The 57671-nt window shown below is 36.7% G+C and carries 49 protein-coding genes, 1 tRNA gene and 1 other RNA gene (1 of these 51 running past the window's edge); 21 read left to right on the top strand and 30 right to left on the bottom strand.

Translation table 11 applies throughout. The features are described from left to right. The 4 genes from rpoC to ACZOVS_RS03760 form a co-directional block, all read left to right on the top strand. Window positions 1–1101: the 3' portion of a DNA-directed RNA polymerase subunit beta' gene (gene rpoC, locus ACZOVS_RS03775; protein WP_483995897.1), read on the top strand. Its footprint begins 3171 nt before the window's first position; 1101 of the gene's 4272 nt are visible here — the last part of the coding sequence; its start codon lies off the left edge, out of view; its stop codon occupies window positions 1099–1101. Between the two features lie 107 nt (window positions 1102–1208). After that, the gene (locus tag ACZOVS_RS03770; protein ID WP_483995896.1) at window positions 1209–1520 is read left to right on the top strand and encodes a DUF3467 domain-containing protein; all 312 of its coding nucleotides are present in this window, start codon (window positions 1209–1211) and stop codon (window positions 1518–1520) included. 6 nt (window positions 1521–1526) lie between these two features. Beyond that, complete coding sequence (locus ACZOVS_RS03765; RefSeq protein ID WP_483995895.1) at window positions 1527–2654, top strand: formylglycine-generating enzyme family protein; 1128 nt, start codon at window positions 1527–1529, stop codon at window positions 2652–2654. 1 nt (window position 2655) lies between these two features. Then, on the top strand, window positions 2656–4059 hold the full coding sequence (locus ACZOVS_RS03760) for a caspase family protein (RefSeq protein ID WP_483995894.1): 1404 nt from the start codon (window positions 2656–2658) through the stop codon (window positions 4057–4059). Window positions 4060–4062: 3 nt separating this feature from the next. Here the strand turns inward: ACZOVS_RS03760 and pyrI are convergent, their stop codons facing one another. Both pyrI and pyrB read right to left on the bottom strand, forming a co-directional pair. Further along, window positions 4063–4530: an aspartate carbamoyltransferase regulatory subunit gene (gene pyrI, locus ACZOVS_RS03755; protein WP_483995893.1), complete on the bottom strand. Its 468-nt coding sequence runs from the start codon at window positions 4528–4530 to the stop codon at window positions 4063–4065. Window positions 4531–4545: 15 nt separating this feature from the next. Continuing rightward, the gene (gene pyrB, locus ACZOVS_RS03750) at window positions 4546–5466 is read right to left on the bottom strand and encodes an aspartate carbamoyltransferase (RefSeq protein ID WP_483995892.1); all 921 of its coding nucleotides are present in this window, start codon (window positions 5464–5466) and stop codon (window positions 4546–4548) included. Window positions 5467–6177: 711 nt separating this feature from the next. Here pyrB and ACZOVS_RS03745 point away from each other — a divergent pair. Genes ACZOVS_RS03745 through ACZOVS_RS03700 form a run of 10 tightly spaced genes read left to right on the top strand, consistent with a single transcriptional unit; the run spans window position 6178 to window position 20797 of the window. Next, window positions 6178–7260 carry a hypothetical protein gene (locus ACZOVS_RS03745; RefSeq protein ID WP_483995891.1) on the top strand — a complete coding sequence of 361 codons (1083 nt, stop codon included), beginning with the start codon at window positions 6178–6180 and terminating at the stop codon, window positions 7258–7260. A 24-nt stretch (window positions 7261–7284) separates the two neighbouring features. Continuing rightward, the gene (locus ACZOVS_RS03740; protein WP_483995890.1) at window positions 7285–8763 is read left to right on the top strand and encodes a T9SS type A sorting domain-containing protein; all 1479 of its coding nucleotides are present in this window, start codon (window positions 7285–7287) and stop codon (window positions 8761–8763) included. 31 nt (window positions 8764–8794) lie between these two features. Then, window positions 8795–9775, top strand: a complete 981-nt coding sequence (locus tag ACZOVS_RS03735; protein WP_483995889.1) for a hypothetical protein — start codon at window positions 8795–8797, stop codon at window positions 9773–9775. Between the two features lie 21 nt (window positions 9776–9796). Then, a complete protein-coding gene (locus ACZOVS_RS03730) occupies window positions 9797–10252 on the top strand; it encodes a T9SS type A sorting domain-containing protein (RefSeq protein ID WP_483995888.1) in 456 nt (151 codons plus the stop codon). 12 nt (window positions 10253–10264) lie between these two features. Next, window positions 10265–16603 (top strand): SpvB/TcaC N-terminal domain-containing protein, encoded by a 6339-nt coding sequence (locus ACZOVS_RS03725; RefSeq protein WP_483995887.1) that lies wholly within the window; start codon window positions 10265–10267, stop codon window positions 16601–16603. Between the two features lie 58 nt (window positions 16604–16661). Then, complete coding sequence (gene argS, locus ACZOVS_RS03720; RefSeq protein WP_483995964.1) at window positions 16662–18476, top strand: arginine--tRNA ligase; 1815 nt, start codon at window positions 16662–16664, stop codon at window positions 18474–18476. Between the two features lie 11 nt (window positions 18477–18487). Further along, on the top strand, window positions 18488–19198 hold the full coding sequence (locus ACZOVS_RS03715; protein ID WP_483995886.1) for a 16S rRNA (uracil(1498)-N(3))-methyltransferase: 711 nt from the start codon (window positions 18488–18490) through the stop codon (window positions 19196–19198). 4 nt (window positions 19199–19202) lie between these two features. Further along, on the top strand, window positions 19203–19874 hold the full coding sequence (locus ACZOVS_RS03710; protein WP_483995885.1) for a DUF4159 domain-containing protein: 672 nt from the start codon (window positions 19203–19205) through the stop codon (window positions 19872–19874). A 5-nt stretch (window positions 19875–19879) separates the two neighbouring features. Next, window positions 19880–20257, top strand: a complete 378-nt coding sequence (locus ACZOVS_RS03705; RefSeq protein ID WP_483995884.1) for a hypothetical protein — start codon at window positions 19880–19882, stop codon at window positions 20255–20257. A 51-nt stretch (window positions 20258–20308) separates the two neighbouring features. Next, window positions 20309–20797, top strand: a complete 489-nt coding sequence (locus ACZOVS_RS03700) for a pyridoxamine 5'-phosphate oxidase family protein (protein ID WP_483995883.1) — start codon at window positions 20309–20311, stop codon at window positions 20795–20797. A 51-nt stretch (window positions 20798–20848) separates the two neighbouring features. Here ACZOVS_RS03700 and ACZOVS_RS03695 read toward each other — a convergent pair whose 3' ends face one another. From ACZOVS_RS03695 to ACZOVS_RS03625, 15 genes are all read right to left on the bottom strand, one after another. Continuing rightward, the gene (locus tag ACZOVS_RS03695; protein ID WP_483995882.1) at window positions 20849–21601 is read right to left on the bottom strand and encodes a TrmH family RNA methyltransferase; all 753 of its coding nucleotides are present in this window, start codon (window positions 21599–21601) and stop codon (window positions 20849–20851) included. A 150-nt stretch (window positions 21602–21751) separates the two neighbouring features. Next, entirely contained in the window at window positions 21752–22201 is a 450-nt protein-coding gene (gene rplI / locus ACZOVS_RS03690; protein WP_483995881.1) for a 50S ribosomal protein L9, read from the bottom strand. Between the two features lie 15 nt (window positions 22202–22216). Further along, window positions 22217–22486: a 30S ribosomal protein S18 gene (gene rpsR / locus ACZOVS_RS03685; protein ID WP_483995880.1), complete on the bottom strand. Its 270-nt coding sequence runs from the start codon at window positions 22484–22486 to the stop codon at window positions 22217–22219. 26 nt (window positions 22487–22512) lie between these two features. Beyond that, window positions 22513–22866 (bottom strand): 30S ribosomal protein S6, encoded by a 354-nt coding sequence (rpsF, locus tag ACZOVS_RS03680; RefSeq protein ID WP_483995879.1) that lies wholly within the window; start codon window positions 22864–22866, stop codon window positions 22513–22515. 115 nt (window positions 22867–22981) lie between these two features. Further along, window positions 22982–24127 (bottom strand): non-hydrolyzing UDP-N-acetylglucosamine 2-epimerase, encoded by a 1146-nt coding sequence (gene wecB, locus ACZOVS_RS03675; RefSeq protein WP_483995878.1) that lies wholly within the window; start codon window positions 24125–24127, stop codon window positions 22982–22984. An 82-nt stretch (window positions 24128–24209) separates the two neighbouring features. After that, entirely contained in the window at window positions 24210–24905 is a 696-nt protein-coding gene (gene radC, locus ACZOVS_RS03670) for a RadC family protein (RefSeq protein ID WP_483995877.1), read from the bottom strand. Between the two features lie 434 nt (window positions 24906–25339). Further along, entirely contained in the window at window positions 25340–25594 is a 255-nt protein-coding gene (gene rpsT / locus ACZOVS_RS03665; RefSeq protein WP_483995876.1) for a 30S ribosomal protein S20, read from the bottom strand. A 233-nt stretch (window positions 25595–25827) separates the two neighbouring features. Next, the gene (mtaB, locus tag ACZOVS_RS03660; RefSeq protein WP_483995875.1) at window positions 25828–27114 is read right to left on the bottom strand and encodes a tRNA (N(6)-L-threonylcarbamoyladenosine(37)-C(2))-methylthiotransferase MtaB; all 1287 of its coding nucleotides are present in this window, start codon (window positions 27112–27114) and stop codon (window positions 25828–25830) included. A 5-nt stretch (window positions 27115–27119) separates the two neighbouring features. Next, window positions 27120–28502 carry a tRNA (N6-isopentenyl adenosine(37)-C2)-methylthiotransferase MiaB gene (miaB, locus tag ACZOVS_RS03655; RefSeq protein ID WP_483995874.1) on the bottom strand — a complete coding sequence of 461 codons (1383 nt, stop codon included), beginning with the start codon at window positions 28500–28502 and terminating at the stop codon, window positions 27120–27122. 73 nt (window positions 28503–28575) lie between these two features. Then, window positions 28576–29541 carry a lipoate--protein ligase family protein gene (locus ACZOVS_RS03650; RefSeq protein WP_483995873.1) on the bottom strand — a complete coding sequence of 322 codons (966 nt, stop codon included), beginning with the start codon at window positions 29539–29541 and terminating at the stop codon, window positions 28576–28578. Window positions 29542–29543: 2 nt separating this feature from the next. Next, a complete protein-coding gene (locus ACZOVS_RS03645; RefSeq protein ID WP_483995872.1) occupies window positions 29544–30188 on the bottom strand; it encodes a porin family protein in 645 nt (214 codons plus the stop codon). Between the two features lie 43 nt (window positions 30189–30231). Further along, window positions 30232–30305, bottom strand: a tRNA-Glu gene (locus ACZOVS_RS03640). 250 nt (window positions 30306–30555) lie between these two features. Continuing rightward, window positions 30556–31374, bottom strand: a complete 819-nt coding sequence (gene porT / locus ACZOVS_RS03635) for a type IX secretion/gliding motility protein PorT/SprT (protein ID WP_483995871.1) — start codon at window positions 31372–31374, stop codon at window positions 30556–30558. Between the two features lie 75 nt (window positions 31375–31449). Continuing rightward, complete coding sequence (locus tag ACZOVS_RS03630) at window positions 31450–32400, bottom strand: bifunctional heptose 7-phosphate kinase/heptose 1-phosphate adenyltransferase (RefSeq protein WP_483995870.1); 951 nt, start codon at window positions 32398–32400, stop codon at window positions 31450–31452. A gap of 103 nt (window positions 32401–32503) precedes the next feature. After that, window positions 32504–33712, bottom strand: a complete 1209-nt coding sequence (locus ACZOVS_RS03625) for a pyridoxal phosphate-dependent aminotransferase (RefSeq protein ID WP_483995869.1) — start codon at window positions 33710–33712, stop codon at window positions 32504–32506. A gap of 172 nt (window positions 33713–33884) precedes the next feature. Between ACZOVS_RS03625 and ACZOVS_RS03620 the strand changes: the two genes are divergently transcribed. The 3 genes from ACZOVS_RS03620 (at window position 33885) to ACZOVS_RS03610 (ending at window position 36557) form a co-directional block, all read left to right on the top strand. Then, the gene (locus ACZOVS_RS03620; protein WP_483995868.1) at window positions 33885–34406 is read left to right on the top strand and encodes a DUF7935 family protein; all 522 of its coding nucleotides are present in this window, start codon (window positions 33885–33887) and stop codon (window positions 34404–34406) included. Between the two features lie 11 nt (window positions 34407–34417). Next, window positions 34418–35446 (top strand): UDP-3-O-(3-hydroxymyristoyl)glucosamine N-acyltransferase, encoded by a 1029-nt coding sequence (gene lpxD / locus ACZOVS_RS03615; RefSeq protein WP_483995867.1) that lies wholly within the window; start codon window positions 34418–34420, stop codon window positions 35444–35446. Window positions 35447–35648: 202 nt separating this feature from the next. Continuing rightward, complete coding sequence (locus tag ACZOVS_RS03610; RefSeq protein ID WP_483995866.1) at window positions 35649–36557, top strand: UDP-3-O-acyl-N-acetylglucosamine deacetylase; 909 nt, start codon at window positions 35649–35651, stop codon at window positions 36555–36557. Window positions 36558–36638: 81 nt separating this feature from the next. On the opposite strand, the gene ACZOVS_RS03605 is transcribed toward ACZOVS_RS03610, so the two are convergent. The 9 genes from ACZOVS_RS03605 to ACZOVS_RS03565 all read right to left on the bottom strand — a co-directional run bounded on the left by ACZOVS_RS03605 (window position 36639) and on the right by ACZOVS_RS03565 (window position 45857). Further along, entirely contained in the window at window positions 36639–37772 is a 1134-nt protein-coding gene (locus ACZOVS_RS03605; RefSeq protein ID WP_483995865.1) for a glycosyltransferase, read from the bottom strand. 6 nt (window positions 37773–37778) lie between these two features. Then, entirely contained in the window at window positions 37779–38399 is a 621-nt protein-coding gene (lolA1, locus tag ACZOVS_RS03600; RefSeq protein WP_483995864.1) for an outer membrane lipoprotein periplasmic chaperone LolA1, read from the bottom strand. A 1-nt stretch (window position 38400) separates the two neighbouring features. Beyond that, window positions 38401–40800 carry a DNA translocase FtsK gene (locus tag ACZOVS_RS03595; protein ID WP_483995863.1) on the bottom strand — a complete coding sequence of 800 codons (2400 nt, stop codon included), beginning with the start codon at window positions 40798–40800 and terminating at the stop codon, window positions 38401–38403. Between the two features lie 19 nt (window positions 40801–40819). Beyond that, window positions 40820–42328 carry a signal peptidase I gene (gene lepB, locus ACZOVS_RS03590; protein ID WP_483995862.1) on the bottom strand — a complete coding sequence of 503 codons (1509 nt, stop codon included), beginning with the start codon at window positions 42326–42328 and terminating at the stop codon, window positions 40820–40822. A gap of 1 nt (window position 42329) precedes the next feature. After that, window positions 42330–43055, bottom strand: coding sequence for a 4-hydroxy-tetrahydrodipicolinate reductase (dapB, locus tag ACZOVS_RS03585; RefSeq protein ID WP_483995861.1), 726 nt, complete (start codon window positions 43053–43055; stop codon window positions 42330–42332). 10 nt (window positions 43056–43065) lie between these two features. Continuing rightward, entirely contained in the window at window positions 43066–43620 is a 555-nt protein-coding gene (locus tag ACZOVS_RS03580; protein WP_483995860.1) for a DUF5683 domain-containing protein, read from the bottom strand. Between the two features lie 2 nt (window positions 43621–43622). Then, window positions 43623–44528: a ParB/RepB/Spo0J family partition protein gene (locus tag ACZOVS_RS03575; RefSeq protein ID WP_483995859.1), complete on the bottom strand. Its 906-nt coding sequence runs from the start codon at window positions 44526–44528 to the stop codon at window positions 43623–43625. After that, window positions 44525–45310 (bottom strand): ParA family protein, encoded by a 786-nt coding sequence (locus ACZOVS_RS03570; RefSeq protein ID WP_483995858.1) that lies wholly within the window; start codon window positions 45308–45310, stop codon window positions 44525–44527. Before ACZOVS_RS03570 ends, ACZOVS_RS03575 begins: the two co-directional genes overlap by 4 nt. A 190-nt stretch (window positions 45311–45500) precedes the next feature. Next, window positions 45501–45857, bottom strand: coding sequence for a DUF3276 family protein (locus ACZOVS_RS03565; protein WP_483995857.1), 357 nt, complete (start codon window positions 45855–45857; stop codon window positions 45501–45503). Window positions 45858–46037: 180 nt separating this feature from the next. On the opposite strand from ACZOVS_RS03565, the gene ACZOVS_RS03560 reads away from it, so the two are divergent. Both ACZOVS_RS03560 and ACZOVS_RS03555 read left to right on the top strand, forming a co-directional pair. Continuing rightward, the gene (locus tag ACZOVS_RS03560; protein WP_483995856.1) at window positions 46038–46859 is read left to right on the top strand and encodes an exonuclease domain-containing protein; all 822 of its coding nucleotides are present in this window, start codon (window positions 46038–46040) and stop codon (window positions 46857–46859) included. 2 nt (window positions 46860–46861) lie between these two features. Further along, window positions 46862–50101, top strand: coding sequence for a S41 family peptidase (locus ACZOVS_RS03555; protein ID WP_483995855.1), 3240 nt, complete (start codon window positions 46862–46864; stop codon window positions 50099–50101). Between the two features lie 37 nt (window positions 50102–50138). Here ACZOVS_RS03555 and rnpB read toward each other — a convergent pair. The 4 genes from rnpB to dinB form a co-directional block, all read right to left on the bottom strand. Continuing rightward, an RNA gene (rnpB, locus tag ACZOVS_RS03550) (RNase P RNA component class A) lies at window positions 50139–50504 on the bottom strand. Window positions 50505–50573: 69 nt separating this feature from the next. After that, complete coding sequence (locus tag ACZOVS_RS03545) at window positions 50574–51047, bottom strand: hypothetical protein (protein WP_483995854.1); 474 nt, start codon at window positions 51045–51047, stop codon at window positions 50574–50576. A 66-nt stretch (window positions 51048–51113) separates the two neighbouring features. Continuing rightward, window positions 51114–54053, bottom strand: coding sequence for a PHP domain-containing protein (locus ACZOVS_RS03540; RefSeq protein WP_483995853.1), 2940 nt, complete (start codon window positions 54051–54053; stop codon window positions 51114–51116). A gap of 2 nt (window positions 54054–54055) precedes the next feature. Next, window positions 54056–55195 carry a DNA polymerase IV gene (gene dinB, locus ACZOVS_RS03535; RefSeq protein ID WP_483995852.1) on the bottom strand — a complete coding sequence of 380 codons (1140 nt, stop codon included), beginning with the start codon at window positions 55193–55195 and terminating at the stop codon, window positions 54056–54058. 197 nt (window positions 55196–55392) lie between these two features. Here dinB and ACZOVS_RS03530 point away from each other — a divergent pair, with 197 nt between their 5' ends. Both ACZOVS_RS03530 and ACZOVS_RS03525 read left to right on the top strand, forming a co-directional pair. Next, a complete protein-coding gene (locus ACZOVS_RS03530) occupies window positions 55393–56205 on the top strand; it encodes an XRE family transcriptional regulator (RefSeq protein ID WP_483995851.1) in 813 nt (270 codons plus the stop codon). Window positions 56206–56283: 78 nt separating this feature from the next. Next, a complete protein-coding gene (locus tag ACZOVS_RS03525) occupies window positions 56284–57525 on the top strand; it encodes a chitobiase/beta-hexosaminidase C-terminal domain-containing protein (protein WP_483995850.1) in 1242 nt (413 codons plus the stop codon). The last annotated feature ends 146 nt before the right edge of the window (window positions 57526–57671 follow it).

Below are 57671 nucleotides of genomic sequence, written 5' to 3'. Positions count from 1 at the left end.
CGTAATGAGTCTGACGAACAGACAGGTTATAATGAACGTGTTATTATTGAGGCTCGTAGATATTCGAAGAATCCTTCAATCTCCATACTCGATAAGAACGGAGAAGTTATCAAGTCGTACGACTTGCCGGTAGGTGCTCATATTATGGTGGAGGAAGGCGATGTCATTAAAGCTTGCGACATGCTCGTGAAAATACCGCGTGCAATAGGTAAGTTGGGCGATATCACCGGAGGTCTTCCTCGTGTTACTGAGTTGTTCGAGGCACGTAATTCTTCGGAACCTGCTGTGGTATCGGAAATAGATGGAGTGGTGTCGTTCGAGAAGAAATTGAAACGTGGTAACAGAGAGGTTATTATAACTTCAAAGACAGGCGAGAGAAAGAGTTACCTCATACCTACAACAAAACAAATCCTTGCCCAGGAAAACGATTTCGTCAAGGCAGGACAGCCTTTGTCTGACGGCGCTATAACACCGGCGAATATCCTTGCCATAGAAGGCCCTATGAAAGTGCAGGAGTTTATCGTTAATGAGATTCAGGAAGTATATCGTTCACAGGGTGTTACCATTAATGGAAAACATTTTGAGGTCATTGTACGTCAGATGATGCGTAAGGTGGAGATTGCTGACCCAGGTGATACCAGATTCCTTGAAGGAGAATTGGTTAATAAGGTTACTTTCCAGGAATGTAATGACGAGATATTTGGTAAAGTTGTTGTTACAGACGCCGGCGATTCAGAGAATTTATATCCTGGACAACTGATATCTTTTAGAAAATTGCGTGATGAGAATTCTTTGTTGAAACGTAAGGATAAGAAACTTGTGGAGGCACGTGATGCTCGTCCTGCTACTGCAGTACAGGTGCTCCAAGGTATTACCCGTGCTGCTCTTCAAACGGATAGTTTCATATCTGCTGCTTCTTTCCAGGAAACTACCAAGGTGTTGACTCTTGCCGCTATAAATGCCAAGACTGATACCCTTGAAGGTATGAAGGAAAATGTTATAGTAGGACATAAAATACCTGCCGGAACGGGCCTTCGTGAATATGATGACCTCGTTGTCGGTTCTAAGGAGGATTATGAACAATTTACTGAGAAAAAATGACATCAATGTATAGCTGATGTTAAACAGAAGGTTGACTGATTTTTTTAGTCAACCTTTTTTTTATGAAAATAATTGTTATCTTTGTTGAAAATTTTTAATCGTAAGTTATGGATAATAATAAGGAAAAAAATCAAATTGGCATTGAGATAACAGACGAGGTCGCCGGCGGAGTATATTCTAATTTTGCTGTGATAGGACATTCTAATTCGGAATTTGTTGTTGATTTTGCCCAAATAATGCCGGGAACTCCAAAAGCAAGAGTGAAGTCTCGTGTTATATTGTCTCCTCAACATGCTAAACGTTTATTTAAGGCATTGGCGGATAATATAAATAAATATGAGGCTATGTTCGGTCCTATTAAAGACGTAAATGACAGAATGACATTCAACGTTGGTAATGGTACCGCCGGAGAAGCTTAAATTATTATGAAAAGGTTGTTTTGCCTCCTCTTCCTGACAGTGACTCTGACAGCAAGAACGCAAAGTGTTACTGACGCTGACTTCAAGGTTGTCGGTAATAATATAGAGATATATTATGTTCTTGATGCTGTGTCGGATATTGATATTCAATGCTCTACAGATGGAGGCAAGACTTTTGGACCGCCGTTGAAACAGGTGAGCGGCGATGTGGGTGAGAATGTTATGCCAGGGAAAAAAACTGCAGTGTGGCACGTATATGCGGAACGCGACATGTTGTATTCTGACGCTGTGGTTTTTAAGGTGAAAATAAAAGAGGCTAAACGTACTATAGATGTCAACGGCACTTTGATAGAGATGATGAAAGTGATGGGCGGCTCTTTTATGATGGGAGAAAAGCAGAAAAATAACGCTCCTAAGAGTAATATTATGCCTGCACATGAAGTGGTGGTGAGTGATTTCTGTATTGGTAAGACTGAGGTTACAGTACGCATGTTTAAACAGTTTGTAGATGCTACCGATTATAAGACAGATGCGGATAAATATGGCGGCAGCTATGTCTGGGGCAGAGGCTATTGGGAGTTGAAAAAAGGTGTGAACTGGAGATGTGACCAGGATGGTAATGTCTTGAATGAGGCTGACTACGACAGAGCTGTGATACATGTTAGTTGGAATGATGCAGTGGCATATTGTACATGGCTGAAACATGTTACGGGAGAGGATTTTAGATTGCCGACAGAGGCGGAATGGGAATATGCAGCTAAAGGTGGTGAGGATTCTAACAGATATCTTTTCTCAGGTGGCCATGATATTTATGATGTGGCATGGTATTGGTATAATAGTTGTAATGTGGGTCAAGATGATATTGACTATGGCGTGCATCATGTCGCTCAGAAACTGTCAAATGAACTTGGTTTGTTCGACATGACAGGTAATGTGTCTGAATGGTGCGGAGATATTTTTGGGGATTACGAAGGAGGTTCTCAGATCAATCCTACGGGTAAGGAAGAGGGGGCGTTTTTTGCGGTAAGAGGTGGAAGCTGGTATGATAGGGAAGAAAAATGCCGTATCCATTATAGACAGGGTCTTGTCCCTAATACACGGCGTTTTGACATAGGATTTAGATTGGCTTTGTAAGATGCGAAAACATTTGTTGACTATATTGTTGGTATTGATGAGTTCAATGTTGTTTGGACAGATAGTGTCGTTGACTTCGTCTAAACCCGTCAGAATGGTACGTCCTGAATCTGGATATAGTGTTTTCGTAAAGGCTTATGTGGAAAATGCAATTGATGAATGGCAGAGAAAACAGCCGGGAGAATCTAATGCAAGATATAAAAACAGAGTTAGTGAATCTCATAAGCAGGAGATGATAGTCCTTTTGGAGGCTGAGGCATCTGATAAGTATCTGGAAGAAATATCAAGAACTTATGTCCTCGATTTGAATATTGATGGTTATGACAGGAATAATGAACAGATGATTATGTCTGAAAATTATTTTGGACGATTGTCGGTAAAAGTGCCTGTCGTAAAATCTGATTATTTTATCTCTTCATGGTCTGATATAGTGTTGAAACCGGATTATTTTATTTATAAAGATACTCTTGGGTTGGCAAAGGTGGATTTTATGCTGCCTGACGGCTCGAGATTTCAATATATTAATAAGGTGATAATTGACTCTATGTATATGGGAGTACCTTATATGCTATCTCCTGTATATATTTTTGGAGAAAGAGTGCGTAACGGTGTAGATGAGAAAAACCATAGTATAGACAAGGATATTCCGGTGATGGATTCAGTGAATAAGAATACTTGGGTCGTGATAATAGCAAATGAAAATTATAGAAAGGAGCCTAAGGTTAAGTTCGCTAAAAATGATGCCGAAACATTTAAGAATTATTGTATAAAAACTTTGTGTGTCCCGAAAAGAAACCTTAAATTTGTGCAAAATGCCACATTGAAGGATTTTGAGATAATGATAAAATGGATGTCTGGCGTGGCAAAGCAATATGGAGAGGAGACCAAATTTATAATATATTATGTCGGACATGGCATATCGTCAAACAGAAACAAAAAGTCGTATTTCGTCCCTGTAGAAGGTCGCTTCTCAAAAATAAAAACATGTTTTAGCGTGGATTATTTCTTTGAGAATCTGAGTGCCATGCCGGTAAAATCAGCTGTGGTGTTTGTTGATGCGAGTTTTAATTGTTATAATAGAAAAGGAACAGTTTTAGTCGATGATATAACGTCAGGAATAAAATCCAAGACAAGGGTGCTTGATGGCAATGTGGTGGCTTGTTTCGCTGCACAGGGAAACGAAACGGCTTTTCAGTATGAAGATAAGAAACACGGTGTCTTTACATATTTCCTTTTGAAAGAAATACAAAACAATCCCTCAAATCTAACACTCGGGGGATTGTTTTATGAAGTTCAGAGTAAAGTTAAAACATACTCATTATCAGAGTTTAAAAAAACTCAAACACCTTCTGTTATTTATTCATCGAGATTGACCGATAAATGGAAAGATATAAAACTAAGGTGATTGTTATATAAATGTCATATTGTCTTCAGTGGTGTATTTTTCACAGTAATGACACCTGAGTTTAATAACTCCATTTTCATCTTTAATGACATTGAATTTAGTAGGAATGTCTCTTTCCTTGTTGGTTACACAGTTGGGATTGAAACATTTAACTATATTGTCAACATAATCAGGGACTTCTACTGTATGTTTTTTTATGACTTCAAAATCTTTGATTTCTATTAACGTGGCAGTAGGAGCAACCAGGGCAATTTTATTGATGTCTTCAGGAGCAAAGAATCTGTTGTTGATTTTGATTATGCCTTTGCGACCGTATTTCTTGCTTTCGAGATTTGTACCAAAATATATTGGACCATCGTAATTGTCAAGTCCCAATATCTTTACTACTTCGAAAACTTTGTCAGCCGGTATGTGGTCGATTACAGTCCCGTTTTCTATTGCTGATACTATAAGTTCTTTTCTTTTATCCATGATTACAAAATTTTATTATTTAAGACCTAATATTGCAGCTATCAAAGCCTGTCTGACAAACAAACCGTTCTGGGCTTGCTGAAAATAATATGCCATCGGATTTGCATCTACGTCAACGTTGATCTCATTTACTCTCGGTAGAGGATGCAATATGCGACAATTTGATTTCGCATCGGCAAGCATGTGATTGCGAAGTATATATGAGTTTTTAACTTTTTCATATTCAAGAGGATCAGGAAAACGCTCCCTTTGAACTCTTGTCATATATATTATATCTGAATGAGGAATAACATCTTCTATGTCGGTATATTCATCATATCTTAGATTGGCGTCTTTGATGTATTGAATAACAGTGTTGGGCATTCTTAATTCTTCAGGAGAAACAAAATTGAATTTTGCATTGAAGTGACACATGGCTTGTACAAGACTGTGTACCGTCCTGCCATATTTTAAATCTCCAACCATTGTTATCTCAAGATTTTCAAGAGTACCTTGAGTTTTACGTATTGAATATAAATCAAGAAGACATTGAGTCGGATGTTGGTTTGAACCGTCTCCGGCATTGATAATTGGCACTTTTGATACTTCAGAGGCAAAGCGGGCAGAACCGTCTATCGGATTGCGCATTACTATAAGATCTGCATAGCTCGCAACCATTATTATGGTATCTTTTAAAGATTCACCTTTCTGTACACTGGTACCGGCAGTGCTGCTGAATCCTATGACATTGCCTCCTAATAGTTGTATTGCTGTCTCAAAACTCAGTCTCGTTCTTGTGGAGGGTTCAAAAAATAAAGAGGCAATGACTCTGCCATTTAATAAGTTTTGATGACGATTTCTTTCAAAGTCTTCACCAATGTCAAGAATATGACATATTTCCTCAGGCGTGTAGTCGTTGATGGAAATCAAACTGCGATTTTTTAATGAAATTGACATGATAGACAATATGTTTTATAGTTTAACAATATGATGTTTCTGAATAAAAAAAAAAGACGGCTTCAAAAACCGTCAACGAAAATGAAAATATTTTATTTTCAAAAGAATTTCTTCTTTTTAATACCTTAGATGCTAACTCCGCTAAATTCCTTACTCTTGTCATCAAAGTGCAAAGTTACGTCATTTTTTGTTATTGTCAAGAGGTTTTTACAAAAAAATATGTTCTGAATATCTGACATTATCTCTTTCGTAGGTAAAATCTGCATGAAAGTAATGCATTTTTAATATGTGATTGTGAAGAAAAGAAAATGAAATTTGGACCTGGAATGAAGAATATGAATCTTGATGTGGCGATTTTTAACATTGTTAAGATTTTTTATATCATAGATACAATGATTCACATATTTATAATATATTATTTTTATAAAATGTTAATAACTTTTAAGATATCTTATTGAATATAATATGATTAATAAATAAAAATTAATGAAAAAACTATTGACAAAACTTTGTTTGGTCTTTATCTTTGCGATAAGACAAACGTTAAAAAAATGCAAAGGAGGTATTGATATGATTGAACGAAAATCCTTGGTGTGAATGTCGGCAGTTAAGGATAAAAAATTAGACATAAGATAAAAAGACAATTTTTTAGTCAAAAATCTGTGTATGTATTAGAAAGTGCTTAAATAGAATTTAAAAAACCAAAAAATTATGAAACATAGTTATTATAAAAGTATTTTAAAAGTGTTGTTTTGCATTATTGTTCTGGCAATGGCATTGTATGCCTGTAGGAAGAAATATATTGAACCGATTCAGAGTATACTTTCTGATAATATTGGTAGTACAGAACAAATTGATGCCTCGAGTATTGTTGGAAAAATAAAAAATTTTAAAAACAGAATGTCCATTGCCGATGGTCTTGCTTCAAAAAGTGAGGATTTTATCAGTATCGACAGTGTGGTGTGGAATATTGAGGCTTTGTTTAATGCTTCATATACTTTCCCTGACTTGTTATATGATAAAATTGTTACTCAGGAATTGGTGTTTTCTGTACCTGTCAACAATAATGTCGTGTCGATGAGTGATGTGGCATTATTATATGATCAAATCATAAATGATGTTAGAACAGCCTATTCTAACGATGGAATTGTTCAAAACAAATCGTTGAAAAATGTGTTTTTTGAGAAAGGAGAGGTCGAAAACAACCGTTTGGAGATAATAGCTTTGGTGTCTTCGGGAAGGTCTATACCTGAAGATCCCGGAAATCTTAATGTGTATTATGTCGGACCTTTTGGTGAGGATGATTGCTGGTACTTTGGTGAGTACGGAGGCTCTTGCGACGACCCTTCTGAATGGGGTGATGCAGCGGAATGGATAGAATATTGGATTAATTACTATTATGGATGGTCTCCGGCTGCTGTTGATGGATACCGGAATATTTATTTTTCACAGTCCATGATACATCTGTTGGGTAATGAATATGTAAAATATAATGGTGAATACTATATTTATTATTGGATTAACAATCTTCAATATTTGTATCTAAGCGGTTCTTTATTGAATTATTATTTTCAAAATGAAGTTGATGTTATTATGGAACTTGTACCCAATGACCCTAAATATAGTGGGCAATTGCCACAAAATCCGAAATTTATGGAGGTGGATATTCAAGGAAACAGTTCAATAGTGTCAGGAGGAACTTTGAGAAGACATGAGAATTTTATATTATATGGTGAAAAAATAGCAATTCCGGTACTTGATTTGGGATTACCAGTTGATTTGCTACAGAAATAATTGTTAATTTAAAATAATATTGTCATGAAAAAAATTACTGTCTTAATGATGTTTTTAACGACGATAGTCGTGAATGCTCAACAATGGGAAATAAGTTATCCATCTGAGAAACATGAGTATTTTAGTGGTGGTACAATGGTTGAAAATGGTAATTATCTTGTTGGAATAACTACGTTTTGTGGTTCCGGTTATGATTATAGACCGGTAGCGATATTTATTGATAATGATGATAATTATACACGTAAAGTGTTTACAACAGAAAAGAAAAAAAGTTTTTTCAATTCATCTATGAAGTTGAATGGCGACAGTATTATTGTCATCGGATTGGCGAGTGATGATGATATTACTGAAGCTTTTGAGTATTTATGGTTGTCTATTATGAATTCTGAACTTGAGATAGTGAAGGAAGAGTTTATTCCATTGGATGAGAATTATTATTCGTGGAGAGACTGGTCGGTCATGACAAAATCTTATGATAACAATATTGCCATGATAGTTCAGGAGGAGAGATGGTCAGGAGATGGCGATCTGATATTCATGGAAGTAGATGATGATTTGAATGTTTTGAAGAAAGTTATTCATACCGGTCATCGTCCTTCTGGTGGAGTGCCTCATGACCTTGAGAAGATACCGGGAACAGAGGAATATTTGCTTATCGGAGAGGCTTTTGATGTTGCCGGACATATTACATTAAGCCGTTTTGACAAAGATTTGGAGTATATTGCACATAGCGTGCTGCCGTTCGATTATTCGGTTTGTTGCATAAATACTGATTATTGGTATGATGAGGAGGAATTTTTGATACCTGTAAGAAGGATTAAAGATGCTTCTTCAATTACGGATTACTATACTGAAGTGTTGAAAATGAATATTACAGGAGATGTTTCGGAAAGACTTCCTTTGATGCGAGCTGATACATCGGACTATTTGGCTCAATATTGCAATAATGTCTATATTAATGATTCGACGATATATATACTATCAGCGGTTTTTAGTCTTTATAATTTTTATGATCCGGAATATCTTCCTACTACTGTTACTATGATTGATAAAGATTTGAATTTGTTAGGAAGAAAAGAATTTGGTAATGATTGTGATATTGCATTGTCGGTAAATGCACAGCCTACAAAAGATGGCGGAGTTATTGTACATTCAATCAATGTAACTGGAGAGAAACCAACAATGGTGCAGATTTTCAAAGTGTTAAGAGAAGATATTGAACTTGTTGTTTCTGTTTCTGATAATATTGTTGAAGATATTGATGTGGATATATTTCCTAATCCGGCAAACGATATTGTGAATATAAAAACTTCAGGTTTTGAGATGAGAAATGCACGCATCCAGGTATATGATATTGCAGGAAGGATGTTTTTGGATAAAACAATTGGAACTAATGGAAACATTCTGACAATTGACGTTTCTCCCCTGAACAGTGGCACATATTGTTGCAAATTAATAGATGGTGATGATTGTATTTTAACTGGTACATTCATCAAAAAATAATGATAAATTAGAACCTTTAAAAACAGAATTTATGAAACATATTTTATTGACAGTTATTATACTGCTGCAGATGATGTGTGCTGTGATAAAAGCGCAGGACACTAATGGGTGCGATATTTGTGGTCCAACTTCCGGACAATATCAAAATGAACCTAATGGAACATTTTCGGCAACATTGGGTATTAATAATAGTACGACTGGAGTCTATTCGTTGGCTGTAGGAAATTCGGCAAAGGCAAAAGGTGGTACTTCTATGGCATTGGGGACTTTTGTACGCGCGGAAGCTACCAATGCGGTGGTTATAGGTTCAGGTCTTGGTGACTTGGATAATAAGGCTCTTATTAATAATAAACCAAATTCATTGATAATAAGCTTTAACAGTAAACATCCGACTTTGTTCGTCGGTCCGTCGCTTGGAAATGAATCGACAGGCAAAGTGGGAATAGGGGATGTTATTGAACCGCAAGCTAAATTACATATAAAATCGGATTATAGTGAAGATGCCGGAGTTATTCTTGAAACTAAAAATAAAATGACCAACAAGGTGTTCCTCCAAATGTATGATGATAATCATGTGATATCGGTATCTAAAGACGGAATGGGAATAAAAGCTGTGGATGACAACCTGAGCATAGAGGCAGAAAGAGTTGCACTTTTTGGTAAAATTGGCATTAATACTAATAATGTATTTGAAGATTCATATAACTATTCATTGGCGGTATCAGGAGGTATTCTTACTAATGAGGTATATGTCAAAGAGGTAGAAGAATGGCACGATGATGTTTTTGAAGATGATTACAATCTTATCTCGTTGAAGGAGTTGGAGCGTTATATCAAGAAAAACAGACATCTTCCGGATATTCCATCAGAATTTGAAGTGTTGACTGAAGGTTACGAAATCGTCAAATTTCAGGGATTGTTGCTTAAGAAAATCGAGGAACTTACACTCTATACCATAGAACTACAAAAACAAATTAAGAAGCAACAGGATATTATCAATACTCTAAAATAGTAATTTTAAAAGGATAATATTATGAAACGGAAATATTGTTTTGTGTTTCTTGTGATAGTATTATACTTGATCCAAACAGGTGATTTATTTGCACAGTATTGTTTGTCATTTAGTTATGATAATAATGGTAATAGAATAGAACGGTGGCTCGGTGATGATTGCAATGATGAAAAAAAGTTTGACAAGATGAAAAATACTATTACAAGTGATTATGTATTGGATGAATGTGTTCTGGATGAGGAAATGAGAGTGTTTCCTAATCCAACCAGCGGATGTCTTACCGTGCAGTTGAAATCGATAGACAGTGATAATAAAGCAACTTTAAGCTTTTATAATATGAATGGAGTGAAACTTGTTGATTGTCAGATTGTATGTGAAAGACATACATTGGATATTTCGTGTTTCCCACGAGGGGTATATTTGATGAAAGTGGAGTTTGAAGGTTATGTTCAGACTAAGATAGTGTTGAAACTGTAAAATGTTATTGTTATGAAAAGAGAATTATTGTTGTTTGTTATGCTTATTGGAGGCTATATGAATGCTCAAGATATGTATCATCAAACAGATATTGTCCTGAATGAGGAGATGAATAATATTGTGAGTTATGTTTGTCAGGCAAGTAGGTCCATAACATTGAAAGAGGGGTTTTGTTATAAACCTGTCGATGGTCATGATATGAAACTTAGTATAGACAGATATGGAGTCTTTTTGCCTGAAGAAGGATATTACGGAGGCCCTGGGGTGGGCGACAATGGTGTTGTCGGAAGTTTGTCAGGAGTATATGATGTAGGTGACATGGGAGGTGTTGTTTACAGTATTCCTTTAAAAATGCCTTCTTGTATTGGAGATATCTTGCCTCAATTGTCTGTTTCTTATAATAGTCAGGGAGGTAATGGTTTGCTTGGCTGGGGATGGAATGTTTTAGGATTGTCATCAATAACAAGGGCGAGGAAGACAATTTATCATGATGGAGAAATAGGTGATGTTGATTTTAATGATGATGTTTATTCCCTTGACGGCAACAGAATGTTTCAAGTCTCTGAAGGAGTAGGCTCGGTAAATGAGTTGATATATAAAACTGAAATGGATATGATGAGTAAAATAGTATCATATCCGGATAGTAATGGTCCTGATTATTTTGAGGTATGGAAAGCTGATGGCACAATATGTGAATATGGCAATACTGTTGATTCGAAAATAGAGACTTCACATAACAGTAATTTGACTTTAATGTGGATGCTTAATAAAGTGTCTGATAGAGATGGTAATTATATGACATTTCATTATGATGAGAATCAAAAAACAGGAGAGGTTTACATAAAAAGTATATATTATACTTATAATGATAAAACCAATCAAGATGCTGTTTATAAAGTGGAATTTGTCTATGAGGAAAAGACGGATTGCGATTTCGCATTTTGTGGTGATGCTATTATTCAAAGTAAAAGATTGTTGACAAATATTATTGTATCGAATATGTTGTCAAATAGTGAGTTATACAATTATTCATTTAATTATCTGAAACCACAATATTACGATAATGTGTATTTTATGTATCATAGACTTGTTGAGGTTACATTAACGGTTGATGGCGTCAAACTGAATCCAACGAGAATATCATGGAACGATAAATCGAAACATTATGGCAACGCACATCAGTCGTATGTTTTGGATAAAAATGTTTTCAACAAGGTCCCATTTGTTGGGGATTTTAATGGTGATGGTCTTTCTGATGTCATTTTGGTGCCTTATAAATTGGGTGAAACTTATCCGGGAAATGTTTTGGCTGATGTATATTTGAATACCGGGAAAGGAGGATTTGAAGACTTCCCGCTTACTACGATGATTTTTGACAAATATTTGGAATGGATTTATGTTGTTGACTTCAACGGCGATGGCAAGGATGATATTGTTTCATACAGTGTTGATAATGATAATGGTACTTTGACAACAATGAATATGTATATCAATAACGGGAAAACATTTGATTTTGTATATAATTATTCCGAAAATAATATTTTTAATATTTATCCGGGAGATTTTTTTGGAGAAAGAAAAGCTTCTTTGTTATTGATAAGTGGGAATTATGGGAGTTTGTCTCCAAATACTAACGTTAAATATTTATATTATAAAGATGAGACGTGTTTCAGTAATGTTGTGTTTTTTGATGATATGTTTAATGAGGCACAGCGTTTTCAACCAATGGACTATAATGGAGATGGTGCTTCTGAACTTTTGGCTACAAGAGGAAAAGAATCGGGATTTTATTCATTGATTTTGTATAATGGTTATTATGTTTTGATAAAAGAATGTGGGATAGATATCTCCCTTGATGATTTTGTCTTTCCCGGAGATTTTAATGGAGATGGTAATATAGACCTTCTTGTCTATAGTCCAAAGACTTATTGGACTATAAGATTTTCCAAAGGGAATGGTTATACGGACAAATATCGTTGTGACTATTCGAGTATATTTGCAGGTGTGACACCTCAGCCTATTGACAGATATTTGTGTTCGTTGAAAGATTTGGCAAAACCTACTGTAACGATAAGAACTGCGGATTTTGATGGTGATGGAACAACTGATATTGGCATATTTAAAAATTCCGGAGGTAATTATTATCTTGAAGTGGGATTTAAAATAGGATTGAAAGATGAGATACTGTTTACATTCGCAAATTATAAAAGATATTATATGTCGATAAATTATGCACATCAGTATGTGCATCTTGGTAACTTTTTGGGACAAGAGAATATTTCAGTATTGTCAAGTGTTAGAAGAACCCCTTATTCTGCTGAGACTCCCAAAATTGTTGCATTGAATCCTCATACTTCTATGTATGCTGTCGAAAGAATAACAGACGGCATGGGAAATTGTATGGGATTTGAATATGATTATCTTATGCCGAAAAATGATTCTCAATCATTTTACAGTTTAAATGCTCCTTCTTTGGAGAATGGTGTAATGTGCATTGGAATCCCTATTCGAGCTTTGAAATCGGATACATTATTCTCAATCAATGGTAATCCCGTCATTTCAAAATATTATTATAATAATGCCAAGATACATTTGGATGGTCATGGATTTATGGGTTTTGAATCTGTGATGAAAGAAGAATATGTAAATGGTGTTTTAAATAGAAAACAAATAACATATAATGAATTGTCAACAATGTCTGAAAATTTTATCATGTTGTTGGATAAGTTGCAATTATTCGGGAATGATAATGTCCTGTTGAAAGAAGAGAACTATTTTTATGAAAAATACAGTTTTATCGACAATGATAAAATAATTATGCCAATGATGGTAGGAAAGACTGAAAAGATATTTGATTGTGACAAACGTGGTAAATTGCATAAAGTCGTTAAGACAGTTAATGAATATAACAGTGATTTGAATAGTAATGTTTATTTGAATGCTATTATTTTGAATAGTGTTACAGAGGCGGTAGATTATAAAGATGTAGGAGATAATCCTATGGATTATATGTATTGGACGAAAGTAGAAAACTATTATAACCTTGATTATGCAAATTGGCTTATTAACAGACCTGCCATGATTGTTAGAAAACAGTCTCTTAAGTCGGAAAATGTTTTTGGGAATACTGAAATGTTTCATTATTCTGATGACAATAATCCACATCGAGTTATGATGAGAGATTATATACCTAATGTTTATGGCGATATCACTGATCCTCTTTCCGTTTCGATTTCATTTCAGTATGATGATTTCGGTCATGTCGTGCAAAGAGTGGAAACTTCTTCTTCATTTAAAGATGAGAAAGTGATAAAATTAGATTATGGTCCTGAATATCAATATAGATATCCAACTTTGACAGTCGATGAAATGGGGCGTAATCTGCAATCTTGTTATGATAAGAATTATGGAATGCTTACTGCAGTGACAGATTATAATGATTTTACTACAAATAGACTGGAAGATCCATTTGGAGTTAGACAGGATGTAATTATGGCTGACGGTATTAGAAATGTGAAGGTTAAGTTGTGGTCTGAAGGTAATGAATATGCACCTGAGGGGGCATCTTATTATATTTGGGACAAGACTACAGGCAAGGCTGAGACTATGACTTTTTATCATAAGACAGGTAAAGAGTTGAGAAATGTAAGTTTTAACCTTAATGGTGATGCTGTATTTGTTGACATGAAATATGATGACAATGGGAATCTTGTAAAAAAATCATTGCCATATTATAGAGGTGATAATGTTGATTATGTGTCGTTTACATACGATATTTTTGGAAGATTGACAGAGGAGAGTCGTCCTGATGGCACTCGTGCTGTATATCAATATGATGGCTATAATGTTGTGTTGACAACTTATTTGAATGATGGTACTGTCAGAAAAAAGATTAAAAAGACAAATCCTATGGGATGGTTAATTGAGACTGAAGATAATGGTGGAGCGTCTGTGGTGTATGACTATTATAGTAGTGGAAATATTAAATCTGCTAAAATTCTTGGTAATGAAAATACAGTCATCAATGTGGAATATGATAATCGTGGCAATAAAAAGAGGTTGTCTGACCCTAATGGTGGTGTTTTGTGCTATGAATATGATGCTGCTGACAATCTTGTTAAAATGATTTATCCGGAAAATAATGTTACAACATATAGTTATAATGCTGTAGGACAAACTGTCAGACGTGTTGATAAGGACGTACATACCGGTAAGGAAATTGTTACTGAATGGATTTATGAAGATAATGATGGTGAAATTGGTTTGTTAAAAAAGATAATATGTGGTGATAATCAGGTGATTACATATAATTATGATGAATTGTTGCGTGTTACATCGGTTGATGAGATGATTGATGGTGAAATGTATTCTACATCATTTACTTATGATGAAGTTGGACGGAAATTGGAAGAGACATTTCCAAGTGGATTGACAATAAAAAATGTATATTCAAATTCAGGGTATTGTAGGTCGATAATTGATGTCGATAGAGAGAAAGTGCTTTGGACAGCCAACAAAGTCGATTCATTTGGTAATATTGTGGAATTTGAGACTGCCAATGGTTGTGTATCAGAGTTCTCTTATGATGATTTGAATAACAGATTGTTGTCTATATTAACAAAAAAAGGTGATTTTGAATTACAGAATCTTGTATATTCATACGATGGCAACGGCAATCTTACCGGGCGTAGTAAATATACCGGAACAAAGGTTTCTGAGGAATTTGAATATGATAAATATGACAGACTTACGAAAATACGGCGCAATGGAATGACTACAGGAATAATGCAATATGATGTTTTGGGAAATATCAATAGCAAATCTGTGGATGGCAAAGATATATATTTTGAAGCAGAGTATGATACAGAAAAGCCAAATGCAATTGTAAAGGCTAAACTTGGAGAAGTTGATATTGAAGGGATAAATCATACAATTACTTATACTATGTTTGATAAAGTGGATAAAATAATTAGTGGAGACAATACGATTGCTTTTCAATACGGTTTTGATTATGAGCGCTGTAAAGTGACATCAGTGGTAGATGGCAAGTCCCTTGAGAAGGTCTATGTCGGAGGTTGTGAATATGTTACTGAGAATAATAAGACAACTGTATATACATATATTCAAAGTCCTGCTGGGGTGTTTGCTGTAGAAGTGTTGACACCGGAAGGAGATAGAGGTTTTTATTTTATTTATAAAGACCATTTGGGTTCATGGAATATTATTACTGATGAAAATGGTAATAAAATACAGGAATTGAGTTTTGATGCGTGGGGGAATTTAAGGAATGCAGATACGTGGTCTGGCACATATAATGGTGATATGTTGTGTGACAGAGGATTTACAGGGCATGAGCATTTGAAGGATTTCGGACTTATAAATATGAATGGAAGGATGTATGATCCGTTAATGTCGATGATGTTAAGTCCTGACAATAATGTCCAATTGCCAGACATGTCGCAGAATTATAACAGGTACAGTTATTGTTTGAATAATCCGTTGTCATATAATGACCCGACAGGAGAGTGGATAGAGTGGCTCGTACAAGGTTTGTGTGGTGGTGTTTTTAATATTATTAAAAATATACCTAATATTGATACTTTTGGGGAAGGATTGTTGGCGTTTGGAGCCGGCTTTATTCAAGGCTGTGTTTCACAGGGTGTTATCTCTGCATCGTGGATTGTACAAGTCATGAGTAATGCTGCAATAGGAGGTCTTGTGGCAGGAACCAATTCATTCATAGCAAATTATGATGGGAGTGGAGATTATAATTCTGTAAATTGGTCTGAAGTTACAAAGTCATTTTGGGGTGGTGTCGGAAAAGGTTTGTCTAAATCAACATTATGTGCATATATTCATGCTCCTAAAGATAATGAAGAGGGTTTGAGAGTGTGCGATTTTCTTGCTAATTCACATGTTGCAAAACATGTTATAGTACAAACAGCATCAAGTTTCTTTGATAATCTTTTTGCCGGGAAATATGTTTTTCAAAATTTTAGACCGGGTTATGTCGGTTTTGATTTCAGCATATTGATACCGATATTTTATGATGTTCTAACTCAGCATGCCTATGCATCCGATTGGGCAGACCAACAAGTGGCACATTTTGAAGATGAACTGAGAAACACACTTTCGCCGGAAGATAGAAATTGTGAAATAATTAGATGTATTGATGAAGTGGTAATTGATAATGGAAAGATATATGTTAAAAGTGTCATGTTCGCTATGCTTCCGGCACAAATTATTGAGGTGGTGCCTATCAGCTTCAGTAGAACTTGGACAGGAGATATGAATTTCTCGTTATTTATGTCTATGTTTTCAAATAAACAGACAAAACCGTTTAAACTTTGATAAAATTAAAGATTATACGTTCGTTTTTTGTTAACTTTGCAGCGAATAAACAGAAATAATTATGTTGGAAGAAGTTTTAAAACAGATTTTTATCGATTCTTTTAAGAAACTTTATGGTCAGGAACCTCCGGTTCAGCAGGTGGTTTTTCAAAAGACACGTCCTGAATTTGAAGGAGACCTCACAATAGTGGTATTCCCGTTTGTGAAGATTGCAGGTAAATCTCCGGAAATTCTTGCAAATGAAATAGGGAAAGAGATGATTAGAGAAAGTGCATTTATTGCAAAATACAATGTCATAAAAGGTTTTCTTAATTTGGTTATTTCTGATAATTATTGGTTGTCATTCTTCCGAGATAATTATAGGGTTGAGAAGTTCGGATTTAAAAAGATTGAAGGTGCTCCTGTAGTTGTTGAGTATTCTTCTCCCAATACCAATAAGCCTTTGCATTTAGGACATATTCGTAACAATCTTCTTGGTTGGAGTGTTTCTGAGATTTTGAAAGCTTCCGGAAAGAATGTTGTACGTGTGAATCTTGTAAATGATAGAGGTATTCATATTTGTAAAAGTATGATTGCTTGGAAAAAATGGGGTAATGGTTGCACACCGACTTCAACAGGAAAAAAAGGCGACCATTTGATAGGTGATTTCTATGTGTTGTTTGATAAGAATTTCAAAGCTGAAGTCAAGAGTTTACTTCCTGAAAACTTTGATCAACTTGATGATGATGCAAAAGAAAAAGCTAAGATTGCTGCAGAGGAAGCATCTCCATTGATGAGAGAGACACGCGAGATGTTACGTCAATGGGAGGCTGGTGATCCTGAGGTGCGTCATCTCTGGGAGATGATGAATCAATGGGTTTATGATGGTTTCGATGTCACATATAAACGTCTCGGCGTTTCATTTGACAAAGTGTATTATGAATCGCAGACATATTTGTTGGGAAAAAGTACTGTGATGGAAGGTTTGGAGAGAGGAGTTCTTTATCAACGTCCTGATAAATCAGTATGGTGCGACCTTACGGACGAAGGTCTTGATGAAAAACTGTTGTTGCGTAGAGATGGCACTTCGGTATATATGACACAGGATATTGGAACGGCTCAGTTGAGGTATAACGAATATAAACCTGAGAAAATGATATATGTCGTTGGTAATGAACAGAATTATCATTTCGATGTACTGAAAAAAGTACTTGTTCGTTTAGGCTATGAATGGGGTAATAACATAGAACATTTATCTTATGGTATGGTGGAGTTGCCAAGTGGCAAGATGAAATCACGTGAAGGGACAGTCGTCGATGCTGATGATCTTATGGATGAAATGGTGGCAACAGCAAGGTCTGTTTCTGAGGAACTCGGCAAGGCTCGTGACTTGTCTGCACAGGAGGCTGATGCTTTGTATAATACTATAGGTCTGGGAGCATTGAAATATTTTATTCTTAAGGTTGATCCTAAAAAGACCATGTTGTTCGACCCTAAAGAGTCAATAGATTTTAATGGTAATACAGGTTCATTTATTCAATATACTCATGCACGTATATGTTCGGTGTTAAGAAAGGCTTCTGAATTGGGTATCACGCCAAGTGATGATGTGACAGTGTCGGATATAATGCCAAAAGAAAAACCTTTATTGGTGAGTATTTATAATTGGCCGATGTTACTTGACCAGGCTGCAATAAATAGAAGTCCTGCCATGATAGCAAATTATATTTATGATTTGTGTAAGGAGTTCAATCAGTTTTATCAGGAGTGCAGTATTTTGAAGGAAGAAAATGAAGACCGCAGGCTTTTCCGTTTGCAGTTGGCGGATATGACGGCAAAATTGTTGCGTAATGTAGGAGAATTGTTGGGCATATCGATGCCGGAAAGAATGTAAGTTGACATATTATGAATGTATTTTTCTTGTCGGACGCAAAATTGGGAATGATCTCTTTGCCTGAAGAAGAGTCAAAACATTGTGTAAAAGTACTCAGAATGAAGGAAGGAGATCGTTTCTGCGTCTCGAATGGGAAAGGTTCTTTGTTTGATGCGGAATTATTAGATGCAAATCCAAAGAAAGCAGTGGCGTCTTTGTATAATGAATATGCTGGATATGACAATAAAGATTTTGTTTTGGAAATAGCAATAGCACCGACAAAGTCAAACGACAGAACAGAATGGTTTCTTGAAAAAGCGACAGAGATAGGTATAGATAAGGTCAAACTTTTTGCTTCATGTCATTCAGAACGTAAAGTTGCTAATGTTGACAGATTTAGAAAAGTTATGATAGCTGCCTTGAAACAGTCGATAAAGTCGAAATTGCCATTGATAGAAGATGTGGTGTCGTTAGAAACACTTGTGAAACAACCTTTTGATGGGAAGAAGTATATTGCTTATATCAGTGAAAATGTTACTGAACAATTGTGTGATATATATAAAAAAGGAGATAATGTGTTGATTTTGATAGGTCCGGAAGGTGATTTTAGTCCAAAAGAAGTGAGGGTCGCAATGGATTATGGCTTTATCCCAGTTAGTCTTGGTCATGCCCGTCTTAGAACTGAAACAGCGGCATTGGTGGCTTGTCATACTGTCCAGTTAATAAATCAAATGAAAGGGTAATGTTATGTCTTTTAATGTTTTATCTCGATTGAATGTAGTTGTCTTGTTTTTTGTGATGTTTGTTCCGGGACTTTTGTGCTCTCAACCAATATCTATAGCCTTGTTGAAGTACAGAGGTGGCGGAGACTGGTATGCTAATCCTACATCACTTCCTAATCTTGTCAAGTTTTGCAATCAGGAACTTCATACAGAACTTAATACAAATATCGCTACAGTGGATGTGGGAAGTCCTGATATTTTCAATTATCCTTTTGTTCATGCTACCGGTCATGGCAATATAACTTTTAGTGATGCTGAGGCAGCCAATTTGCGCAAGTATCTTCTCGCCGGTGGATTCCTTCATATAGATGATAATTATGGTATAAAGGATTTTGTTATGAGAGAAATGAAAAAGGTGTTTCCTGACCTCGATTGGACGGAATTGCCTTATTCACATCCTATCTTCGAAAAACCTTATTCTTTCCCGGATGGGTTGCCCAAGATTCATGAACATGATATGAAAGCACCTCAAGCCTTTGCTTTGTTTTATGAAGGAAGAATGGTTTGTCTCTTTACTTATGAATGTGACCTCGGTGATGGTTGGGAGGACCAACGTGTTCATAAAGATTCTGACGAAGTGCGTCTAAAAGCGTTGAAAATGGGAGCTAATATTATTGAATATGTATTCTCATATTGATGCTTATGAATAATGTTATTGCCAAATTTAATAAAATATGTCATTATTGCGGAGCAGAATTGAAAGGTCGTTCCGATAAAAAATTTTGTGATGACTATTGTCGAAATAATTACTATTATAAAATAAATACACAAAGAACTTCGTATATAAAAAGGATTAATTCTGTATTGCAACACAATCGAAAGATATTGCATTCTCTTTGCGGTTGTGGAAGAGTGCTTGTGCCTAAACAGGAAATGGATTCACTTGGTTTTGATTATGAATATTTTACCGGGTTGTATAAAACAAAGAAGGGGGTTGATTATTTCGTAGTTTATGATTATGCTTTTTCTGTTGTCAATGAAAATATTGTCTCAATAGTGAAATATTTGAATAAAGTTTAATGTTTAATATATTTTTGCCGTATTTGTGGTATGTTTTTTTAATATGTGTTTATGAAATATGTTAATGACAAAGTAAGAAGGCAGGACCGTCTTTTGGAAGAGGAGAAAGCCTTGATTTTATTGCGTTGTGGAGAATATGGCGTTTTGTCAATGATTGATGATACGGAGAATAGTGCTTATGGTGTTCCTGTTAATTTCGTATGGGACGGTGCGACCTCAATTTATATACATTGTGCTCCGGAAGGTCGTAAGTTGCGTTGTATTGCATTAAATTCAAATGTTTCATTTTGTATTGTGGGAAATACTAATGTTATTTCAAAAAAATTTACTACAGAATATGAAAGTGTAGTGTTAAGATGTACTGCAAATGTCGGACTCCCTGTTGATGAAAGGAAACATGCATTGGAACTTATATTAAAGAAATATTCTTTACAAGATATGTCTGTTGGACTGAAATATGCAGAGAAATCGTTTTTCAGAACCGAGATTATAAGATTGGATATTATAGAATATAGTGGGAAATGTAAAAAAGTTGTCTAAATATCTTCATCGCATTTGACAAAATATTTTTACTTAAAAATCAAGTTTTTATCATCTGTTCTTTCTGAATATTTCAGACATAATTATTCCTGCAGCTATGGATGCATTCAGCGATTCTGTCATCCTGCCATTACCTCTAGGTATGTTGACAGGACAACTGATATTTTGCATGATATTCTTTCTTATTCCATGTGACTCGCTGCCAATTATTATGACTCCTTTGTTCCCAATTATATGGGTATTGTAAATGTCTTTACCTTCCATCAAAGCTCCATAAACGGGCGTTTTAACTTCATTAAGAAATTTCACAATGTCACATTCCATAATTTTTATTCTAAATATTGATCCCATGGATGATTGAATGACTTTGGGCTGCCATGGTTCACTCGTATCTTCGCTGGTTACAATCTTATTAATCCCAAACCAGTCTGCCGTTCTGATGATGGTGCCCAAGTTGCCAGGGTCATTGATGCCGTCTAACATTAGCAGCATCTCATGTTCACTGTCTTTGGAGTCAATATGATATTCAGGTGTTGCAGCAGTTGCCAAGATACCGGGAGGTGTAACCATATTGCTTATCTGAGTCATTTGTTTTGACGTGATAATGTCATATTTGGGCAGTTTTTCTGCAAGATTTTTATTTTTTTCTATCCATGAAGCTGTTACTGTGATGCTGTCAATGTTGAATCTGCTGTTTATCAGTTCCTGTACCAACTTATTACCTTCAACAGTAAACAATCCTGATTCCTTTCTATATTTTGTCTGTTTTAATGATGCTATTTTTTTAATCTCACTATTATTCATCACTTCTTGATTTTAGTTATGCAAAAGTAAATAACTTTACATATTGTCGTGTCATATCGCTTTAAAACTTACTGTTTTTGCAGGTATGAAAAAAAGCCGAAGTCATGACTCCGGCTTCAAAAGCTTAATATGAAAAATATTTTATATTTATTATTCAGCAAAAACTTCAAAACTGATTTCTACAACTACATCTTTGTGTAATTTAACTTTAGCGGTATAATTACCTATTTCTTTGATGCTTTCGTTGTCAATCATGATTTGTTTACGGTCGATGTCAATATTTTTTGCTTCTTTAATAGCGTCAGCTATTTGAACGTTGTTTACAGAACCGAAAATCTTGCCTGTTGCAGCGGCTTTGGCAGGAATACGCAAATTGAGACCTTCCAATAATGCTGCTATGTCTTCTGCCTGTTTCTTTATTTTTTCCTGTTTGAACATTTGTTGACGAATATTCTCGGCAAGGATTTTACGTGCTGAAGATGATGCAACTATTGCATAGCCTTGAGGGATGAGATAATTACGGGCATATCCCGGTTTTACATTGACGATGTCATTTTTATATCCCAAATTTTTAACGTCTTGTATAAGAATAATTTCCATGTCTTGTCCTCCTAATTATTTCAACATATCGGCTACGTAAGGCATTAATGCAAGATGACGTGCTCTCTTGACAGCCTGAGCAACTTTTCTCTGATATTTTGTAGATGTACCGGTGATACGGCGAGGTAATATCTTACCTTGTTCGTTAACGAATCTCAAAAGGAAATCAGCATCTTTATAATCAATATATTTGATGCGATTCTTTTTGAAACGGCAATATTTTTTCTTTTTGGTATCGACTGCTATGGGAGTCAAATATTTGATTTCTGAATTTGCTTGTGCCATTTTTTTAAAGATTTAATGTTAGACAATTAATTGGCCTGAGCTTCGGCTTGTTCCTGTGCTTTTCTGCGTTTCTTCTCGTTATAAGCAATAGCATGCTTGTCGAGTTTTACTGTCAAGAAACGGATTACGCGCTCGTCACGTTTTAATTCAGTTTCTATTGTTGCGATAACATCACCTTCGGCTTTATATTCTATCAGTTGATAGAATCCGGATGACTTCTTTTGAATTGGATAAGCCAATTTGCGCATTCCCCAGAAATCCTTGAATACGATTTCTGCACCATTGTTGGTCAGCAAATCTTCGAATTTCTTTACCGCTTCCTTCATCTGTTCTTCAGACAAAACGGGAGTTAAAATGAAAACGGTTTCGTACTGATTCATAACTTAATTTATTGATTGTTAAACAATTAAATATAATTAAACATTTATTTATATCGTGTGCAAATTTAATAATTTTTTCTTTTCTCCAAAAGAAAAAGAATGAAAAAAATCATCATTATGATAATGAATTGATAATCATTTCATTACATATAAATTCCGCTGCATAGCCGTCACCGAAAATACTTGGAAAATGTTTGGGAGGATTCTCATTATATTCTTGATATGCTCTTGTTATTTTGTCTTTATCTGCATCGACAATTACAGCAGATCCTGTTTCTACAATCTCTTTCCATTCTGTCTCACTTCGCATGATGATACAAGGTTTGTTGAAAAAATATGCTTCTTTCTGTACTCCTCCGGAGTCCGTCATTATCATTGTTGCACTTTTCTCAAGGTTGATCATGTCTAAAAATGATGCCGGCGGTATGATTCTTATGTTGTCACAACTGTAAAATTTATCATATAATTCATTGTTCAAATTTATCTTTAGTGACTTTTCAGTCCTTGGATGCAATGGTATAACTATGGTTTCATGTTCCGATAATTCTAAAAGTGCCGTTATGATGGACTCTAACCTCATTTTGTTATCAGTATTGCTGTCTCTGTGTATGGTACAAAGTATAAAACTGTTGCCAATGAGATTTTCTCTTTTTATGATTTCACTTTTATTTTCGGCTATTATAGAGAAATATTTGCTGTTGTCATACATCACGTCGCCGCAATGATAAATGCCGGGATTGTCAATGGTAAATCTTTTCTTGTTGTTGGGATTGAATCCTTCACGTACGAGGTTGTTGTATCCGGTGGCAGTGGGAGAGAACAGCATGGTAGAACAATGGTCGCAGCAGATTCTGTTTATCTCTTCCGGCATGTTTTTATTGAACGAACGCAGTCCGGCTTCAATATGTACGATAGGGACGTGTATCTTGGAAGCTGCTATGGCGCCGGCCAAAGTGGAGTTTGTGTCGCCGTATAATACTATATAGTCCGGTCTTTCCGATACTAAGATATCTTCAATACCTTCAATCATCTTTGCTGTCTGCTTTCCGTGACTTAGAGAGCCGACTTTGAGATTGTAATCCGGTTGAGGAATATTCAGTTCGTCAAAAAAGACCTGTGACATGTTGTCATCATAATGTTGTCCCGTATGTACCACTATTTCCGTGATACTATCACTGAAGTGTTTCCTGATGGCTCTGCTTAATGCTGCAGCCTTGATAATCTGCGGTCTCGCTCCTATAATAGTTACTATCTTTATCATGTCGGATGACAATTATTTGAAGTTTACAGGTGATGTAGTGGAATTTTTTTAATTTAAAACAATATTTTAGTCCTTCCCGACTTTACATCATTCCTTCATCTGCAAAACTATAATAATTATTGTTACCAACGATGATATGATCGAAAATTTTTATGTCTAAATATTCTCCGGCTTTTGCCAATTTTTTTGTGAGACGAATATCGTTGTCGCTTGGTGTTATGTTACCTGACGGGTGATTGTGGCACAAGATAATGTTTGAGGCATTGTTGTCGAGAGTTTGTTTGAATACTATTCTCGGGTCAACGGTAGTACTGTTGATGCCTCCCATGCCTATACGTTCTGATTTTATCACCATATTGCTGCTGTTCAATAATAATATCCAGAATTCTTCATGAGTCATATACGACAGATGTGGATAAATGGCCTCGAAAGCGTCATTGCTGCATTTGATACTTTTGTTTTTTGGCATCTCGGCATAACGGCGTCTTCTGCCAAGTTCCAAAGCTGCCACAATGGTGATGGATTTTGCCTCTCCCATGCCATTGTATTTCATCAACTCTTTGACATTGAGTTTGGACAGTTGTATCAAATCGCTGTTAATGTCATTGAGAATCCTTCTGGCAAGGTCAACTGCATTTTCTTTGTTATTGCCCGAGCCAATAAGTATGGCAATCAGTTCAGCATCGGTAAGAGCTTCTTTCCCTCTTTCCAGCAGTTTCTCGCGCGGTCTGTCCGACATCGCCCATTTGCTGATCGGCGTTTTGTCACCTCCTTTCATTTATATGTTTACAATAATATGTTTACAAAATTATAAGTGTCTGTGATATTAAAGAAAAGAAAATGTTGAAATTGTTGTTTTGTAAAGACAAATTAACTGTTTTCAGGTGTATTTTATTAAGAACTTAAATGATTTTTTAGATATTGTTTTTTATTAAATAAAATAAATTAGTATCTTATTAAAAAACAGTTGTATATTTTGCAAATACGAAAAGTCTGAAATTTTTTCGTACATATTTGATTGAATACAGTCGATTATGCAAAGCGTGATTTTTTAAAAAGACAACGGCTTTGTTGCAAAAATCAAATAAAGATTTAATTTGATAAGGAGAAAGATTTTTCAAAATAGCAAAAAAAGTGTGCCGAAATGACACACTTTTCTTAAACTAATCAATAAATCATTAGTAACAATTCTGTTCCAATATAATGTAACGCTTAAGCTAACTTGCTTGTAAAACGTGTTAATTTTGATTTTAAGTTAGCAGCTTTGTTTCTGTGGATGATACCACGCTTAGCTGTTTTGTCAATCAAAGAATACATTTTTGAAAGTTGAGCTTCAGCTTCCGATTTATTAGTCAAAGTTCTAAAATTTCTTATTGCTGAGCGCATTGCTCTGGCATAAAAACGATTGTGTAAACGTCTTGTTTCTGTCTGACGAATTCTTTTCAATGACGATTTGTGATTTGCCATAATATCTAATATTCTTTTTGTTTCCTAACTTTATCTTTCAGCCTGCAAAATTAGAAAAATTATCGATACAATTTACAAAAATCTAAAAAAAAATTGCCATATAGGCATTGTGTTGATTATCAGTGTTGTTTTGTTGTTGTTTATTTCACAATTTTTGGGAATTGACAATATGTGTGATTTATTACTTCAATTTGTCTTTTCAAATTGCATAGAGAAGCTCCGGTTTATTGTCTTTAAATCATCTCTGCCCATAATTCTGATTCGTCACCTTTGTTTATTATATCTTTCACAATAACATCTGCAAAGGTGTTTTTTTTAATTTCTTTTGTTTTTAGTCTTAATGGTATGTAATTTTCTCCATATCCCGATGCAATGCCGTTTACAACCCGTTCGATAAGTATGCATTGTCTTTTGCCAATCATCTGTTTGTAATATGCGATTTTGTTTTCTGCCGATATTTGTCGTATTGCAGCACTGCGTTCATTTTTTGTTTTCTCCGGAATCTGATTCGGCATTGTTGCAGCTTTGGTGCCAGTCCTGACAGAATATTTGAATGTATGTATATGGCTGAATGATAGCTGTTTACATGCCTCCATACTTTCTTTGAAATCTTCTTCCGTTTCACCAGGAAAGCCAACAATCAAATCGGTGGTGATATTGAAATCTGGAACGACGTTACGTATTCTTTTGCATATAAGAGCGAACTCTTCGTATGAGTAATGTCGGTGCATTTGTTGTAAGATGTTGTCCGACCCGCTTTGAAGACAAATATGCATGTGTGGAGCGAGTTTCTTGTTTTTAAACAGTTCTATGAAACTGTCACTGAAATTATCTGGTTCTATAGATGATATTCTCAATCTGAAATCTCCTTCTATATCTAGAATGTTACGCACGAGCATCTCGAAGTCAGTGTTTTCATGTTTGTATCGTCCCATATTGACGCCTGTCAAAACTATTTCTTTAAAACCGTAACGTATTACTTCTTTGATATTTTCATAGATATCTTTGTCGGAACGGCTGACAGCTCTGCCTCTTACAGAAGGAATGATGCAGTATGAACAGAAATTGTTGCAGCCGTCGTGTATTTTTATCAAGCTGCGTGTATGAAAGGTGTCTGATGCAGCCGTATAGCTGAAGAGGTCTTTCTCAAAACTCTCAGGTCCTATTTTAAGGTCTTTGAAATGCCCGTCTATAATGTCAAACAATGCATACTTATGTTCATTATCAATGGCATAGTCCAATAATTGAGAATCTGTTAGTTGTTGTTTGTGATTGTTTACCATACACCCTGTCGCCACTATAAGGGCGTTATGGTGTTTGCTGCGTATCTGATGCAGTGTCTGCCTGCATTTCTGGTCACTCTGATTTGTTACTGTACATGTATTTACGACATAAATGTCTGCTTCATCCTTGAAATCCACCAGTTCATATCCGGCATTCTTGAACCTCGAAGCCAAAGCATCGGTTTCATAGAGATTGACTCTGCACCCCAATGTCTTGAACGCGATTTTCATAGACATATCAATTATTTTACAATCAATTCACCTTCAATGGACAAAGCAGTGGCAGATGTTACTTTTACATTGACAATGCTGCCACAAAGACTCTTATCTTCAGAATAAAAGCGTATGACAATTTTGCCTTCTGTATGTCCGGTGAGATAACCTTTCTTTCTGTCTTCACCGCTTACAAGAACACGAACGGTTTTGCCTATCATACCTTTGTTATATTCCAATGAATGTTTCATAAGCTCATCAGTAAGAATATGATAGCGTTTACGTTTTATTTCTTTCGGAACATCGTCAGCCCAAGATGACGCAACGGCACCCGGTCGTACGCTGTATTGTGCTATATAAGCCATGTTATATTTGAATTCTTCCATGGCGCGACGTGAGTTCTCAAATTCTTCTTCTGTTTCTCCGGTAAAACCTACTATTATGTCGGTGAAAATCGTAGCTTCCGGTATTAATGTTCTGATACAGTTAATTATATGTCTGTAATCATCTATGGAATGATTTCTGTTCATGCGTTTCAGCATGGCATTGTCACCGGATTGTATAGGCAGATGTATTTGTTTTGCCAAACATCTGTATTGGGAAATGACTTCTATGACCTCGTCGCTCATGTCGCGAGGGTGAGGAGATGTAAAGTAAACCCAGAAGTCTTTGCCGCTGCTGTCGCCATATTTTCCAATGCGGCGCAACAGTTCGGCAAAATTTATTTCTTCGCCTTTTTTATCCAATCCGTAAGAGTTGACATTCTGTCCGAGCAATGTAATGGATTTATAACCGTTTTCTACGAGACTTTTCAATTCCTTCATGATGTCTTCCGAATGTCTCGACACTTCTCTGCCTCTTGTGTAAGGTACTGCGCAATATGTGCAAAATTTATTGCATCCGTTTTGTATAGGGATGAAAGCATCGAAAGAAGAGTTGTAATCCGGTTGTATTTCCCAAAAACGTTCCATATTTGCAGACGGGTTGATGATATGTTTTCTGTCTGATAATGTTGTAGTTATATATATAATGTCTTTATCAACCTTATCAGTCATCATAGGAGTGTATATATTGGTGCCGTATTGGCGTATCATGTCCGGCAGCTCGGGCAACTCGTTCATGGTAAATACGAGGTCAAACAATTTGAGAAAACGAGTTCTGTCGGCAGGTAATAAGCAGCCTGAGACGAAAGTGATACAGTTACGACTCTGTTTCATGTCGTTCCACTTCAGAATTCTGCTATAAACTTTGTCTATGCCTTTTTGTCTGACAGAACATGCTATGATGCCTAAGATAGAGGCTTCTTCTTCATTATCAGTAGAGGTAAATCCCATCTTGTTCAACACGGTTCTAACTCTTTCGGTGTCGCTTTGATTCATTTGACAGCCTAATGGAAGCAGATAATATTTCATCTTGATGATATTTTAAGGCATTTAAATTGCAAAGATATTATTTTTTTGTCATTCGGCAATTATGTATAGTCGCTTAGTAAACAAGTTTGAAAATATCTTCGATAATATTTTTGTACCGGCTGTCAGGCACAGGTGGCGGCATTTTTGTACTTGCATTGAGCAATAGATTTTGTGCTTCGTTTATGGCTTCCGGTTGCAGACTGTCTGATGCTAATGCTAAATGAGATATAGTGCCTGTCGATTCATCTATGTTGATATCCATATCCAACCATCCCCATTCATATTGTGCGCTTTTTTTTGTATGAAAATCTTTCCATTTGCCGTATAGATATTTGTCGCTTGCGAGTATTTTGCTGTTGGATATTACGTCATTATTACATAAATCGTTGAAATCCAATGTCACTACGTCATTATTGTATATTTCTTTGAATGAAAGTATGAGATAAGGTATGATGTTGTCGGATGTAATATCACATACTTCCGAGAGGTTGATAATACGGCTTGTCACAGATTTTACTCCATGTTTTTGAAGTTTAGCAGGATTTACCTTGAGGTATTTTTGCATATATACATCGTCGGTTCTGATAAGTATGGTGCCGTGATGCAATCCCTGTGATTTTGTAAAGGCAAAGGCATTTCCGGAGAATTTTCTGTTTTGGTAGGTGATGTCATTACGTCCGGAGATTTCAGTCTCTAAGCCGAAATATTGCAAAGCTCTTTGTATTACCGACATTTGTTTTTTGACATCATATAGTTTCTTTGCGGCAATGAAAGAGAAGTTGATGTTGCCGAGGTCATGATATACTGCGCCACCGCCTGTCCTGCGTCTTGCAAGATGACCTCCTTCAGCAAGCAGGGTGTTGACATCACATTCTGAATATGGATTTTGATTGGTGCCGATTACTACTGTCTTATGGTTTTTCCATAGAAACATTGTGACGGTGTTTTCTTTCTCTGTGTCGAGTAAAAAACTTTCAACAGACAGATTTAGATATGGGCTATATTGATTGCCTATTATGATTTGTAATATGGGGTTCATAGTTATAATATGTAGCCTAAGCTGATATATACTCCGAAATTTTTGTTTGAGCCTCTGTCTTTGAAGACATTGGTGAATCCTGTATATATTCTGAGCCCTATGGATAAGTTGTTAGTGGATTCCATTAATAAATCTTTGGTAAATACACCGAATACGGCACCGAAATCAAACGGATTGTAAATACTATGGTTGTGTTCAAGTTTTATCCAATTGGAATTACCTGTTTTCATTTTTGTGGATGAACTGAGGCAGTAACCGAATTGTGGACCAATTTCCAATCCTAAAATATTAGCGAAATAATATTGATAAAGAACAGGTATGTTGATATAAAACAACGAAGTGTTGTAATATTCTTTTACATTGACGTCTTCCCACACTGCAAGTTGTTGTCCTGCAGTAGAGAATTGCAACTCTGCAGAAACAGAACTTTTATTGATAGGATACAACACTACGCCTGATATATGTGCACCCACCTTCAAACCGCTGTCTTCTTTGGAATTTATTTTAGTAAGGCTTAGTCCGCTTTTAATACCAAAACGAACTTCCTGAGCATTGGCGGTCCTTGATAACAGAATTGACAATACAATCAGTAACAGGAACAATCCATTTCTCAGTAGTGGTCTTATGGATGTGTTTTTATTGACCATATCTCAAAAAAGCCACTTAGACTCTAAGTGGCTTGGTTTATTGTAGTCTCTAGGGGATTTGAACCCCTGTTACCAGGATGAAAACCTGACGTCCTGACCAGACTAGACGAAGAGACCTTCCTGTTTTGTGTTTGCAAAGGTACTACTTTTTTCTTTTTCTCCAAGAAAAATCTTTACTTTTTTTTGTTTTTCAAGATATATATTGTAAGACGTTGATATTCAAGTGTTATTTTTGGACTTGTTGGATATTTATAACTTTTATATGACTTTATTATAGTTTTTAAGATGTAAAATCGAGTTTTTTGTCATTGTGAGTTAATTATTATGAGTAACTTTTGAAGTCGAGTCGATGTGAAGTTTAGGGATATTATTCAAAAGTAAGAGATAATTGGAAAGTTTTGTTATGTAATTTATCGAAACTTGAACTGTAAATCACATTCTCTTTATCGAGGATATTGAATAGACCATATCCCATTTTTACTTCTATTCCCATTTTGAAATAACCGGTATAAAAATCGAATCCGGCGCCAATTTCAGCAGCTAAATCTGTCCTTTTAACCCGTATGTTGTCGATTTTTGTAGTATATTCTTGGGTGATAGGGTTGAAGACCTCTATCTGATTTTTCTTTTGTGAAGCAAGGTCTATCTTGTAATTCAGTCCGGTTATTAGATATGCAGCCACATTGTTGAGTCTTTTTGACTTGTATTTGACTTGTAAAGGTATTTCGACAAATGTGGAGTGAATGCTTTTAGTTATATCGTAATTTTTGTGTTCAATTTCTCCGTTGCCAAGGTCATTCGTTGTATGTAATGAATATAACATTTTTCTTTCGCCAAAACTCAATGATGGTACAAGTCGTAAGTCGAAATATTTTGCCAAACGTAAATTTCCCACTATTCCAACTGTAAATCCATGACTGCTGAGTGGTTCGGCATTATATGTATAAATGGTGACTGATTGAGACGGACAATCCGGCCATTCAACGGGATGATGCTCAATGTTTTGATAATTGTCAACATAATTTATGGAATATAACATCTGGTTATATCCCAAAATAAACCCAAAATGATATGGTTTATCATCGTATGTGGGGAGGTTCTTTGGTATATTGCGTTGTGCTTCAACGTTTTGTACAAAAAGAAACAATAATACAGCTAATGTTGTCAATATTTTTTTGAATGACATAATCTTAATTTTTATTTCAAACGACAAGATGTCATAATTATTTTGCATGTTGACAAATTTGGATTATGTCTTAAGTCAGATAAGGTATAATTTCTCGGTTTCTGCCAAAAGACGTTGTCTGTCAATGGGGACTGCTCCTATCTCTTCACAAACGAGACCTCCAGCTAAATTGGATAATGCAGCTATAACATAAGCATCCTGTTTACAGACTAAACATAACATTGCAACGCTCAGCACTGTGTCTCCGGCTCCGGATACATCGGCTATTTTACGTAAAAATGCCGGTATATAGTCATATTTTTCATTGCCGTTTTCTTTTATCAGTATGCCTCTTTCCGACAATGTCGCCATAACATATTTACAGCATAGTTTCTCTTGCAGAGTTTTCACACCGGTGAAAATTCCTTCTATAGTGTCGTCCGAGAAATTTCCGTTTAATCCTTCCCGCAATTCTTTGAGATTTGGTTTGAACAGAGTAACGTTCTTGTATGCCATGAAATTGTTTTTCTTTGGATCTACTGCAACAGGTATGTTGTTTTTTGAGGCTAATTCTATTACATTGACAATGATAGATTCTGTAAGTACTCCTTTATTATAGTCCTGCAATATGATACCATCTATTCTTTCGGTTTCTATGATGTGTTTGATATTGCGAATCATCATGGAGAATTCCTCAGTGGTGAGATCGAATGTATCTTCGCTGTCAACACGCAACATCTGTGTGTTATTGCCAATGATGCGGTATTTTGTTGTAGTTATTCTTTCGTTGCTTCGTATTATGCCTGCTGTAGGCAGGTTATGGTTTTTCATTAAAGCGAAGAAGTCGTCAGCTTTGCTGTCATTGCCACAGACGGCACATAACACAGGTTCTGCTCCAAGTGACTTTATGTTTTGCGCCACATTGGCAGCCCCGCCAAGTCTGGAAAAACGTTCTTTTACTGATACTATAGGAACAGGTGCTTCAGGTGATATGCGTTCTACTTTTCCTTTCAGGTAAAGGTCAAGCATTATATCTCCTATAACCATGATTCTCTTCTTTTTGAAAGAATTAAATAATGTTTCTATTTGTTCTTTGTTGATATTCAAGACTTTATTCGGATTTGTTGACGACTTCTTACTATTTATTGTATTATTTAAGTTTGCTCAATGCTTCTTTTATACGTCTCATGGCTTCACGGAGTTTGTCTTCCGAAGTGGCATAAGACAAACGGATACATTCGTCGCAACCGAAGGCACTGCCGGCGACACAAGCTACATGAGCATTGTATAACAGATACATGCATAAATCCTGACTGTCTTTTATCACAGTTTCCCCATCGCTTTTGCCATAGTATGATTTTACTTCGGGGAACATATAGAAAGCACCTGCCGGCATGTTGAGACGTATGCCGGGTATTTCGGTCAACAGTTTGAATAACATATCTCTTCTGTTGCGAAAAGCTTTCAGCATATTTTGAATTTCCGGAGAATTGTCAGGACACAACTGCATGGCTTCCAATGAGGCAGCCTGTGATATGGTGCATATACCTGAAGTATATTGTCCTTGAATCTTGTTGCATGCTGATACTATCTGTTGAGGTGCTGCGATATAACCTACACGCCAACCGGTCATGGCATAGCCTTTGGCGACACCGTTGACAATGACGAGACGTGATTTGAGTTCTGTGAATTGTCCCATGCTTTCATGTTTGTGCTCGTATTGTATGTATTCGTAAATCTCATCGGAGATGACGATGATGTTTGGATATTTTTTGAATACTTCTACCAATGATGCAAGTTCTTCTTTAGTATAAACAGAACCGCTTGGGTTGCAAGGGGTGCTGAATATGAAAGCTTTAGTCTTGGGAGTTATGGCAGCCTCCAATTGTTTTGCATTGATCTTGAAGCTTTGGTCTGCTGTGGTATTGATAAATACAGGTGTGCCATCGGCAAGTTTCACCATCTCAGGATAAGATACCCAATATGGAGCAGGGATGATGACTTCGTCGCCCTTGTTGATGATGGCTAAAAATACATTGGTGATAGCTTGTTTGGCTCCATTGGATATTATAATATCTGTGTCTTTGTAGTCGAGACCGTTATCACGTCTGAGTTTTTCGGCTATGGCTTTACGCAGTGCCGGTACTCCCGGAACTGGAGGATAGTGTGTGTCGTTGTTCTCAATGGCTTTGATGCCGGCTTGTTTCACACTCTCCGGTGTGTTGAAGTCAGGCTCGCCTATACTCAATGATATGATATCTATGCCTTGTGCTTTTAACTCGCGACTTTTTTGAGTCATTTTTAAAGTGGCTGATTCAGCCATGTTGTTGACTCTTTCAGACAAAATAATGTTTTCCATTCCTCTTTATTTTTAGATTTATTGTATATCTTATTGTGGCTCAATGATATTTAATCTAATGGGCTGCTTTTTTCTGCTGCAAAGTTAGTGATTTTTATGATAGTTTCACTTTTATTGTTTTTTTTTATTCTTTATTGCGAATAATCTCTTATATTTGTGGCAAATTTTGAATATGGAATATTTGATATATATTGTCATCGCTCTTTTTTTTGTACTATTGTGTTATAATTTTTTTGTCATGCATAGGAGTGGAAAAGATGATAGACAAAATACTGAAGTGTTGGTAGATACTAATAAAATGGCGACGGTATCGTACAGAGTTATTGTTCCTCTTAAGATACAGGCGTGTGAGAGATTGCTGCTTTTTTTGGAACGTATTCAGTTTCCGGTTTTAGTGAAACGTGTTTATATTCAGGGTGTCTCCCGCAATGACTTCCAGTTTTCGTTGCTTCAAAATGTTCAGGATGAATTTGAACATAATCTTGCACAACGTTTGTATGTCAAAGAAGATACATGGCATATCATAGAGCTTGCCAAAGAAGAGGTGCTTCAAAATGTCAATGCTGTATTTGCTGATAATCAGGATGCTGAGGTCAGTGCTATAGCATCAACATTGATGTCATTTAAGAATCCTATTGCAGAAAAGGCTATTATCAACATAAAGACAGAGTTTGATGCTTTGTTTATTAATTAACAGTTTATATCATGGAATTTACAGCATTACAAATTGCAACATTACTTTCCGGAAAAGTTGAGGGTGATCCCGATGTTAAGGTCTTTAATATTGCAAAAATAGAAGAAGGAGCTCCCGGAATGTTGAGTTTTCTTTCTAATCCCAAATATACACCTTATATATATACAACACGTTCGTCTATTGTTTTGGTTAACGACAGTTTTCATCCTACGGAGCCGGTGTCGGCTACTTTGATAAGAGTGTCTGATGCTTATGCTGCTTTCGCTCAACTTCTTTCAATATATCAACAATATGTTGGCAATAAGGTTGGAATATCTTCTTTGTCATTTATATCTAATGATGCTCGATATGGGAATGATGTGTATATTGGAGAGTTTGCTTATGTAGGACAAAGGGCAAAAATAGGAGACCGCGTCAAGATATATCCTCAGGTTTATGTTGGAGATGATGTGGTGATTGGTGATGATACTGTGTTATATCCCGGCGTTAAGTTGTATGCAAAGACTGAGATAGGAAAGAATTGTATCATTCATGCCGGTGCTGTTATTGGTGCTGACGGCTTCGGCTTCGCATTGCAACAGGACCATACGTATAAAAAGATTCCGCAAATTGGCAATGTCTCTATAGCTGATAATGTTGAGATAGGAGCTAATACTACAATAGATTGTGCAACAATGGGTTCTACTCGTATTGGACAAGGTGTCAAGCTGGATAACCTTATACAGGTGGCTCATAATGTTGAAATAGGAGAGAATACAGCTATGGCAGCACAGTCTGGTGTTAGTGGTTCTACTAAAATAGGTCGTAACTGTGTTATTGCCGGTCAGGTGGGTATTGCCGGACATATTGAGATAGCTGACTGTACAAGTATAGCAGCTCAGTCTGGTATCCTTGGCAGTATAAAGGAAAAGGGAAAGAAATATATGGGATCTCCTGCTTATTACTATAACAACTATATGAGAGATGTAGTTCGTTTGCGCAAATTGGAAAGTCTTGAAAAACGTGTAACAGAACTTGAAAAACTTTTGAAGGAGAAATAATACTTTTGTTTTGATAGCTGATTTTATGATGTTTTAATATGCAAAATTAACAGTATTGCATATTTGAGCAAGTAATAATATTGATGTTTATCAGTAATATAAGCCGTTTGTCCTTAAAAATGATGTTTAGTTTGTCGTTTTTTTATTAGGGAATATAAAAAAACACTAATTTTGCACCCCGTAATATAATGGTTAGGTGATAATGGTAAAACAACGTACGATAAAATCAGAAGTGAGCATCAGTGGGGTGGGATTGCATACAGGTCAGAATGGTGTTCTTACTTTTCGTCCTGCAGAGGCAAATCATGGAATAAAATTTAGAAGAATTGATGTAGATGGACAACCTCTTATAGATGCTCGCGTTGAAAATGTCGTGGATACTTCACGCGGTACTACTATTGAACAGAATGGTGTAAAGGTATATACTGTTGAACATATTCTCGCATCTTTGAAAGGATCTGATATTGACAATGTCCTTATCGATATAAATTGTGAAGAACCTCCTATTTTAGACGGCAGTGCCAAAATAATGATGGAAAAACTTAGAAATGTTGGCTCTGTAGAACAAAATGCAGAAAGGGAATTTTATGTGGTGAAGAAAAAAATTGTCTATTACCATCCTAAGGTTGGCTGTGAGTTGACAATTGAACCTGCTGAAAAGTTTACTATCGACGTTAAGGTGGATTATAAATCTCAGGTGCTTAATGTACAAGAAGCTCATCTTGAGAGTTTTGACGATTTTGAGAAAGAAATTGCTCCTTGCCGTACTTTTGTTTTCTTCCAGGAATTGGAGATGTTGTTGCAACATAATCTTATTAAAGGTGGTGATTTGTCAAACGCTATAGTGTTTATTGAGAAATATGTACCTGAAGAAGAATTGCGTCATGTGGCAAAATTGTTCAACATTGATTCTATTGGCGTCTATGACGGCGGCATACTTAACAATACAAGTCTCTATTTTGAAAATGAACCGGCAAGACATAAACTTTTGGACCTTGTCGGTGATATGACTTTGCTCGGTAAGCCTATACTTGGTAAAGTTACTGCCTACAAACCCGGTCATTTTGCTAATACTGAATTTGTGAAGTTGATTTTGAAGAACCTGAAATAATCCTTATTTTCATAATGAAAATATTCAATCGGCAATTGCCGATTTTTTTGTGATAAAGAAAAATAGAGGCGTAATGTACCACTAAGACTTTATCTCATTATAATAATGAAAGAGCAATAGACCTACTTTTGTTGTACTGTAATGTTCCAATATCGGCGCACGCAATGTTTCAGGCTCGTACGTATGACATTTGTTCATCATCGTCATTATAGCTTCGGCAAGATTCCTATTGTCGTTGGGTTTTACAAGTATCCCATTCTCATTGTTTATGACTTCATGGATGCCGCCGACATTTGTGCTTACTACCGGTATTCCGCATGACAAAGCTTCTAATATGACAACCGGCAGGTTCTCGTAGTTACTCGACAAAACAAGAAAATCGCCTTGTGAAAGTGCAGAGGCAAGTTCATTTCCTTCCAATAGCCCTTTGAATATCACGTTTCCATTGAGTCCTAATTGCTTGCAATATTCTTTCATGACTTCGAAATCCATGCCATCACCAATCATTTCACAAAGAAAATCAATATCACTGTCTTTAATGATTTTTAAAGCATCGAGTAAGCCGCTTATGTTCTTGGATTTGTTCTCAAAACAACTGATGTGTATTATCTTTACTGTTTTATTGTCATGTTTTGACGGAACGAACATGTTGGTGTCAACTACGTTGGGTAGAATTTTATAGTTGTCATTCAACAGTTTATGGTTTTTCATGGCATTACCGAGATTTTTTGTCACTGTAGTTATCATTGCAGCTTCTTTTACTACTTTGCGTGTGACAAATTTTCTGATGACACCGTTGAAATCATTACCGGGAAGATATCGAGACCAATGTTCGGTAATAAGGTAGGGGATATGATGCAGTTTTTTTTCAAATAATGCTATCACTCCTAATCGTGTCAATATGTGAACATGGATAATGTCGATTCTGTCAATAAGCGACAATGCTTTTCTGTTGGCACGGAAGAAACGTATTATGTTGATGGCTTTATTGTTGTTTTTTTTGTAATATATTCTGATGGTATCGACATTGTTCTCGTATTGTCGTTCTATTTCGAATTTTTCTTTGGCGTTTTCGTCCGCATGTACATAAACGACACTGATGTCATGAAATGCTGACACCGCTTCAGCATGACGTTGAATGAATAATCCGTACATGCTGTCATAACGGTGTGGATACCATCTCGCCAAAAACACTATTTTCTTCCTGTCGCCCATAATTTGTCATCGCATATCGATAACTTCTACATCAGGATGACTTTCCTCGTCGAAAACAAATGTGTTTTGAGGAAGTTCCTGATTAGTGATGAACTTGTTTATGATATAGGAAAATATGTTGTCATCATCGTCATACACATGAATTTCTTTGAGATGAGAAGTTTTCTTGTCGATGTTGACTACTATTTTTTTAAATTTGTCTTCATTTTGCGGTGTTATTACAAAACTTTTGAAGTCTTCATTTTTATCGTCGAGAACCACATTGACATTATCATAATATGATTCTATTATTGAAAGTGGGGAATTGCTTCCATCTTCAGCATTGACGTCGCTTATCATGACCTCTGCATCATCAGGAAGATATGTCCATAATGTGTTGCTGTCGCATATCAAAATCTGACTGCCTAAGTCTAATCTGTAGGCATCGCCTTGAAGGAATCCATTACCCGTTATAGTCTCGTTTATGCCGACAACATCATTCGTCATCTTGTATTCAAAACTTATCTCTATGTTTTTGAAAGCTTTGATTCCATCAACAACAGAGCGAAACATTTCGTCAGCTTTCTGGCAATATGCTGACAATGATGCAAATAATACTAAAAATGTGATGTACAGTGTTCTTTTCATATCATTCTTTATAATTAAGGTCGTTAAGAAGTTGATCGAGTGCGTATTCTGTTTGTATTTTCACTTCGCGTTGTTTACTGCCGGCAAAAGGTCCTACTATGCCGGCGCATTCCAGTTGGTCTATGATGCGACCGGCTCTGTTGTACCCAATTTTGAATTTGCGTTGCAGCATGGAGGTTGAACCTTGTTGTGATTGTACTATCAGACGTGCTGCATCTTCGAACAGCGGGTCTCTTTCATTGGGATTGATATTTTCCTTATCTACTGTATCGTCTTGTTCATCAGGACAATCGGGTAGTGTGTAGGCTTCAGGGTAAGCTCTTTGGGAGCCTATGAACTCAGTTATGGCTTCTACCTCCGGAGTGTCGATGAACGGACACTGAAGTCTTACCAAATCATTGCCGGTGGACAACAGCATATCTCCTCGTCCTATGAGTTGTTCCGCACCGGTGCTGTCTAATATGGTGCTGGAATCTACACGCGACATGACACGAAATGCCATACGTGCCGGGAAGTTGGCTTTGATGGTTCCGGTGATGATATTGACCGAAGGACGTTGCGTCGCAATGATGAGATGTATTCCTATTGCACGCGCAAGTTGTGCAAGCCGAGTGATAGGTGCTTCTATCTCTTTGCCGGCTGTCATGATAAGGTCGGCAAACTCATCTACAACAAGTACTATATATGGCATAAAGCGGTGTCCTTCGAGGGGGTTGAGACGTCGGCTGATAAATTTTGCATTATATTCTTTGATGTTGCGTACTTGTGCATCTTTGAGCAACTCATAGCGATTATCCATCTCTATGCATAGTGAATTGAGAGTACGCACGACCTTACGCACGTCTGTTATTATAGATTCTTCTGAGTCAGGGAGTTTGGCAAGAAAATGCCGTTCTATCTTTTTGTAAAGGCTTAACTCCACTTTTTTAGGGTCAACGAGTACGAATTTTAATTCGGCCGGATGCTTGCTGTATAATAAAGATGCTATTATTGCATTGATACCCACTGATTTACCTTGCCCTGTGGCACCTGCCATAAGTATATGTGGCATCTTGGCAAGGTCTGCAACATAACTCTCGTTTGAGATGGTTTTTCCTATGCCGAAAGGTAACTCATAATTGCATTTCTGAAATCTTTCAGAACTTATTATGCTTCTCATAGATACTATCTGCGATTTGTTGTTGGGAACTTCTATACCTACAGTACCTTTACCCGGAATTGGCGCAATGATACGTATTCCCAATGCTGACAGACATAAAGCAATGTCGTCCTGAAGATTCTTTATTTTGGAAATACGTACTCCGGCAGCTGGAACAATCTCATATAAGGTAACAGTCGGTCCTACTGTGGCTTTTATCTTGGAGATGGCAATGGAATAATTGGACAAAGTTTCAACAATTTTGTTTTTGTTGTTTTCTAACTCTGCAGTATCAATGGTGGCAGTATTGTCTCCGTAATCTTTGAGGAGATCTAATGTGGGAAATACATAATTCGATAATTCGAATCTTGGGTCATAAGCAGTGTCTAATCCGAAATGTTCTCCGTTTTCTTTTACCTGTTTCTCTTCTTTTATCTCGGTTACTTCCATTGATATATCTGAATCGGACTCATTAGGAGAGTCGTCATCTGATGAGGACTCTTCAGGATGTGTTGTTATTTCGAATGTAGGGTCGTTGTCGTCTTTATTGTCTTTTTTGATCTCCCAACTGAAATTGGTATCATTGTCATCTTCGTAATCTTTATTTTCCTTGTCGATAGGTTTTATTAACCATTCGTTTTCGTCTGGTTTATTTTGTTTGTTGTCATTGTCAGTATCTTCATTATCTTTATTGTCGTTTTCATTTTCATTATTTTTTGATTTTTTTCTCAAAAACTCAAAAGTGATGTTGAATGAATAAATTATATAGGTCAATCCTGTCAGTAAAAGCAATATCAATATACCTATTTTGCTTATATAAAAGTCTAAAAAGTCATAAACCACTTTACCGGTTATTCCATAGTATTTTTCCAACTCGGTGCCGTTTTCAGATGATGATTGCATTATGAGAGCAAACAGCAATGGAATCCATACGAAAGACATCAAGGCATTTTTACATATTCTTAATATGTATAATTTCGGACGTCGGAAGATCAGATTAATACCTATTCCGATAATAATAATAATAAAATAAATAGAACCTATACCAAACATACGGGAACTAAGGAATAATCCAATCTTGCCACCGAGTTTCCCGGTTATATCGTAGTCTAAAAAAGCATCGATAAACGACAATAGTATATATATCCCCAATAGAATGAGGAAAATGCCAATAACTATCCGTGTTCTTATGTCTGTTTCTTTCTTTTTTTTGCTTGCGGAAGCATTGTCGTTTTTTTCTTTACTTTTCTTCTTGGTTTTCATTTTTATGTTATGTGATAACTTATTTTACTACTCTGAAAGTTTTGTTAAAACGTATTTTACCTTTGTTTGTATCCATTGACAACCATACAAATATAGGTTTACCGACAATATGATCTATTGGAACGTAACCCCAAAAACGGGAATCTTGTGAATTGTGACGGTTGTCACCCATCATCCAGTAATAATCCATCTTGAATGTATAACTGTCGCTCTCGACACCGTTTATATATATTTTACCGTCTTTAACCTTTAAATCGTTATGTTCGTATGCTGTTATCACTCTGTCATAAAGGGCAATATTTTGTGGGTTGATTGACACCGTGACGCTTTCTTTGGGGATCACTATAGGTCCGAAGTTGTCAACGTTCCATTTGAAATTTACAGTATCATTAGGAAATATCTCTTGGCTGACATCTTCACCGGCTTTGGCAATCATACGTGTTACTGAAATTACAAAAGGTTGTTTTTCAAATTCTTTTGCAACAGATTCTGTCATGTTGAATATGAATTCATTTGGTGATGCGGTGCGATATGCTTCGGTAATGTCGTATTTGTCGAGTATATGACTGTTTATATTGGTGCCTGTTATTTTTACAAGATAGTTGTGCTGAATATTGGGCAGTATTTCTCCTTTGCTCCCGTTGATATATACTATACCGTCTATTATTTGCAATGTGTCGCCCGGCATTGCTATCACTCTTTTGACATAATTCTCTCTCTTGTCAACCGGTCTTGTGATAATACGACCGAAGTTGGCTTTGTCATTGTTGACGCGTTCTCTGCCATAACGTCTTATGAGTTGATAGTAAGTTACGTTACTTTGATATACTTCACTTACTGTGTCGCCGGCGGGGAAGTTGAACACTATAGGGTCATTGCGTTTTATGTCGCATATTCCGGGAAGACGTCTATATGGAAGTTGAGGATGTGTGATGTATGATTTTGTTGTCTTTGACCATGGAAGGGTATGATGTACAAAAGGGAACGACAATGGAGTGTTGGGTATGCGTGGTCCGTAGTTGATTTTGCTCACTACAAGGAAGTCTCCGACAAGCAATGACTTTTCCATGCTTGAGGACGGTATTCTGTATGCTTCGAAAATAAAAGTTCTTATTATCAGAGCTGCCACCACAGCCCATATTATTGAATCCAACCAGTCGCGCACAGGTGCTTTCTTAGGTCTTACAGTAGTCCTCGGGTCATGATATTCAACGTTTTGAAAACCTATAATGGGCATATAAATGTATGGTATCAATGCTGCACATACAACCTCCCATAATTTGAACTTGCCGTAACATTTTGCCAATTCGATGAACATCAGCATCATCACGAAAAAGTTGATATAAGGAAATATCAGGAATACGTAACACCACCATTTTTGCCAATTGATGATTTTTGAGAATATGTATAAGTTGAAAAATGGTATTATTGAGTAGTATCCTTTTTGTCCGGCTTTTTTAAATAAATTCCAACACAATGCTATAGGAATTGTGAAAAGTATGGGTACTATGATAATGAATGCTAACATATTAATTATTGTTTATATTTTCATTTAATAAATCGTTCATATTATATAAACCTTTTTTGCCTATCAAGAACTCGGCAGCTGTCACTGCTCCAACGGCAAAACCTTTTCTGCTGAATGCCTGATGCGAGATGTTAATCTCGTCACATTCTGATACGGCTTTGACATTATGGATTCCGAAGACTTCGCCTTCGCGTATGGAGATGACGGGCAATATGCCTTCTTTCGAAGCATCTAATGCCCATTGTGAATAGTTGCTGTTGTTTGCAATTATGTCATTGGCAAGTTTCACTGCTGTGCCGCTCGGCATGTCCAATTTGTGTATGTGATGTGTCTCTCTTATTGACAGTTCATAACCGTAATGTTGTGCAAAGCGAGCCAGCATTTTGTTTATCATGAACATGAAATTCATTCCTATACTGAAGTTAGGAGCGTAAAACAGTGCTTTACCGTCATTAAGGCATCGTTCTCTTATTTCATTCTCATGTTCGTTCCATCCTGTAGTGCCGCATACCACTGGAATGTCTTTGTCGAAACATTTTTTTATGTTGTCAGGTGCAACTTTAGGCATACTGAATTCTATGGCGACATCAGCAGTGACAATAAGTTCGTTCTTGGTTTCCCAATCCGACTCGTTGTCAATGACACAAACAATATTGTGCCCCCTTTCAAGGGCTGTTTTTTCTATTTCTTTCCCCATTTTACCATATCCTATTATTGCTATGTTCATCGTTGCTGTTTTAAAAGTTCAACTTAAAAGTCAATCCTGTTGTCAATCCACAATTGCTATAGTTATAACATGTGTTGTTGAAATGATCTATGCTGAGACTAAGGTCGTCGCCTATGTCATAATAGAAAAAATGGGCATCTACTGTGGCATCTATGATGTTGAGTCCGTACCAGATGGCAAGTATGATCCAACTCAATTCAGTGTTACGTCTATAATAGTCGCGCATCGATATAAGGTTGTCTGCCGTATAACGGTCAGCCAATTCCTTTATGTCATCTCCTACGTCGGTATTGACTTCAGTCTTATAGTCGTAGGCTTTTTTATAAATCTTATATTCATTGTTATTTGATATGGCGAAATAAGATATGGTACCTATACCGGCATAAATGACCGGTATCTTCCAGTATTTTTTATTGTAGCCTTGACCAAGTCCCGGCAGAATGGCAGAGTACAATGCCGCACGTTTGGGATTGTGTGTTTTCAATGTTATTTCTTCGCTTTGTGCTTGTAGATTACCTAAAAACATCGAAAGCAGCAATGTCAGTATGATTGTTTTCTTCGGCATTGTCACTTGTTGTTGCTGATGATGTTGATTAGTTTGTCAAACTCTTCATCATTTTTAAAGTTGATGGTGATACTGCCCTTGCCTCTGTTGTTGCGATTTAGTTTTACGCTCATGTTCAGGCTCTTTGATATGTTGTCAATCTGTTTTTTAAAACTTTCCGGGATATAGTCAGACTGTTTCTTTACGCCTTTGCCAACCGTTTGGGATTCTACAAGTTCACGGGCGATTTTCTCTACTTGCCTTACATTAAGGTCTTCCTCAATGACACGTTTCAATATCAGCAGTTGTTTTGTAGTATCGCCTATGTTAATCAATGCTCTTGCATGTCCCATGCTGATGAATCCGTCTCGTAAGGCGACTTGTATCTCTGGTGGTAATTTCAACAGTCTCAGGAAGTTGGTTACAGTTGACCTGTCTTTACCTACTTTTTCGCTCAATTGTTCCTGTGTCAATTGGCATTCTTCTAAAAGACGTTGATATGATAAAGCTACTTCTATTGCGTTAAGTCCTTCTCTGTGAATATTTTCTATGAGAGCCATCTCCAACATCTGTTCATCGTTGGCTACGCGTATAAATACGGGGATTTTTTTCATTCCTGCCATTTTCGATGCTCTGAGACGTCGTTCGCCTGATATGAGTTGGTATTTGTCATATCCCATTTTGCGTACTGTTACCGGCTGAATGACGCCTTGTGTCTTAATTGATTCGGACAATTCCTGCAATGCTTTTTCATCGAAATCTGTTCTTGGCTGGAACGGATTCGTCTCTATCAGGTCGATATCTATCTCAGCTACTGCGCCTGCCACATAACTGCCGGATATATCTGTTGAGGTAATATCGGTTTCCTGACTTTGCAAAATGGCGTCAAGACCTCTCCCTAAAACTCTCTTCTTATTCGGTGTTGTCATTGTTCGATTTTATCTATTAAATTGTTGCGTTGTAATATCTCTCTTGCGAGGTTGATATGGTTTATGGCACCTGTGCTTGCTGCATCGTGCATTATCACTGACTGTCCGTAACTTGGGGCTTCGCTAAGTCTTGTATTTACATTGATGATGGTATTGAAGACCATGGATTGGAAGTGTGTTTTTACCTCTTCTACTACCTGTTTCGATATTCTTGTCCTTGAATCGAACATTGTCAACAAGATGCCTTCAATGTCAAGTCCGGGGTTAAATCGGGCCTGTACTATCTTGATGGTGTTAAGCAATTTTCCCAGCCCCTCTAATGCGAAATATTGGCACTGTACCGGAATAATGACAGAGTCGGCAGCTGTCAATGCATTTATGGTTATTAGTCCCAACGAGGGAGAACAGTCTATGATGATAAATTCATAATCGTTTTTGATATTTTCCAAACTATTGCGCATCATTCTTTCCCTCTGGGGCATGTTGATAATCTCTATTTCCGCACCAACAAGGTCTATATGAGCCGGCAGGAGATACAGGTTGGGCGTCTCTGTCTCTTTGATGATACTTTTAGGATCCAAGCCGTCTATGATACACTCATATATGCTGCCGTCAATGTTTTTGGGGTCAAAGCCTATGCCCGAAGTGGAGTTCGCTTGCGGATCGGCATCTATTAGCAGTGTCTTGTATTCAAGAACTCCAAGACTTGCAGCAAGATTGATGGCTGTGGTGGTCTTGCCGACTCCTCCTTTTTGATTGGCTATCGCAATAATTTTTCCCATTTTTTATTGTTTTATGTAGTTTAAAAAATAAAACGTACAAAGATACAAAAATTACATCACATTTTAATATTTTTATCTTATATATTTTATCAACATTCTATAAAAAAACGAGTCGTTCGTCCCGAACAACTCGTCGTGATTATCTTAATTAATAAATATTTTACTGTCGTTAAACAGTGCTTTAAACGGATTATGATTGTTTCTCTAAATCATCAAACCATTTATCGACGTTTTCATCATCGACTTTCTCTTCTTTTTCTTCTTTGTCGAAATATCCTTCCGGATAAACGCCTGTTTCAATAAATTCCAATGCTCCTTTCAATGCGTTGCTGAATTTCTCAAAATCTTCTTTGTATAGGAAAATCTTATGTTTTTCATAAAAGAAACGATCTTGATCATTGCTGAAACGTCTTTTGCTTTCAGTAATAGTGATGTATTTTTCGTCACCTTTTGTGCTTTTTACATCGAAAAAATATGTACGTTTTCCTGCTCGTACCGCCTTCGAGAATATCTCTTCCCGATTACTCATCTTTTCATTTTCTTCCATATTTCTCTGTATTTGATGTCTATATCTATTACGGAAGCAAAAATACAAATTTTATTTAATAAACCATTGTTGTTTCATAAAAAAAATTTTTTTTTCAACGAATTGATGTTTTTTTTATCAATTTCTTAAAAATACTTACCTTTGACACTCGAAAATGAGTGATTTTTTTAATTTTTAAATATGAATTTGAATTTGAAACGTCCGGTTGCGTTTTTTGATTTGGAAACCACCGGCCTTAATCCGGTACATGACCGTATTATTGAAATAAGTATTCTTAAAATTGATGTCAATGGCTTTGAGGAACAAAAGTCCTGGCGTATAAATCCTGGTATTCCAATACCTCCGGAAACAACTGAACTACATGGTATTACTGATGCCGATGTGGCAGATTGTCCCAATTTTAAACAACTTGCACCTGCCTTGTCGGCATACCTTAACAATTGTGACCTCGCTGGATATAATATATTGAAATTCGACCTTCCTTTCATTGTGGAAGAGTTTATTCGAGCTGATGTTGAATTTGAGGTACGTAACCGTAATGTCATAGATGTCATGAATATCTTTATGAAAATGGAACCTCGTACCCTCAGAGGCGCTTATCGCTTCTTCTTTAATAAAGATTTCGAAAATGCTCATAGCGCTTCTGCCGATACTGTTGCTACTTACGAGGTGTTGTGTGCCATGCTCGATAAATATCAGAACAGAGATTTCGTCGATAATAAAGGCACGGTGATAAAACAACCTGTTTCCAACGATGTACATGCTCTTGCCGTATTCTCGGCTCATCATCAGAATGCTGACCTTATGGGACAAATTGTTTATGATGAGTTTGGCAGAGAGGTGTTTAAATTCGGTAAATATAAAGATATGCCTGTGGAAGATGTTTTTCGTAAGGAACCCCAGTATTATGACTGGATTATGCGTAGCGACTTTCCTCAATATACAAAAAAAATCATTACGGGTATTAAACTTCGTATGAGTGGAAAAAATATAAAATATTGAATATGAAAAAAATATGTTTTTGTTCTTTGTTTTTGACATTGTCGATATTATCTTTGGCTCAACCTCTTTGGATGCGTTATAATGTTATTTCTCCCCAAGGTGATAAAATAGCATTTGCTTATAAAGGTGATATCTATGTCGTTGACGTTGACGGTGGGTTGGCACGACAAATTACTACCTCTACTGCTTATGATTATAACCCTGTATGGTCTAATGACGGCAAAAACATAGCTTTTGCATCAGATCGCTATGGCAATTTTGATGTGTTTGTTGTTTCTTCAAAAGGAGGACAGGCTAAAAGGATTACTACAAACTCAGCTCCTGAGATACCGCTCGCTTTCTCGCCCGATGATAAAGAAATATATTTCTCGGCTCATCTGCAAAAGACTCATACCAATGTGCAGTTTACAAGTGCATGGCTTACAGAATTATATAAGGTGAGCTGCAATGGCGGAAGGCCTAAGCTTGTCACCGATGCTACTGTGTGCAGCGTCTCTTTCGATGCCGACGGTGAATCTTTTCTCTATTATGATAGAAAAGGCGGTGAAAATATCTGGAGAAAACATCATACATCTTCCGTGGCTCGTGATATTGTTTATTATGATGCGCAAAACAAAACACATACTATTCTGATTGCTAATGTCGGCGAGGATAGGGACCCTGTCTTTCTTCCCGGATATGACAAGATGGCATTTTTGAGTGAACGCGATGGCAAAAACTTCAATGTTTATTTGTCTGCTGTCAGTGACCCGGACAATGTTACTCAGATTACGGATTTTCCTGTACATCCTGTTAGATTCTTGTCAGTATCTGATAATGGCATGCTGTGTTATGGTTATCAAGGTGAGATATATACGCAGACTGTAGATGGTGAGCCGCGTAAGGTCGAAATAGAAATAATATCCGATTATACCGAACAGATAGAACGAGGTAAGTTTGGTCGTGCCGGTGATTTCTGTATCACTTCCGACGGTAAGCAAATAGCTTTTGAGGCTCGAGGCGAGATATTCGTTACTACTGATGAATATAAAACGACAAAACAAATAACGAAAACTCCTCAGTCGGAATGCTGCCCTTCTTTCTCTCCTGACGGAAGAAGTATTGCCTATATGTCGGAACGCGATGGCTATTATAATATCTATGTCGCTAAAATAGTACGCGATGAAGAGGTTAACTTTGCTTATTCTACTTTGATAGAAGAAACTCCTCTTTTTGAAGATGACGGGATAGAACGTACTACTCCGCAATTTTCTCCGGATGGAAAGGAAATAGCATATCTTGAAAACAGAAACATATTGAAGGTGATAAATCTTGATACTAAAAAAGTTCGTGCCATAACAGATGGTTCCAAACATATTGGCAACGATGCGAATCACGAGTTTTCATATTGTTGGTCTCCGGATAGTAAATGGTTTGCTATAGAGTTGATTACCAATATGCGCTCTCCTTATTCCGATGTTGCTGTTGTATCTGCTTCAGGGGATAAGATAATATACAACATCACTAATGACGGTTATATCGCCGGTGGACCTCAATGGGCTTTGGATGGCAATGCGGTGATTTTTTATTCCAATCGCTACGGTATGCGTTCTCATGCTTCATGGGGAAGCCAAAATGATGCTTTCATCGCTTTCGTAAATCAAGATGCATACGACAAGTTCCGTCTCTCTAAGGAGGATTATGATTTGTTGCAACAGGAAAAGAATCTTATGGAGACTCTTTCAGGCAATAAAAAAGAAAAAAAAGACAAGAAAAAAGAAGTGAAGAAAGCTATTGTTGTGGAACCTGAACGTATTGATGAACGTATAATAAGGCTTACACCCATGTCTTCTCGACTGTCCGGGATGGTGATGTCTGCCAATGGAGAAAAACTTTATTTTTTAAGTTCTTTCGAGAAAGGTTATGATTTGTGGGAACTCGATGTTAGAGAAAAATCTACAAAAATATTGAAGAAACTTGGTGGAGGAGGAGCTGTTCTGGAAATCAATGATAAAGGTGATGTGTATGTTTTATCAGGCGGCAATCTTCAGAAAATTGACGCCAATGGCAAGTCGAAACATGTTGAATATGACGCTACTATGGAACTCGATAGAGCGGCAGAACGGGAATATATGTTCAATCATATCTTTTTGCAGCAAAGTAAACGTTTCTTTATGCCCGGCGCTAATGGTGCTGATTTTGAGAAGATAAAAAACGATTATTATCCGTTTTTGAAACATATAAACAACAGTTATGATTTTGTTGAACTTATGAGTGAGATTCTTGGCGAACTCAACGTATCTCATACCGGCGCAAGGATGTATGGCAATGGCAAAGACGGTGATGCAACGGCACAATTGGGATTACTCTTCGATACATATTATGAAGGCGATGGATTGAAAGTGGCAGAAGTTCTGGAATATGGTCCTTTCGATGTTGAAAATACCAAGATGAGAAAAGGAGTGGTGATAGAAAAAATTGATGGAGTAGAGGTATCGGCAGATATGGATTATTATCCGTTGCTTAACAAGAAATCCGGAAAAATGGTATTGTTGTCTTTGTTTGATCCTTTAGAGAAAAACCGTTGGGATGAAGTTGTAAAACCTATATCCAATGGCAAACAGAATGAGCTGATGTATAAACGTTGGGTAAAACACAATGCCGAGGTCGTTGACAGTCTTTCAGGAGGCAGATTAGGTTATGTCCATATCAGAAGCATGGGAGACCAAAGCTATCGTGATGTTTATGCCGACATACTCGGAAAATATAATCTTCGCGATGGAGTGGTTATAGATACCCGTTTTAACGGCGGCGGTCGTCTGCATGAAGATATAGAGGTGCTTTTCAGCGGAGAGAAATATCTTGAACAGGTGATACGTGATTCTGTGGTGTGTGTCATGCCGTCGCGACGTTATGTGAAACCTTCGGTAATGATAATAGGTGAGGCAAATTACAGTAACGCTCATGGTACACCATGGGTGTATAAGTACAAGAAAATTGGCAAACTTGTCGGAATGCCCGTTCCCGGTACCATGAGCAGTGTGACATGGGAGACTCTTCAAGATGAAAACTTGTATTTCGGACTGCCGGTGGTAGGCTATCGTACAGAAGATGGAGTCTATCTTGAGAATACTCAACTTGAACCTGATGTCAAGGTCAGAAATACGGTGGAAGAACTTACACGTGGCGTAGATGAACAGCTTAACGCAGCTGTCAGGGTGTTGCTTGAGGAACTCGAGGACTTCCATTATTGGGGTAAATGATAAAAACAGACTCCGACGAAAATGTCGGAGTCGTTTTTTTATTGGGGAAGACATAAGCGGGATTCTGTTACCTTATAATATTAAGGTGATTGTCATTTCTCTAGGTCTGACGTCACCATCAAACTCAAGCGACCTACCCACCCGGCTCGGACGAGCAGCCCTCAAACACCGGTATATTTGGTTTTGCAGCCCATAAGGTTTACCCCGTCATCATGTCGCCATAATGACGCGTGAGCTCTTACCTCACGTTTTCACCCTTGCTCTTTAGAGCGGTAATTTTCTGTGGCACTGTCTGTTATCTTTTCAGATACCTTCTTGTTAAGAAGTATGGTGCTCTGTGCTGTCCCGACTTTCCTCACGCAAAGCATAATCATGCCCCGCCTGCGACAATCTTGCTTCCCGTCTGCAAAAGTACAAAGTTTATCGAAATGACAAACATTTTGCAAGGATTTTGTCATTTATATGGGAATTGTCAGTAATCTAAACCTGGTACATTGACATCCAACATGTCGTAAAGGTCGTCTATGCACAGACTGTCATCGTAACGTTTTACAACAGGAGGCAGCGTGCCTTTTTCATGAACATAGCTGTCTTCATATATTCCTTCCTGCAGGAATCTGTTTATGTTCTCAAACAGATTATCATCATTGTCGAAAGTATATAACTTGTCGTTGTCGGTTAAGACCTCAAAGACGAATCTGCCTTCTTTGTTTTTCTTGAATCCGTGTTCGTTGTCAGTGACAATGAAACGTTTAAGTCCGAAATCATATAAAAACGGCATGATTTGACAGTCGTCGCGAAGCGAGAGGGAACATACTCCATTGTCGTTGATGACAAATTTGCCTCCTATAGACGGTTTATATGTCTTGTTATAGTATTCCTGTGCTTTTACTGCATCGTCTATGTCATCGAAACGCATGTAAAAGTCATAATATCTGTGTTCCATAATGATTTATTTTCTTGTGCAAAATTACGTTTTTTTGTGAAAGAAAGATTTTGTAATAATGAAAAATCATATCTGTGCCTGTCGCATTTCCATTTTTTCCATTTTAAGTACTTCTATGCTCGGATATCCGAAATCTTCCGTTATTCTGCCGAGAATGAGATAGGTGCCGTCGCCTTGAAATGGATATGTTTTCAATATGTTGGGAAAATGTACACTGTCGAAAAAATCACCCTGCGAATCTATGAAAGTGGCAAATTGCATCATATCTCCGGTGATGGTTCTTGTATTTTTTATGGTGATGAGATGCCCAAGCATACGACATTCTCTGCCAATGTTGTTCATCATTTCACATGCCTGTATGTCTCCTCTGAAACGTATTTTCAACATGTCGAACCACGATAATGTCAGAGGGAAACCAAACAACTCTATTTCATCGTATGCGTCTTTAAGAGCTGTGCTTTTCATGACGGGAAGTCTGAAATTGTTATCTCCTTTTTCGTCATAAATGAAACGATATTGATTGATATCGTGTTGTGAATATTTATTATTAAACATCATTGCTTCCCATAGAAGTTCTGTTTTGTTTTTACCGGTGAATGCAAAGGCATTGCTTCTTATCAATAATATTATCTGTTCAATCTTTGGATGTAATCGTTCTATAAAATCTTTTATGCTCAAGTATTTGCCGTACATTCCCCTTTCCTTGCATATATTAATGGCAAATTCTTTTTCCAATCCTTGCAGATGAATGAAGCCTATATATGCTATATCTCCATAAAGTGTTGTCAGATAATGACTGTTGTTGACACACAAATGATGAATATTGCCGCCTTTTTTCTTTAATTCATTGAAATATACCCAAGTGGGATAAAATCCTCCGAAATTGTTGATGACAGCAACTTGAAACTCCAATGGGAAATGAGCCTTGAGATAAAGACTCTGCATGCTTTCCACGGCGTAAGATGCCGAATGGGCTTTGGAAAAAGAATATCCGGCAAAAGATTCTATTTGTCTCCATACTTCTTTGATGATATCGTCATTATAACCTTTTGATTTACAGTTGTTAAAGAATTTTTGTCTCAATCTGTCGTATTCTTCTTCCTTATGGCGTTTGTTATTCATCATGCGTCTCAACAAATCTGCATCGTTAAGGTCTAATCCGGCAAAATGATGACATACTTTCAACACATCCTCCTGATACACCATGACACCGAAGGTCTCTTTGAGCAAACTGCCTATCAGAGGATGTATGTATTTGATGTCGTTCTGATTGTGAAAACGTTTTATATATTCTTTCATCATTCCTGATTTGGCTACTCCCGGACGTATTATGGAACTTGCGGCAACAAGTGTTTCATAACTGTCACATTGCAGTTTTTTCAACAGTCCTCTCATTGCAGGACTTTCTATATAAAAGCATCCGTTGGTATCTGCATAGCGTAACAACTGTCGAACCTTCTCGTCTTTTTGTATTTTTTCCGTATTATGTATGTCTATGTCGATATTTCTGTTTTTCCGTATCATTTCTACGGCATCTTGTATATGACCTATGCCTCTTTGACTTAGTATGTCGAATTTTTCAAAATGAAGACGTTCGGCAACATACATGTCGAATTGTGTGGTCTGAAATCCTTTTGGAGGCATGTCGAGAGCGGTGTAACATGTTATGGGTTCTTCCGTTATCAACACTCCTCCGGCATGAATGGAACGTTGATATGGAAAATCTTTCATACGTTGTGCCAAACAGTGTATCTTTTGCCATAAGACATTGTTCTCCGGACATGTCGTGGAGCCCATCTTTTCAATCTCTTGTTTTGGCATGCCATATATCTTGCCGAGTTCCCGCAATAAAGATCGTTTTTGGAAACTTATGGTGGCTCCCAATAGTGCAGTGTTTGTTCTTCCATAACGGCTGAAGATATAACTCGTTACCTTGTCACGGTCTTTCCATGAATAGTCTATGTCGAAATCAGGAGGACAACTTCGTCCACTGTTGAGAAAACGTTCAAAATAAAGGTCTAATCCTATAGGGTCAACGTCAGTTATTCTAAGACAGTAGGCGATGATGCTGTTGGCTCCGCTGCCTCTGCCAATGTATGGTATCCCTTTCGATATGGAATATCGTATGATATCGGCGGTGATGAGAAAATATGACGCGAAATCCAGTTTGTCTATTATTTCAAGTTCGTGCTCTATGCGTCTGTAAGCCTCTTTGTTGTTATTCCCGTAACGGCTTGTCATGCCGTCAAAAGCCATCTTCCTTAACAGTTCATAATCATCGTATCTGTTGCCTGTGTAATATCTTTTGTTTTTTGCCGTCTTAAAGTCGAAATATATATTGCACTGTGAAACAAGACGTTCGCTTGTTTTTACAATGTCTTTGTACAATATGAAGGCTGCATTTATACGATCGGGGCGGAGCAGTATCTCATCGGGCATGGCATGTAACATGGGGTCCAATCGGCTTATCAGCATGTTGTTATCTATGGCTCTCATACATTTGTGGAGATGCCGGGAGTCTTCATCTTTGAATGTCACCGGCTGCATTATCACAACTCTGTCTTGGTACTTTCTTATGTCAGATGTGATAAGACGTGCTGTCTGAGATAACCGTATTCCTATATATTCATTGTCTTTCAGTTGTTTTACATTCTTATTTCCAAATGGATATATGGTGTAAACATTATTCCACGAGGGAGCATCGGCTTCGTAAGTCATTTTGATGATGTTATGTCTGCTGATGTGTTCGTTTATCTCTCTGAAGCCTTCGTTGTCTTTTGCTATGGCGACATATAATAATTCGTTGTTGTTGCGAAACTCTGCACCTGCAATGGGTTTTATTCCGTATTTGTTGCATTCTGCTACAAAATCCGGGATACCCATGGTCGTGTTGATATCGGTGAGGGCAAGACTGCTTATACCGTAATAATTAGCCTGACGTACAAGCTCTTCTATGGAATAAGTCCCATAACAAAAACTGTAATATGAATGTGTGTTGAGATACATGATTATATTGTTATTGCTCTGTGTATGGCATCTTTCCCGAAACGATGCCTTATACTGTCTATGGCACTGTATAAATTGTCTGTTACAGTGTTATCCTCAAACATGTCGAGTTGTCGGGATACATTTATCAGGTTACTGAATCTAACTCCTATAAGTCTTATTAACAGTCTGCGGTTGTATAACTTGTCGAATAGTTCATATACTGTATTTGTCAGTTTGTGGTCGAAGGCTGTATATGCTATCTGCTGTTGCCGGGTATGCGTATCAAAGTCGGCATAACGTATCTTTATAGTGACACATCCCGTTAGTTTTCCTTGGTTTCTTAATTCAAAAGATAACTGTTCGACCATTGCCGAGAGATGCTTGTGTAACAATACCATGTCTATTGTGTCGTTTTCAAAGGTGTGTTCTTTGCTCAACGACTGCTGTTCTTCGTATTGTTTTACAGGACTTGAGTCTATGCCGTTTGCTTTTTTCCATATCTCAAGTCCGTTTTTCCCAAGCGATTGTTCCACAATATGGCAGGGTATTTTACGCAAATCACCTATAGATATAATACCCATCATATTCAGCAGCTTGTGTGTTTTCTCGCCTACCATTGGAATCTTGCATACTGACAAAGGATCTAAAAAATCATGTATGTCTTGATGTTTTATATATAATTCTCCGTTGGGTTTGGCTTCATCAGTTGCAATTTTGGAGATGGTTTTATTCTCTGATAATCCGAATGATATGGGCAGTCCGGTGTTTTTTATGATAAATTGCCTTAATTCATGAGACCATTTGTAACATCCGAAAAAACGGTCCATGCCACTGATGTCCACATAATGTTCGTCTATGCTTATCTTCTCGAATATCGGCGCTTTTTCGGCTATTATTTCTGTAACCATTTTCGAATACCTGCTGTATAATTCATAATCGCCTCTTATGAAAATTGCTTGCGGACACAATTTTTTCGCCATACGCATGGGCAGTGCCGAATGTACTCCGAAACGTCTCGCTTCATAACTGCATGTGGATACTACACCTCGGTCTGATAATCCTCCTATAATGACAGGTTTGTTCTCCAATACAGGATTGACTAAACGTTCTACAGAAACAAAAAATGTGTCTAAATCCAAATGTAATATTGTCCTGTTCATATATACCTTATTTATTAATAGCTTTATATTTTTATATGTTTCTGAATTTTTCTTCTTGAAAAACAATGTTAAAAAAATCCTTAAAATACTTGACAAAACGTCTTTGTTGTTGTATTTTTGACGAAAATTTAATCAAAAATATCGACGAAAAATTAAACATTTTATTTTATTCTGTCAAGAGGAAAAGGCAAAAAAATATGTATTTCAGTTCTAATATAAAATTTTTAAGGAAAAGAAGAGGGCAGACTCAAGATGATATAGCTTTTGCCATGGGAATAAAACGTTCAACGTTAAGTGGTTATGAAAACGATGTGGCACAGCCCAATATTGACACATTGATATCGTTCTCAAATTATTTCAAAGTGGCGATTGATACTTTGGTTAAAGTGGATCTTTCCAAGATAGGAGACGAGATGTTGAGTCAGTTGGAGCGAGGATACGATGTTTTTCTTAAAGGAAGTAATATAAGGATTCTTGCCACTACCGTCGATGCCGGCAACAATGAGAATATAGAATTGGTAAATGAAAAGGCTAAGGCGGGTTATGCTACAGGTTATTCTGATCCGGATTATATCAAGGAGTTGCCTGCTTTCCATTTGCCTTTTCTTTCCATGAACAGAAAATATCGTACATTTCAGATAAGTGGAGATTCCATGTTGCCAATACCCGACAAGTCTTATGTTACAGGAGAATACGTATTGGATATCACTGATATACGCAGTTGGCAGGCATATATAATCATCACTGTAGATGATGGCGTATTGTTTAAGGTGGTGGAAAACAAGTTCGATAAGGGCTTTTTCAGACTGTATTCGCTTAATACTTCATATAAACCTTATATTTTGCCGTTGGAAAATATAAGAGAAGTCTGGAGATTCGTACATTATATAAGTGACGAGCTTCCTGAATCTCTTGATAATGATAGAGATGTGATATTTAGGACTATGGGGGAAATAAAAGAAACAATAAAAACCATCAGTAAAAAACTTGATGACCGTGATAAATGTTGATGATTTTAAAATAAATTTGGTTTGAAAATAAAAAAAATGTATTTTTGTAAGGTTAATGTTAACTATAAAATAAAAAATATGGAAAAGAGAAACTTTATTTTCAGCATTTTTGCTATGGTCATATTTATGCTGTTGGTTGGTTGTAAAAAAGATAATGGCCCGGAAGATGATAATCCTGTAACTCCGGTTGTCGAAAAAACGGAAACACCTGTATTTTCACCGGCAGCAGGGAACTATTTAGACAATGTTACGGTATCATTGTCATGTGCGACGGAGTCGTCCGTTATTTATTATACTCTTGATGGTTCTGAACCTAATGATTCATTGTCATTGATTTATAGTGAGGAATTTGTTCTGGAGGAGACTACTACAGTTAAGGCACGCGCATATTCTCAGGATTATGACCCGAGCGATGTGGCAACAGCGGAATACGTCATCTGTTTGGATAAGGTGGCGACACCGGTATTCGTTTTGCCTCCGGGTACTTATAATAATGAGATATCAGTGACCTTTTCTTGTGCTACAGAAGATGCAGTCTTGTATTATACTCTCGATGGTTCTGAGCCGAATGACTCTACTTCTTTGGAATATGTGTCCAATATCTTGTTGAATGAAACGACAACTGTTAAGGTACGTGCTTATAAAGACGGTTTGATGCCAAGTGAAATAGCTGTTGGCGAATATGTTATTTCAATGGAAAAAGTGGAAACTCCTACGTTCTCTATAAACGGTGGAGAGTATGAAGAACCTCAATATGTGGAGTTATATTGCGATACTCCTGATGCCGTTATCCATTATACTACAAATGGCTCTGATCCTAATCAACTGTGTACCAAATATACAGAACCTATATATGTGCCTACATCTCGTACCATTAAGGCTCGCGCTTATAAACGCGGCTTTGTGGAAAGTGACGTCGCAGAAGCAGTTTTCAATATTAAAAAATATTGTGAAGGAGTGCTGAAAATACAGATTGATGATCAGATACCTACAGAATACGATATTAAGGACTTCTCTCTTAATTCATTTAATGGAAGAGTATCCTTGAGATTGTTGACGGAAAATGATAATGTAAATACTCTTATCTCTATAGCAAATACCACTATGCCTACTGATACTGTTCTCATGTTTAGCAAAGTGGAAGATGGTTATTGTACCGGAAAACTCTATGAGAATGGTTCAACCTTTATCCTTAGAGATGGATATCTTTCCATATCTTCGGAAGGTAATGTGAGAGTGTTTGAATGTAATGACGTTAGAACGGATTTAATGAGCAAAAAAGAGAAAAAGACATCTTTGTTGTTGAGAGTGATTCTATAACTAATAAAATACTAAATTAAAAATTATAGCAATGAAAAAAACATTTGGTAGAGTCAAACAGCAAGTGCAATATTACGAAATAAATTTGAAGAACTCCTTTTTTGGAGTGGAGAAGTTTAATTTTTCCCTTGGTCTTCGGTTAATTT

The sequence above is a fragment of the Candidatus Limimorpha avicola genome (assembly GCF_056978975.1).
The sequence above is the reverse complement of the archived record's forward strand: the minus strand, read 5'-3'. Positions and strand labels throughout refer to the sequence as shown.

Excerpts from the sequence above, each read along its gene's own strand:
- ACZOVS_RS03735 (WP_483995889.1), top strand. The coding sequence starts at position 8,795 with ATGAAACATATTTTATTGACAGTTATTATACTGCTGCAGATGATGTGT.
- pyrB (WP_483995892.1), bottom strand. The coding sequence starts at position 5,466 with ATGTCAATTTCATTAAAAAATCGCAGTTTGATTTCCATCAACGACTAC.
- ACZOVS_RS03695 (WP_483995882.1), bottom strand. The coding sequence starts at position 21,601 with ATGAATAATAGTGAGATTAAAAAAATAGCATCATTAAAACAGACAAAA.
- ACZOVS_RS03540 (WP_483995853.1), bottom strand. The coding sequence starts at position 54,053 with ATGTATCTCAACACACATTCATATTACAGTTTTTGTTATGGGACTTAT.
- ACZOVS_RS03760 (WP_483995894.1), top strand. The coding sequence starts at position 2,656 with ATGCGAAAACATTTGTTGACTATATTGTTGGTATTGATGAGTTCAATG.
- ACZOVS_RS03555 (WP_483995855.1), top strand. The coding sequence starts at position 46,862 with ATGAAAAAAATATGTTTTTGTTCTTTGTTTTTGACATTGTCGATATTA.
- ACZOVS_RS03625 (WP_483995869.1), bottom strand. The coding sequence starts at position 33,712 with ATGGAAAACATTATTTTGTCTGAAAGAGTCAACAACATGGCTGAATCA.
- rpsF (WP_483995879.1), bottom strand. The coding sequence starts at position 22,866 with ATGAATCAGTACGAAACCGTTTTCATTTTAACTCCCGTTTTGTCTGAA.
- ACZOVS_RS03700 (WP_483995883.1), top strand. The coding sequence starts at position 20,309 with ATGAAATATGTTAATGACAAAGTAAGAAGGCAGGACCGTCTTTTGGAA.
- ACZOVS_RS03570 (WP_483995858.1), bottom strand. The coding sequence starts at position 45,310 with ATGGGAAAAATTATTGCGATAGCCAATCAAAAAGGAGGAGTCGGCAAG.
- dinB (WP_483995852.1), bottom strand. The coding sequence starts at position 55,195 with ATGAACAGGACAATATTACATTTGGATTTAGACACATTTTTTGTTTCT.
- miaB (WP_483995874.1), bottom strand. The coding sequence starts at position 28,502 with ATGAAATATTATCTGCTTCCATTAGGCTGTCAAATGAATCAAAGCGAC.
- ACZOVS_RS03765 (WP_483995895.1), top strand. The coding sequence starts at position 1,527 with ATGAAAAGGTTGTTTTGCCTCCTCTTCCTGACAGTGACTCTGACAGCA.
- rplI (WP_483995881.1), bottom strand. The coding sequence starts at position 22,201 with ATGGAAATTATTCTTATACAAGACGTTAAAAATTTGGGATATAAAAAT.
- ACZOVS_RS03605 (WP_483995865.1), bottom strand. The coding sequence starts at position 37,772 with ATGGGCGACAGGAAGAAAATAGTGTTTTTGGCGAGATGGTATCCACAC.
- ACZOVS_RS03575 (WP_483995859.1), bottom strand. The coding sequence starts at position 44,528 with ATGACAACACCGAATAAGAAGAGAGTTTTAGGGAGAGGTCTTGACGCC.
- ACZOVS_RS03745 (WP_483995891.1), top strand. The coding sequence starts at position 6,178 with ATGAAACATAGTTATTATAAAAGTATTTTAAAAGTGTTGTTTTGCATT.
- ACZOVS_RS03645 (WP_483995872.1), bottom strand. The coding sequence starts at position 30,188 with ATGGTCAATAAAAACACATCCATAAGACCACTACTGAGAAATGGATTG.
- lpxD (WP_483995867.1), top strand. The coding sequence starts at position 34,418 with ATGGAATTTACAGCATTACAAATTGCAACATTACTTTCCGGAAAAGTT.
- ACZOVS_RS03630 (WP_483995870.1), bottom strand. The coding sequence starts at position 32,400 with ATGGTTATAGGAGATATAATGCTTGACCTTTACCTGAAAGGAAAAGTA.
- radC (WP_483995877.1), bottom strand. The coding sequence starts at position 24,905 with ATGAAAGGAGGTGACAAAACGCCGATCAGCAAATGGGCGATGTCGGAC.
- ACZOVS_RS03770 (WP_483995896.1), top strand. The coding sequence starts at position 1,209 with ATGGATAATAATAAGGAAAAAAATCAAATTGGCATTGAGATAACAGAC.
- porT (WP_483995871.1), bottom strand. The coding sequence starts at position 31,374 with ATGTCATTCAAAAAAATATTGACAACATTAGCTGTATTATTGTTTCTT.
- ACZOVS_RS03610 (WP_483995866.1), top strand. The coding sequence starts at position 35,649 with ATGGTAAAACAACGTACGATAAAATCAGAAGTGAGCATCAGTGGGGTG.
- ACZOVS_RS03650 (WP_483995873.1), bottom strand. The coding sequence starts at position 29,541 with ATGAACCCCATATTACAAATCATAATAGGCAATCAATATAGCCCATAT.
- dapB (WP_483995861.1), bottom strand. The coding sequence starts at position 43,055 with ATGAACATAGCAATAATAGGATATGGTAAAATGGGGAAAGAAATAGAA.
- lepB (WP_483995862.1), bottom strand. The coding sequence starts at position 42,328 with ATGTTAGCATTCATTATCATAGTACCCATACTTTTCACAATTCCTATA.
- wecB (WP_483995878.1), bottom strand. The coding sequence starts at position 24,127 with ATGATAAAGATAGTAACTATTATAGGAGCGAGACCGCAGATTATCAAG.
- ACZOVS_RS03710 (WP_483995885.1), top strand. The coding sequence starts at position 19,203 with ATGTCTTTTAATGTTTTATCTCGATTGAATGTAGTTGTCTTGTTTTTT.
- ACZOVS_RS03545 (WP_483995854.1), bottom strand. The coding sequence starts at position 51,047 with ATGGAACACAGATATTATGACTTTTACATGCGTTTCGATGACATAGAC.
- ACZOVS_RS03725 (WP_483995887.1), top strand. The coding sequence starts at position 10,265 with ATGAAAAGAGAATTATTGTTGTTTGTTATGCTTATTGGAGGCTATATG.
- ACZOVS_RS03730 (WP_483995888.1), top strand. The coding sequence starts at position 9,797 with ATGAAACGGAAATATTGTTTTGTGTTTCTTGTGATAGTATTATACTTG.
- ACZOVS_RS03620 (WP_483995868.1), top strand. The coding sequence starts at position 33,885 with ATGGAATATTTGATATATATTGTCATCGCTCTTTTTTTTGTACTATTG.
- ACZOVS_RS03580 (WP_483995860.1), bottom strand. The coding sequence starts at position 43,620 with ATGCCGAAGAAAACAATCATACTGACATTGCTGCTTTCGATGTTTTTA.
- rpsR (WP_483995880.1), bottom strand. The coding sequence starts at position 22,486 with ATGGCACAAGCAAATTCAGAAATCAAATATTTGACTCCCATAGCAGTC.
- ACZOVS_RS03740 (WP_483995890.1), top strand. The coding sequence starts at position 7,285 with ATGAAAAAAATTACTGTCTTAATGATGTTTTTAACGACGATAGTCGTG.
- ACZOVS_RS03595 (WP_483995863.1), bottom strand. The coding sequence starts at position 40,800 with ATGAAAACCAAGAAGAAAAGTAAAGAAAAAAACGACAATGCTTCCGCA.
- ACZOVS_RS03565 (WP_483995857.1), bottom strand. The coding sequence starts at position 45,857 with ATGGAAGAAAATGAAAAGATGAGTAATCGGGAAGAGATATTCTCGAAG.
- rpsT (WP_483995876.1), bottom strand. The coding sequence starts at position 25,594 with ATGGCAAATCACAAATCGTCATTGAAAAGAATTCGTCAGACAGAAACA.
- ACZOVS_RS03525 (WP_483995850.1), top strand. The coding sequence starts at position 56,284 with ATGGAAAAGAGAAACTTTATTTTCAGCATTTTTGCTATGGTCATATTT.
- pyrI (WP_483995893.1), bottom strand. The coding sequence starts at position 4,530 with ATGGATAAAAGAAAAGAACTTATAGTATCAGCAATAGAAAACGGGACT.
- ACZOVS_RS03705 (WP_483995884.1), top strand. The coding sequence starts at position 19,880 with ATGAATAATGTTATTGCCAAATTTAATAAAATATGTCATTATTGCGGA.
- mtaB (WP_483995875.1), bottom strand. The coding sequence starts at position 27,114 with ATGTCTATGAAAATCGCGTTCAAGACATTGGGGTGCAGAGTCAATCTC.
- lolA1 (WP_483995864.1), bottom strand. The coding sequence starts at position 38,399 with ATGAAAAGAACACTGTACATCACATTTTTAGTATTATTTGCATCATTG.
- ACZOVS_RS03715 (WP_483995886.1), top strand. The coding sequence starts at position 18,488 with ATGAATGTATTTTTCTTGTCGGACGCAAAATTGGGAATGATCTCTTTG.
- ACZOVS_RS03560 (WP_483995856.1), top strand. The coding sequence starts at position 46,038 with ATGAATTTGAATTTGAAACGTCCGGTTGCGTTTTTTGATTTGGAAACC.
- ACZOVS_RS03530 (WP_483995851.1), top strand. The coding sequence starts at position 55,393 with ATGTATTTCAGTTCTAATATAAAATTTTTAAGGAAAAGAAGAGGGCAG.